At 66.9% G+C, this 47570-nt stretch carries 42 protein-coding genes; 16 read left to right on the top strand and 26 right to left on the bottom strand.

The window, feature by feature from the left end:
* Positions 1-1181: 2-methylaconitate cis-trans isomerase PrpF (prpF, locus tag HMPREF2581_RS10865; protein ID WP_043084419.1), on the top strand; the 1181-nt coding region annotated here is incomplete at its 5' end.
* A gap of 134 nt (positions 1182-1315) precedes the next feature.
* Positions 1316-2800, top strand: coding sequence for a 2-methylcitrate dehydratase (gene prpD / locus HMPREF2581_RS10860; protein WP_003140919.1), 1485 nt, complete (start codon positions 1316-1318; stop codon positions 2798-2800).
* Here prpD and HMPREF2581_RS10855 read toward each other — a convergent pair.
* Positions 2778-3566: an AraC family transcriptional regulator gene (locus HMPREF2581_RS10855; RefSeq protein ID WP_003109751.1), complete on the bottom strand. Its 789-nt coding sequence runs from the start codon at positions 3564-3566 to the stop codon at positions 2778-2780. The genes prpD and HMPREF2581_RS10855 overlap by 23 nt on opposite strands.
* Positions 3567-3672: 106 nt before the next feature.
* Here HMPREF2581_RS10855 and HMPREF2581_RS10850 point away from each other — a divergent pair, with 106 nt between their 5' ends.
* Positions 3673-4488, top strand: coding sequence for a sulfite exporter TauE/SafE family protein (locus tag HMPREF2581_RS10850; RefSeq protein WP_003085615.1), 816 nt, complete (start codon positions 3673-3675; stop codon positions 4486-4488).
* 125 nt (positions 4489-4613) lie between these two features.
* Here the strand turns inward: HMPREF2581_RS10850 and HMPREF2581_RS10845 are convergent, their stop codons facing one another.
* The 3 genes from HMPREF2581_RS10845 to HMPREF2581_RS10835 all read right to left on the bottom strand — a co-directional run bounded on the left by HMPREF2581_RS10845 (position 4614) and on the right by HMPREF2581_RS10835 (position 7231).
* Positions 4614-6029, bottom strand: a complete 1416-nt coding sequence (locus HMPREF2581_RS10845; protein WP_003140920.1) for an amino acid permease — start codon at positions 6027-6029, stop codon at positions 4614-4616.
* A gap of 322 nt (positions 6030-6351) precedes the next feature.
* Entirely contained in the window at positions 6352-7017 is a 666-nt protein-coding gene (locus HMPREF2581_RS10840) for a class I SAM-dependent methyltransferase (protein ID WP_003140921.1), read from the bottom strand.
* A gap of 4 nt (positions 7018-7021) precedes the next feature.
* The gene (locus HMPREF2581_RS10835; protein ID WP_009875978.1) at positions 7022-7231 is read right to left on the bottom strand and encodes a hypothetical protein; all 210 of its coding nucleotides are present in this window, start codon (positions 7229-7231) and stop codon (positions 7022-7024) included.
* A 154-nt stretch (positions 7232-7385) separates the two neighbouring features.
* Between HMPREF2581_RS10835 and HMPREF2581_RS10830 the strand changes: the two genes are divergently transcribed.
* Positions 7386-10511, top strand: a complete 3126-nt coding sequence (locus tag HMPREF2581_RS10830) for a transglycosylase domain-containing protein (protein WP_003140922.1) — start codon at positions 7386-7388, stop codon at positions 10509-10511.
* 4 nt (positions 10512-10515) lie between these two features.
* On the opposite strand, the gene HMPREF2581_RS10825 is transcribed toward HMPREF2581_RS10830, so the two are convergent.
* The 3 genes from HMPREF2581_RS10825 to azoR1 are packed head-to-tail and all read right to left on the bottom strand — an operon-like array spanning position 10516 to position 12688.
* A complete protein-coding gene (locus HMPREF2581_RS10825; protein ID WP_003109755.1) occupies positions 10516-11679 on the bottom strand; it encodes an AAA family ATPase in 1164 nt (387 codons plus the stop codon).
* A gap of 55 nt (positions 11680-11734) precedes the next feature.
* Positions 11735-12040, bottom strand: a complete 306-nt coding sequence (locus tag HMPREF2581_RS10820) for a DMT family transporter (protein WP_003109756.1) — start codon at positions 12038-12040, stop codon at positions 11735-11737.
* A gap of 9 nt (positions 12041-12049) precedes the next feature.
* Entirely contained in the window at positions 12050-12688 is a 639-nt protein-coding gene (azoR1, locus tag HMPREF2581_RS10815; RefSeq protein WP_003085596.1) for an FMN-dependent NADH-azoreductase AzoR1, read from the bottom strand.
* Between the two features lie 126 nt (positions 12689-12814).
* Here azoR1 and HMPREF2581_RS10810 point away from each other — a divergent pair, with 126 nt between their 5' ends.
* Positions 12815-13744 (top strand): LysR substrate-binding domain-containing protein, encoded by a 930-nt coding sequence (locus tag HMPREF2581_RS10810; RefSeq protein WP_003140923.1) that lies wholly within the window; start codon positions 12815-12817, stop codon positions 13742-13744.
* A gap of 144 nt (positions 13745-13888) precedes the next feature.
* Here HMPREF2581_RS10810 and putP read toward each other — a convergent pair whose 3' ends face one another.
* Both putP and putA read right to left on the bottom strand, forming a co-directional pair.
* Entirely contained in the window at positions 13889-15409 is a 1521-nt protein-coding gene (gene putP / locus HMPREF2581_RS10805; protein ID WP_003085592.1) for a sodium/proline symporter PutP, read from the bottom strand.
* 311 nt (positions 15410-15720) lie between these two features.
* Positions 15721-18903, bottom strand: coding sequence for a bifunctional proline dehydrogenase/L-glutamate gamma-semialdehyde dehydrogenase PutA (putA, locus tag HMPREF2581_RS10800; RefSeq protein WP_003140924.1), 3183 nt, complete (start codon positions 18901-18903; stop codon positions 15721-15723).
* Between the two features lie 463 nt (positions 18904-19366).
* Here putA and HMPREF2581_RS10795 point away from each other — a divergent pair, with 463 nt between their 5' ends.
* On the top strand, positions 19367-21430 hold the full coding sequence (locus HMPREF2581_RS10795) for a TonB-dependent receptor (RefSeq protein ID WP_003140926.1): 2064 nt from the start codon (positions 19367-19369) through the stop codon (positions 21428-21430).
* Between the two features lie 121 nt (positions 21431-21551).
* Here the strand turns inward: HMPREF2581_RS10795 and HMPREF2581_RS10790 are convergent, their stop codons facing one another.
* On the bottom strand, positions 21552-22304 hold the full coding sequence (locus HMPREF2581_RS10790; protein ID WP_003085585.1) for an AraC family transcriptional regulator: 753 nt from the start codon (positions 22302-22304) through the stop codon (positions 21552-21554).
* 190 nt (positions 22305-22494) lie between these two features.
* Between HMPREF2581_RS10790 and lon the strand changes: the two genes are divergently transcribed.
* The 6 genes from lon to cmoB all read left to right on the top strand — a co-directional run bounded on the left by lon (position 22495) and on the right by cmoB (position 28774).
* A complete protein-coding gene (gene lon / locus HMPREF2581_RS10785) occupies positions 22495-24894 on the top strand; it encodes an endopeptidase La (RefSeq protein WP_003085583.1) in 2400 nt (799 codons plus the stop codon).
* Between the two features lie 110 nt (positions 24895-25004).
* Positions 25005-25409 carry a protease inhibitor I42 family protein gene (locus tag HMPREF2581_RS10780; RefSeq protein ID WP_003085581.1) on the top strand — a complete coding sequence of 135 codons (405 nt, stop codon included), beginning with the start codon at positions 25005-25007 and terminating at the stop codon, positions 25407-25409.
* Between the two features lie 98 nt (positions 25410-25507).
* Positions 25508-26260, top strand: a complete 753-nt coding sequence (locus HMPREF2581_RS10775) for a substrate-binding periplasmic protein (RefSeq protein WP_003140929.1) — start codon at positions 25508-25510, stop codon at positions 26258-26260.
* Between the two features lie 131 nt (positions 26261-26391).
* Entirely contained in the window at positions 26392-26964 is a 573-nt protein-coding gene (locus HMPREF2581_RS10770; RefSeq protein ID WP_003085577.1) for a hypothetical protein, read from the top strand.
* A gap of 104 nt (positions 26965-27068) precedes the next feature.
* On the top strand, positions 27069-27809 hold the full coding sequence (cmoA, locus tag HMPREF2581_RS10765) for a carboxy-S-adenosyl-L-methionine synthase CmoA (RefSeq protein WP_003123029.1): 741 nt from the start codon (positions 27069-27071) through the stop codon (positions 27807-27809).
* Positions 27806-28774 (top strand): tRNA 5-methoxyuridine(34)/uridine 5-oxyacetic acid(34) synthase CmoB, encoded by a 969-nt coding sequence (cmoB, locus tag HMPREF2581_RS10760; protein WP_003085573.1) that lies wholly within the window; start codon positions 27806-27808, stop codon positions 28772-28774. The genes cmoA and cmoB overlap by 4 nt, the downstream gene beginning before the upstream one ends.
* A 90-nt stretch (positions 28775-28864) precedes the next feature.
* Here the strand turns inward: cmoB and pdxJ are convergent, their stop codons facing one another.
* The 12 genes from pdxJ to rpoE all read right to left on the bottom strand — a co-directional run bounded on the left by pdxJ (position 28865) and on the right by rpoE (position 39389).
* Positions 28865-29611, bottom strand: a complete 747-nt coding sequence (gene pdxJ / locus HMPREF2581_RS10755; protein WP_003101974.1) for a pyridoxine 5'-phosphate synthase — start codon at positions 29609-29611, stop codon at positions 28865-28867.
* On the bottom strand, positions 29604-30305 hold the full coding sequence (recO, locus tag HMPREF2581_RS10750; RefSeq protein ID WP_003085569.1) for a DNA repair protein RecO: 702 nt from the start codon (positions 30303-30305) through the stop codon (positions 29604-29606). Before recO ends, pdxJ begins: the two co-directional genes overlap by 8 nt.
* Before the next feature lie 60 nt (positions 30306-30365).
* Entirely contained in the window at positions 30366-31283 is a 918-nt protein-coding gene (gene era, locus HMPREF2581_RS10745) for a GTPase Era (RefSeq protein ID WP_003085566.1), read from the bottom strand.
* Positions 31276-31965, bottom strand: coding sequence for a ribonuclease III (rnc, locus tag HMPREF2581_RS10740; protein WP_003085565.1), 690 nt, complete (start codon positions 31963-31965; stop codon positions 31276-31278). The genes era and rnc overlap by 8 nt, the downstream gene beginning before the upstream one ends.
* Positions 31962-32339 (bottom strand): DUF4845 domain-containing protein, encoded by a 378-nt coding sequence (locus HMPREF2581_RS10735; RefSeq protein ID WP_003085562.1) that lies wholly within the window; start codon positions 32337-32339, stop codon positions 31962-31964. The genes rnc and HMPREF2581_RS10735 overlap by 4 nt, the downstream gene beginning before the upstream one ends.
* 168 nt (positions 32340-32507) lie before the next feature.
* Positions 32508-33362: a signal peptidase I gene (gene lepB / locus HMPREF2581_RS10730; protein WP_003101969.1), complete on the bottom strand. Its 855-nt coding sequence runs from the start codon at positions 33360-33362 to the stop codon at positions 32508-32510.
* A 5-nt stretch (positions 33363-33367) separates the two neighbouring features.
* Positions 33368-35167 carry a translation elongation factor 4 gene (gene lepA, locus HMPREF2581_RS10725; RefSeq protein WP_003085555.1) on the bottom strand — a complete coding sequence of 600 codons (1800 nt, stop codon included), beginning with the start codon at positions 35165-35167 and terminating at the stop codon, positions 33368-33370.
* Between the two features lie 149 nt (positions 35168-35316).
* Positions 35317-36741 carry a serine protease MucD gene (gene mucD, locus HMPREF2581_RS10720; protein WP_003140933.1) on the bottom strand — a complete coding sequence of 475 codons (1425 nt, stop codon included), beginning with the start codon at positions 36739-36741 and terminating at the stop codon, positions 35317-35319.
* 39 nt (positions 36742-36780) lie between these two features.
* The gene (gene mucC / locus HMPREF2581_RS10715; RefSeq protein ID WP_003140935.1) at positions 36781-37236 is read right to left on the bottom strand and encodes an alginate biosynthesis regulator MucC; all 456 of its coding nucleotides are present in this window, start codon (positions 37234-37236) and stop codon (positions 36781-36783) included.
* Positions 37233-38183: a sigma factor AlgU regulator MucB gene (gene mucB, locus HMPREF2581_RS10710; RefSeq protein WP_003140937.1), complete on the bottom strand. Its 951-nt coding sequence runs from the start codon at positions 38181-38183 to the stop codon at positions 37233-37235. Before mucB ends, mucC begins: the two co-directional genes overlap by 4 nt.
* An 8-nt stretch (positions 38184-38191) precedes the next feature.
* The gene (mucA, locus tag HMPREF2581_RS10705) at positions 38192-38776 is read right to left on the bottom strand and encodes an anti-sigma factor MucA (RefSeq protein WP_003101958.1); all 585 of its coding nucleotides are present in this window, start codon (positions 38774-38776) and stop codon (positions 38192-38194) included.
* Positions 38777-38807: 31 nt separating this feature from the next.
* Complete coding sequence (gene rpoE, locus HMPREF2581_RS10700) at positions 38808-39389, bottom strand: RNA polymerase sigma factor RpoE/AlgU (protein ID WP_003085543.1); 582 nt, start codon at positions 39387-39389, stop codon at positions 38808-38810.
* Between the two features lie 408 nt (positions 39390-39797).
* Between rpoE and nadB the strand changes: the two genes are divergently transcribed.
* Positions 39798-41414, top strand: coding sequence for an L-aspartate oxidase (gene nadB, locus HMPREF2581_RS10695; protein WP_003114182.1), 1617 nt, complete (start codon positions 39798-39800; stop codon positions 41412-41414).
* Here the strand turns inward: nadB and HMPREF2581_RS10690 are convergent.
* A complete protein-coding gene (locus tag HMPREF2581_RS10690) occupies positions 41383-41835 on the bottom strand; it encodes a protein YgfX (RefSeq protein ID WP_011666739.1) in 453 nt (150 codons plus the stop codon). The genes nadB and HMPREF2581_RS10690 overlap by 32 nt on opposite strands.
* Positions 41819-42073, bottom strand: coding sequence for an FAD assembly factor SdhE (locus tag HMPREF2581_RS10685; RefSeq protein WP_003085532.1), 255 nt, complete (start codon positions 42071-42073; stop codon positions 41819-41821). The genes HMPREF2581_RS10690 and HMPREF2581_RS10685 overlap by 17 nt, the downstream gene beginning before the upstream one ends.
* 272 nt (positions 42074-42345) lie before the next feature.
* On the opposite strand from HMPREF2581_RS10685, the gene HMPREF2581_RS10680 reads away from it, so the two are divergent.
* Both HMPREF2581_RS10680 and HMPREF2581_RS10675 read left to right on the top strand, forming a co-directional pair.
* Positions 42346-43290 (top strand): CAF17-like 4Fe-4S cluster assembly/insertion protein YgfZ, encoded by a 945-nt coding sequence (locus HMPREF2581_RS10680; RefSeq protein ID WP_003140939.1) that lies wholly within the window; start codon positions 42346-42348, stop codon positions 43288-43290.
* Between the two features lie 100 nt (positions 43291-43390).
* A complete protein-coding gene (locus tag HMPREF2581_RS10675) occupies positions 43391-44227 on the top strand; it encodes an HDOD domain-containing protein (RefSeq protein ID WP_003085528.1) in 837 nt (278 codons plus the stop codon).
* A 7-nt stretch (positions 44228-44234) separates the two neighbouring features.
* On the opposite strand, the gene HMPREF2581_RS10670 is transcribed toward HMPREF2581_RS10675, so the two are convergent.
* A complete protein-coding gene (locus HMPREF2581_RS10670) occupies positions 44235-45617 on the bottom strand; it encodes a sensor histidine kinase (protein WP_003085526.1) in 1383 nt (460 codons plus the stop codon).
* A complete protein-coding gene (locus HMPREF2581_RS10665; protein WP_003085524.1) occupies positions 45610-46281 on the bottom strand; it encodes a response regulator in 672 nt (223 codons plus the stop codon). The genes HMPREF2581_RS10670 and HMPREF2581_RS10665 overlap by 8 nt, the downstream gene beginning before the upstream one ends.
* Positions 46282-46491: 210 nt before the next feature.
* Between HMPREF2581_RS10665 and HMPREF2581_RS10660 the strand changes: the two genes are divergently transcribed.
* Positions 46492-47570, top strand: a 1079-nt coding sequence (locus tag HMPREF2581_RS10660) for an OprD family porin (protein WP_070702808.1), incomplete at its 3' end; no start/stop codon positions are given.

Below are 47570 nucleotides of genomic sequence, written 5' to 3'. Positions count from 1 at the left end.
CCCCCCCCCAGATCCGCATCCCCGCCACCTACCTACGCGGCGGCACCAGCAAGGGCGTGTTCTTCCGCCTGGAAGACCTGCCGGAATCCTGCCGGGTCCCCGGCGAGGCGCGCGACCGGCTGTTCATGCGGGTGATCGGCAGTCCCGACCCCTATGCCGCGCACATCGACGGGATGGGCGGCGCCACCTCCAGCACCAGCAAGTGCGTGATCCTCTCGAAGAGCAGCCAGCCGGGCCATGACGTCGACTACCTCTACGGCCAGGTCTCCATCGACAAGCCCTTCGTCGACTGGAGCGGCAACTGCGGCAACCTCTCCACCGGGGCCGGCGCCTTCGCCCTGCACGCCGGGCTGGTGGATCCGGCGCGGATACCGGAAAACGGCATCTGCGAGGTGCGCATCTGGCAGGCCAATATCGGCAAGACCATCATCGCCCACGTGCCGGTGAGCGGCGGCCAAGTCCAGGAAACCGGCGACTTCGAACTGGACGGAGTGACCTTCCCGGCGGCCGAGATCGTGCTGGAGTTCCTCGACCCGTCCGACGACGGCGAGGACGGCGGCGCCATGTTCCCCACCGGCAACCTGGTGGACGACCTGGAGGTGCCGGGGGTCGGCACCTTCAAGGCGACCATGATCAACGCCGGGATTCCCACGGTGTTCGTCAATGCCGAGGAGATCGGCTACCGCGGCACCGAGCTGCGCGAAGAGATCAACGGCGACCCGCAGCAACTGGCGCGCTTCGAACGGATCCGCGTCGCCGGCGCCCTGCGCATGGGCCTGATCAAGACCCCCGAGGAAGCCGCGACCCGCCAGCACACGCCGAAGATCGCCTTCGTCGCCCCGCCCCGCGACTACCGCACCGCCAGCGGCAAGCTGGTGGCGGCCGGCGATATCGACCTGCTGGTCCGCGCGCTGTCCATGGGCAAGCTGCACCACGCGATGATGGGTACCGCGGCGGTGGCCATCGGCACCGCCGCGGCCATTCCCGGCACCCTGGTGAACCTCGCCGCCGGCGGCGGCGAACGCAGCGCGGTACGCTTCGGCCATCCCTCCGGCACCCTGCGAGTGGGCGCCGAGGCCAGCCAGGCGAACGGCGAATGGACGGTGACCAAGGCGATCATGAGCCGCAGCGCGCGAATCCTCATGGAAGGCTGGGTGCGCGTACCCGGCGAGGCCTTCTGAACCGACCTATCCTTGCTCCGGCCTTCCGCCACCGCGAAAGGCCGGGGCGTCTTGCAGCCACGACAAGAAAAACCATCCCCGAACCAGCCTGACCCGAGAGGAAACCCACCACTTACGAACCACTGGAGTACGCGATGAGTGCCAACGTCGATCTCAACCAACGTCCCGACTACGACGCCGTCCTGCAGGACATCGCCGACTACGTGCTGGACTACCGCATCGATTCCGCGGAGGCCCTGGACACCGCCCGCAACTGCCTGATGGATACCCTCGGCTGCGGCCTGCTGGCGCTGCGCTTCCCGGAATGCACCAAGCACCTCGGCCCGCTGGTCGAGGGCACCCTGGTCCCGCACGGCGCGCGGGTGCCGGGCACCTCCTTCCGGCTCGACCCGGTCAAGGCCGCCTGGGACATCGGCTGCATCGTCCGCTGGCTGGACTACAACGACACCTGGCTGGCCGCCGAGTGGGGCCATCCCTCGGACAACCTCGGCGGCATCCTCGCCGTCGCCGACCACCTCTCGCAGAAACGCCTGGCCAACGGCGAAGCGCCGCTGAGCATGCGCCAGGTACTGGAAGCGATGATCATGGCCCACGAGATCCAGGGCGTGATCGCCCTGGAGAACTCGTTCAATCGCGTCGGCCTCGACCATGTGCTGCTGGTCAAGGTCGCGTCCACCGCCGTCTGCGCCAAGCTGATGGGGGCCGACCGCGAGCAACTGCTGGCCGCCCTCTCCCACGCCTTCGTCGACGGCCAGGCCCTGCGCACCTACCGTCACGCACCGAACGCCGGCTCGCGCAAGTCCTGGGCCGCTGGCGACGCGACGAGCCGCGGCGTACGCCTGGCGGACATCGCCTTGCGCGGCGAGATGGGCATCCCCGGCGTGCTCAGCGCGCCGCAGTGGGGTTTCTACGATGTCCTGTTCAGCCACACCAGCAAGGACCTGGCGACCAAGCCCGAGGACAAGCGGCGCTTCAGCTTCCCCCAGGGCTACGGCAGCTACGTGATGGAAAACGTGCTGTTCAAGATCAGCTTCCCCGCCGAATTCCACGCGCAGACCGCCGCCGAGGCCGCCGTGCGCCTGCATCCGCTGGTGAAGGACCGCCTGCAACGGATCAGCCGCATCGTCATCACCACCCACGAGTCGGCGATCCGCATCATTTCCAAGGTCGGCCCGCTGGCCAACCCCGCCGACCGCGACCATTGCCTGCAGTACATGACCGCCGTGCCGCTGATCTTCGGCGACCTGGTGGCCGAGCACTACGAGGACGCCTTCCACGCCGCCCACCCGCTGATCGACCGCTTGCGCGAGAAAATGGAGATCGTCGAGGAGCCGCGCTACAGCCGTGAATACCTGGAGGCGGACAAGCGCTCCATCGCCAACGCCCTGGAAGTGTTCTTCGACGACGGCAGCAGCACCGGCCAGGTCGCCGTGGAGTACCCGCTCGGCCATCGCCGCCGGCGCGCCGAAAGCATTCCGCTGCTGCAGGAGAAGTTCAAGGCCAACCTGGCCACGCGCTTCCCGCCGCAGCGCTGCCAAAGGATCTTCGACCTGTGCAGCCACCAGGCGTCACTGGAAGCCACGCCGGTGAACCGCTTCATGGACCTCCTGGCGATCTGAGCGCGCCCGCCTGGAAGGCGCTGGGCGGCTGGCCGAGGACCCGGCGGAACATGGTCGAGAAGGCTGCCGGGCTCTGGTAGCCGCAGTCCAGGGCGATGGCGGTGACCGTTTCGCCGCCGGCCAGCCGCGCCAGTGCCTGCACCACGCAGGCGCGTTGCTTCCAGGCCCCGAAGCTGAGGCCGGTGTAGCGACGGAAGGTGCGGTTGAAACTGCGCAGGCTGGTATGCAGCAGCCCGGCCCAGCGCTCGGCGCTGGCGCGGATGTCGGGCTCGACGAGGAACGCCTCGCAAAGCGCCAGCCAGCGCGGCTCGGGCGGCAAGGGCACGTGCAGCGGCAGCGTCTCGGCCGCCGCCAGCTCATGGAGCAACAGCGTCGCCAGCGCGCCGTCGCGACCTTCGGTGTCGTATTCCAGGGGCATGTCCACCGCCGCCAGCAACAGTTGCCGCAGCAACGGCGACACCGCCAGCACCTGGCAGTACGCCGGCATCGCCGTGGCGCTGCCGGGCTCGATGTACAGGCTGCGGGTGCTCACCCCGAGCATTCGCACCTCATGCTCGACGCCCGGCGGAATCCACACCGCGCGCTGTGGCGGCACCACCCAGCCGGCGTCGCCGGTACGCACCTGCATCACTCCGCTGGCACCGTACAGCAATTGCGCGCGACGGTGCCGATGGCGCGGCAGCAGGTAGCCGTCGGGATAGTCGGTACCCATGGCCACCACGGCCCGGGGCGTGGCGTCGTACTGCTCGATGGAAGCGTTGCGCATGGTCGAAGCACCTGGCCGAAACACGAATAGTATTGGCCAACCTCGCGAAGCGGGCCAACCCCGGGACACCTAAGCTGGCCTTCCGCTCTCGTTCCGGAAACCCGCCATGTTCTATCTCCTGCTCTTTCTCTGCGGCTGCCTCACCGGGGTCAGCGCCGTGTTGTTCGGCTTTGGCGGCGGCTTCGTGGTGGTGCCGCTGCTCTATCACCTGCTGCAACTCGGTCGCGCCGCCGACGACCCGCTGGCCCAGGCGGCCATGCAGGTCGCGGTGGCCACCTCGACCTGCGTGATGATCGTCAACGCCGCCCTCGCCACCTATCGCCACCGGCGCGCCGGCAGCCTGCTGCGCGCCTATGTCTGGCCGCTGGGCGCGTACATCGGTGTCGGCGCGGTGCTCGGCGCGGCGCTGGTCGGCCTGGCCAGCGGCGACTTCATCCGCCTGGCCTTCGTCGCCTACCTCGCCATCACCATCCTCGACTGCCTGTTGCGCCGCGGCTTCCTCAGCCGCGCCGAGGAGCGCCAGGCGCGGCCGCTGGGTGTCGGCGAGACGCGCCTGGGCGGAACGCTGATCGGTGCGATCGCCACCTTCCTCGGCGTCGGAGGCAGCGTGATGACCGTACCGCTGCTGCGCCGCTGCGGGCTGAGCATGACCCAGGCGACCTCCATGGCCAACCCGCTGAGCCTGCCGGTGGCTCTTGGCGGCACCCTTACCTATCTGGTCCTGGCCGGCTACCAGGAGCAAGGCCTGGGCCGAGGCTTCGTCGGCTACATCGACCTGCTGGCCTTCGCCACTCTGGCCGGCGGCGGCTGGCTCGGCATCCGCCTGGCGACCCCGCTGATCGGGCGGATTCCCGATGCGCTGCATGCGCGGGTGTACGTCGGCCTGCTGGCGGCGGTGATGCTGAGCATGCTGGCGGGCTGATGCCCCAGCCTGGGTAGGGCGAATAACGCCAACGGCGTTATCCGCCGGATGCACCGGACCGGATATCGGCGCAACGAAAAAAGGGCCTCGTCCGAGGCCCCTTTTCTTTTCCGGCGCTACACCGCTCAGGACGCCGCGCGGCTTACCGAGCCGGTGCCGGCAGGCTCCTTCGGCGCCAGGTTGAAGGCGTAGTACAGGACGGTCAGCAGCAGGATGAACGGCGGGCCGATGTAGAGGGCGATGCGGGTGTCCTCGAAGAAGGCCATCAGCACCACCACCATCACCAGGAACGCCAGCGCCAGGTAGGAACTGAGCGGGTACAGCCACATGCGGTATTGCAGCTTGTCGCACTCGGCCGGGCTGAGCGTCTTGCGGAAGCGCAACTGGGCCAGCAGGATCATCGCCCAGGTCCAGATCGCGCCGAAGGTGGCGATGGAGGTCACCCAGACGAACACCTTCTCCGGCACCAGGTAGTTCAGCAACACGCCCAGCAGCAGCGCCAGGATCGACAGGATCAGCGCCCGGCGCGGTACGCCGCTGCGCGAGGCCTTGCCGAAGAAGGCCGGGGCCTGGCGATGCTGGGCCAGGCTGTAGAGCATGCGCCCGGTGCTGAAGATGCCGCCGTTGCAGGACGACAGCGCGGCGGTGATCACCACGAAGTTGATGATCCCGGCGGCGGTCTTGATGCCCATGCGCTCGAAGGTCATCACGAAGGGGCTGCCCTGGGTGCCGATCTCGTTCCACGGATAGAGCGACATGATCACGAACAGCGAGCCGACATAGAACAGCAGGATGCGCCAGAACACCGAGTTGATCGCGCTGGGAATGGTCTTGGTCGGGTTACGCGCTTCGCCGGCGGTGAGGCCGATCATTTCCACCCCGAGGTAGGCGAACATCACCATCTGCAGCGACATCAGCACGCCCTGGATGCCATTGGGCATGAAGCCGCCGTGGGCCCAGAGGTTGGAGATACCGGTGGCGATGCCGTCGTTGCCGAAGCCGAAGGCGATCATGCCGATGCCGACCACCACCATCGCCAGGATGGTGACGATCTTGATCAGGGCGAACCAGAACTCGAACTCGCCGAAGGCACGCACCGCGATGAGGTTGATCGTGCCCATGCTCGCCAGGGCCGCCAGGGCCCAGATCCAGCGCGGCACGTCGGGGAACCAGATGCCCATGTAGACGGCGACGGCGGTGATCTCGGCGACACAGGTCACCAGCCAGAGGAACCAGTAGTTCCAGCCGGTGATGAAGCCCGCCAGCGGGCCCAGGTAATCCTTGGCGTACTGGCTGAAGGAACCGGCCACCGGATTGTGTACCGCCATCTCGCCGAGGGCGCGCATGATCACCAGGATCGCCAGGCCGCCAAGGATGTAGGAGATCATGATGGCCGGGCCGGCCATCTGGATGGCCTTCGCCGAGCCCAGGAACAGGCCGACGCCGATACAGGCGCCGAGCGCCATCAGGCGGATGTGTCGCTCACCGAGCTCGCGCTTCAGGGAGCCGTCTTGAACCTTCTGTTCGCCGACAGACGACATGGGAACAACCTCATTTTGTTATTGAGATAGATCAGTTGCGGACTCGCTCGTACGGTCGGGGTAGGGAAGCGGATTTCACCAACGGCGCGGCCCCTGCGCGATACCGCACAGCGGGCGACGACGGGGCGTCATAGGTTCCAGGACTGCACACCGGAAGAGGCTGTCCGCTCTCGTGGAGCGAACGTGGGCATTGCGGGAGTCGACTACAACTGAGGTCGGGCCGGAGTTTTACACAAGATTTCGAGGCCGTCATGCCCCGCGACAGGGCAACTGGACCAAAGGCGTAAGCGCTCTGCAACGCCCATTGCGGGGCTGAAAGGTTTCATTCGGCGAGTCCCGCCCGCAGCAACAGGGACAGCGGCCTGCCGAGCCGGGGATGGACGGTTTCGCTCAGGCCCCGCAGGCGCCAGCCGCTGCCGTCGAGCAGCGCCAGCCAGGACTCCAGGGTGCGGAAATACCAGGGCATGCTGTCGCGGAAGCCTTCGCCGAAACCGTCGAAGCGCTCCTCGCGCCAGCCGTCGCGGTAGTCCTCGTCGCCGGCGGCCCAGGGATGCAGGGTCTGGATCAGCAACTCGCCGCCGCTTTCCAGCAGAGCCGGCCAGGCCGCCAGGCAACCGGCAAGGTCTTCGTCGAGCAGGGAGAAATTGCACACCAGGGCGTCGAAACGACCGAGCCCCGAGGCCGCATCCAGCTCGCGGTAGGCCAGGCGCCGGAAGCTACCGCCGCCCGCCGCGCGGGCGAGTTCGATCAGTTCCGGCGAGGCGTCGATGCCGACGCATTCGCCGACCTCGCCGGCCAGCGCCCGGCACAGCCAGCCCTCGCCGCAGCCGATATCCAGCAGGCGCCGCGGCGCGCGCTGGCGCAGCGCCTGGAGAATCGCGTCGTCGGTGGCCAGGCGGCGGCTTTCCAGGCGTCCCTCGCGCACGGCGCGGGCCCAGGCCTCGGCATTGCCGCGCCAGCTGCGCTCGAGCCGTCGGCTGCGCTCCATGGGGTCAGCGCAGGGGTTCGCGGCAGCGGAGGTCGCGGTAGGGGCCGTCGAGCCTGACCCAGCCGTCTCCCGGCGAGGTCTGCATGCAGGCGACCTGGCCGTCGAGCTTGCTCTGCCATTTGTAGAAGGGCGCCGGCGCGGCCTGCGCCGCGAGGCCGGAGAAACCCGCCAGGACGACACCGACGAGAAGGGGGAAAAGTGTGCGCATCGACATTCCGGACCCGAAACACAAGGAACTCAGACAGACACTCTAACCCCTGCGCCACGCCGCTCCAATCCTCGGTCGTCCGATTGCCGCCGGGGAGATTTTCCTTGCACGAATGACAGCAGGGTTGCAGCGGGACAACTAGACTTCCCCCCAGGTGCGGATGAATTGCGCAGCTACAGGCGGTGCGAGCATGGGTGCATCAGAACGATCCACGAACGACCCTTCCGAGCTGCAACCCTGCAGTCTCCCTGCCTCCGCTTCTCCTCGAAAAAGCCGTCTCCGCCAACGCCTGATGCTGATCGGCTTCGCCTTGCCGATCCTCGCCGCGGTGGGCATCGTGGTACTTCACGAAGCGCACACCTCGCGGCTGCAGGCACGCGAGCTGGCACGCTACGCCGCGACCCTGGACTACGAGGTGCGCCAGGGTCCCAGCGAGGCCATCCTGTTCCCGGCGGACGGCCCCTTCGACCGCCGCCTCGGCTACCAGTTGCTGCCTTCGTTCATGCAGCGCCTGTACGACCGCGACTACGCCATCACCCGCCAGGCGCACTTCTCCCCGGCGCTGATGCGCTACGCCGAACACCGGCTGTTCCCGCCCTACGCGGAAAAGGCCCAGGCCGGGCTGGACATCGCCGATTGCCGCGGCGTGCCGATCTACGACTTCCGCTATCCGCAACGGCGCTACGCGAACTTCGCCAGCCTGCCGCCGCTGGCGGTGCAGAGCCTGCTGTTCATCGAGAACCGCGACCTGCTCGATCACGAACGCCCCTACCTCAACCCGGCGGTGGACTGGGGTCGCTTCACCCAGGCGGCGCTGTCGCAGGTCGGCAAGATGCTCGGCTTCAGCGCGCACTCCTCCGGCGGCAGCACCCTGGCGACCCAGATCGAGAAATACCGCCACTCTGCCGAAGGGCGCACCGGCAGCATCGGCGACAAGCTGCGGCAGATGCTCTCGGCCAGCGTACGCAGCTATCGCGAAGGCCCGGCCAACTTCGCCGCGCGCCAGGACATCGTGCTCACCTACCTCAACTCGGTGCCGCTATCGGCGGCGCCGGGCTACGGCGAGGTCACCGGCCTGGCCGATGGCCTGTGGGTCTGGTACGGCGCCGACTACCGGCAGGTCGGCGAGGCCCTCGACGGCAAGGCCGGACTCGCCGCCCAGGGCCTGGCCCTGCGCCAGGTGCTGGCGCTGATGATCGCCCACCGCCGGCCTTCCTTCTATCTGGCGCCGCGCGGCCGCGACGAGCTGGACCGGATGACCGACAGCCACCTGCGGGTCCTGACCCAGGCCGGCGTCATCGAGGCGCCGTTACGCGATGCGGCGCTGGCGCAGAAGCTGGCGTTCCGCGACCCACGCAGCCAGCCGACGGTGCAACCGCTGCCGACCAACAAGGGCGTGACCCTGGCTCGCACCCGCCTGGCCGGGATGCTCGGCGTGCCACTGTACGACCTCGACCGTCTCGACCTGCGGGCCAATACCACCCTCCAGCACGAGTTGCAGGAAAGCGTCACCGCCTACTTGCAGAAACTCGCCGACCCGGACTACGCCGCCCAACTCGGGCTGATCGGCGAACGCCTGCTGACCCCGACCTCGACCCGCTCGGTACGCTACAGCTTCACCCTGTTCGAACGTACGCCGAGCGGCAACCAGGTGCGGGTGCAGACCGACAACACCGACCAGCCCTTCGACATCAACGAAGGCAGCAAGCTGGAGCTGGGCTCCACCGCCAAGCTACGGGTGCTGGCCAGCTACCTGGAGACCGTCGCGCAGATCCACCGCGACTATGGCGGCATGAGCGTCGCCGAGCTGCGCAAGGTGGAAGTGGAGCCGCTCGATTTCATCCTCCGCTGGGGCATCGACCACCTGGTGGCCAGCCGCGACCGCGATCTTTCCGCGATGCTCCAGGCGGCCATGGAACGGCGCTATTCGGCCAGCCCCTACGAGAGCTTCTTCACCGGCGGCGGGCTGCACACCTTCAACAACTTCCGCAAGGAAGACAACGGCCGCCGGCCGATGCTGCTGGAAGCCCTGCGCGAATCGATCAACCTGCCCTTCGTGCGCCTGCTGCGCGACCTGATCCGCCACGACATCTACCAGAACGCCGGGAGCAAGGTGCAATTGCTGGCCGACGACAAGGACCCGCGCCGCGCCGACTACCTCGACCGTTTCGTCGACAAGGAAAGCCAGGTCTACCTGCGCCGCTTCTGGGTCAAGTACCGCGACAAGGACGCCAACCAGCGCCTGGAGACCTTCCTCGACGGCCTGCGTCCCTGGCCGGTGCGGCTGGCTGCGATCCATCGCTACCTGCAGCCACAGGCCGACCTGGCGAGCTTCAGCGCCTTCCTCCGCGAACGCCTGCCCCGCGGCAGCCTGACCGACAAGCGCGCCGCCGAGCTGTACGAGCGCTACGGCCCGGGCAAGTTCAACCTCAACGACCAGGGCTACGTCGCCCGCGTGCACCCGCTGGAGCTATGGCTGCTCGGCTATCTGCAGAAGCAGCCGCAGGCGACCTTCGGCGAGGCGGTGGCGGCCAGCGGCGCCGAGCGCAAGGAAGTCTACGGCTGGCTGTTCAAGTCGCGGCACAAGAACGCCCGCGACAAGCGCATCCGCATCCTGCTGGAGGTGGAGGCCTTCCTCGACCTGCACCAGCAATGGAAGAAACTCGGCTATCCCTTCGATCACCTGGTGCCGTCCTACGCCACCGCCCTGGGCAGCTCCGGCGACCGCCCGGCGGCGCTGGCCGAACTGATGGGGATCATCGTCAACGATGGCGTGCGCATGCCGACCCTGCGCCTGGAGCACCTCGACTTCGCCCTGGGTACGCCCTACGAGACGCGCTTCGCCCCGGAAGCCACCCTCGGCCAGAGAGTGATGACCTCGGAGGTCGCCGCCACCCTGCGCAACGCGCTGTCCCAGGTGGTCGACGCCGGCACCGCGCGGCGCCTGCAAGGCACCTTCAGCCGTCCGGACGGCGCGCCGCTGGTGATGGGCGGCAAGACCGGCACCGGCGACAACCGCCTGCAGACCTTCAGCGCCGGCGGCCACGTGCGCAGTTCGAAGGCACTGAACCGCACCGCCACTTTCGTCTTCTACATCGGCCCGCGGCACTTCGGTACCCTCACCGCCTACGTCGACGGCAGCGAGTCGAGCCAGTTCAAGTTCACCTCGGCCCTGCCGGTGCAGGTACTCAAGGGCATGGCACCGCTCCTCAGGGACTACCTCGACCCACGCACCGCCACCCGCTGCCAGGTACCGTTGTCGCCGCAACAGATCGGCCGCCTGTAGCGGTTCAGCGCACCGGCCAGTACCAGGCCGGCCGGTCCAGCTCGCGCAGCCCCTGGATGCGGGTCTCGCCGAAGTCCTTCTCCAGCCCCAGCGAATGGCATTCCGGGTGTTCTTCGAGCGTCGCGACAAGCCGCGCGGCGTGCGACACCACCAGCACCTGGGAGTGCTGCGCGGCCTGGCCGACCAGGCGCCCGAGGGCCGGCAGCAGGTCGGGATGCAGGCTGGTTTCCGGTTCGTTGAGCACCAGCAGCGCCGGCGGCCGCGGCGACAACAGGGCGGCGATCCACAGCAGGTAGCGCAGGGTGCCGTCCGACAGCTCCGCGGTGCGCAGCGGCCGCAGCAGGCCGGGCTGCTCGATCAGCACTTCGAAGCGCCCTCCCGGGTTGTCGATGTGCAGGCGGCTGCCGGGAAAGGCATCGTCCACCGCCTCGTCCAGCGCCGCCGCATCGCCGATCTCGCGGATGGTCTGCAGGGCCGCGGCCAGGTCGGCGCCGTCGGCGCCCAGCACCGGCGTATGGGTGCCGATCTGCGGGCGCCGCGCCGGTGCCTCGGCGTCGCTGCGGAAATGGTCGTAGAAGCGCCAGGAGCGGATCCGCTCGCGCAGGCCGAGCAGTTCCGGCACCTGTCGCGGGTCCACCGCCGCGCCCAGCATGCTGTCGAAGGTGGCGAGGTGCTGCGCCGCCACTTCCCAGCGACCGCCGCCGCCGCGTGCGCGCAACAACGGCCCGCGACGGTCGACCAGGACATTGGCCGGGCGCAGGAACGGGCCGGCCCAGATGCATTCGCGCTTGATCACCGGGTCGAGACCGAACTTGCTCTGGCTTGGCTCCGGCAGGCCGAGGTCGATGCAATAACCGAAATCCTCCCCGGCGAAGCCCAGGCGCAGATTCACCGACTGCCGGCGCACGCTGCCTTCGATCGGCTGGGCGCCACTGCGCATGGCCCGGCTGATGTCCTCCGGTCCCGCCCACAGGGTCGATGGCAGGCCGCCCTCGCGCGCCAGCGACGGGATCACTTCGCCGCGCGCGCTGTCCGCCAGCAGGCGCAAGGCCCGGTAGACGTTGGACTTGCCGGCGCCGTTGGCGCCGGTGATCAGGTTCAGGCGCCGCAGCGGCATCACCAGGTCGCGCAGGGTGCGGTAGTTGGACACCGCCAGGGTGGTCAGCATGGCTGCTCTCGAAGGAACGGAAACGCGGCCGATTGTAGGCCAAGTGCCGCATCGCTTACTTGAGCCCGGCCACCCCGGCGACGATCAACCCGACAGAAATCAGCTTCACCGCCGTCAGGCTCTCGCCAAGCAGCAGGACGCCGAGGAACACCGTGCCCAGCGAACCGATCGCGGTCCAGATCGGATAGGCGACGCTGACCGGCAACTCGCGCAGCGCCAGGGTCAGGAAATAGATCCCGCCGATCGCCGCGACCACCGTCAGCAGCGATGGCCAGAGCTTGCCGAAGCCGTTGGAGAACTTCATGCCCATGGCGAAGGCGACCTCGAAGGCCGCCGCCACCAGCAGATGGAACCAGGCCATGGCGGCTCCTCAGGCCGACTGCGCCAGCGCCAGCAGGCGCTGTTCCGCCTCGGCGCAGGAGTCCTCGAAGGACCTGCCGCCGGATTCCTCGCCTTCCGCCGCGACCACCGTGACCTCGTCGATGCCGATGAAACCCAGCGCGGTGCGCAACCAGGGATCGGCGTGGTTCATCGCCTGGTTCTCGCCGCCCGGGCCGAAGCCATGGCCACCGCGACTGGTGACGATCAGCGCACGCTTGCCGCGCAGCAGCGGCCGGTACTGGGCGACGCCATTGTCGAGGACGAAATCGAAGGTCACCCCGAGGCGCACGATCTGGTCGATCCAGGCCTTCAGGCCGCTGGGCACGCTGAAGTTGTACATCGGCGTGGAGATCACCAGCAGGTCGCTGTCGAACAATTCGCCGACCAGTTGGTCGCTCAGCGCCAGGTCGGCCTGCATCGCCAGCGAACGCTGTTCCGGCTGGGGATGGAAGGCGGCGGCGACGAAGGCCTCGGTGACCGCCGGAAGCGGTACCCGGCCGACTTCGCGGCGAGCCACGCGGGCCTGCGGATGTGCTTCGCGATAGGCCGCCAGGAAAACCTCGGCGAGACGCCGGGACTGCGAGCGCTCGCCTCGCGGACTGGCATGCACTGCAAGAATTCTACTCATCTGTATCTCCTTGGATTCGGCTAGACTCGAATGACCTCAAGGCCCTTCGCCTGGAGCCAGAAATTATTGGCAGCGGGGGTTCCCGACAAATGAGCAATAGTTGTTCAGGGTGAATTCAGTTCACCCATGGAGATTCCAATGTTCGCTTCCCTGCCGCTGACCGCGTTGCGCACCTTCGAATCGGCGGCCCGCCAGTCGAGCTTCAAGGCCGCCGCCGAGGAGCTTGCGGTAACGCCAACCGCGGTTTCCCACCAGATCCGTTCGCTGGAAGCCTGGCTCGGCGTTCCGCTGTTCCAGCGCCTGCCACGGAAAGTGCGCCTGACCGACTGCGGCGAACGGCTGTTCCGCAGCCTGCACGGGGCCCTACTGGAAATTTCGCAGAGCGTCGACACCCTGCGTCCGCAGCGCAGCGTCGGCAACCTGACGGTCTCCACCACCCCGGCCTTCGCCGCCCTCTGGCTGGTGCCGCGTCTCGGCCGCTTCTACACCGCACACCCACAGATCAACCTGCGCCTGGACACCAACTGCGAAGTCCTCGACCTGCACCAGGACGCCAGCATCGACCTGGTGATCCGCTACAGCCTCGACGACTACCCGAACTTCTACGGTCTCTGCCTGTTCGACGAATGCTTCGCGGTCTACGGCTCGCCGGCCCAGGTCGCCCTGGCCGGAGAACGGCAGCCGACCCTGATCAGCGTGCGCTGGCACAACTCCAGGCTCTACGCCCACGGCTGGGAGGCCTGGTGCGCTCAGGCCGGCGAAAACTGGATGGAGGGCCAGCCGGTGATCCGCCAGTACGACGAGGAGCACTATGCCCTGCAGGCGGCCATCGCCGGCCAGGGACTGGTGCTGGCCAGTTCGATCCTGGTTTCGGAAAGCGTCGCCAGCGGCCTGCTGCAACCCTACAGAGCGGATATCAGTGTCGACGGCGCCGGCTACAGCGCGCTATGCGTGCCCGGACGGGAACGTCATCCGCCGGTGAAGGCATTCTTCGAATGGCTGAGGCTGGAGGCACGACAGTCGGGGCACGCTTGCCGGCTGGAGCGGGACGCCTGAGCGGCGCGGCGGGACAGGAACAACGCGGCTGCCGTTATCCGTCCTGCGCGGCCAGGCGCAGCAGCCGCCGGAAAAAACGACGGCCCGCACCTTGCGGGGCGGGCCGTCTCCATGCGCGGGCGCTTCACGCGCCCACAGGCTCGATCAGCGCTGGGTTACCGGAGCGGCGGAACCCTGGTGCGCCTCGCGGTACTCCTGCTCCGCATCGTCGAAGCGCTTGAGCATGCTCGTCGAAGGCGCCTTGCCGAGCAGGCTGAAGACGACGATGGCGACGCTGGCGAAGAGGAAGCCGGGGATGATCTCGTACAGGCCGGTCCAGCCCAACAGGTTCTTCCACAGGATCACTGTCGCTGCGCCGACGATCATGCCGGCCAGCGCACCGTTGCGGGTCATCCGCTTCCACAGCAGGGAGAACAGCACCAGCGGGCCGAAAGCGGCGCCGAAGCCGGCCCAGGCATAGGACACCAGGCCGAGCACGCGGTTTTCCGGGTTGGCGGCCAGCCAGATGGCGATCACCGCCACCAGCAGCACCATGGCGCGACCGACCCAGACCAGTTCCAGCTGGCTGGCGCCCTTGCGCAGGAAGGCCTTGTAGAAGTCCTCGGTGAGCGCCGAGGAGCAGACCAGCAGCTGGCAGCTCAGGGTGCTCATGACCGCGGCGAGGATGGCGGACAGCAGCACGCCGGCGACCCACGGGTTGAACAGGATCTTGGCCAGCTCGATGAACACCCGCTCGGGGTTGTCGCTGACCGCGCCGGCCTGCTCCGGATGCGCCTGGAAGTAGGCGATGCCGAAGAAGCCCACGGCCACGGCGCCGCCGAGGCAGAGGATCATCCAGGTCATGGAGATGCGGCGCGCGGCCGGGATCGATTTCACCGAATCGGCGGCCATGAAGCGCGCCAGGATGTGCGGCTGGCCGAAGTAGCCCAGGCCCCAGGCCATCAGCGAGATCACGCCGATGAAGGAGGCGCCCTTGAGCATGTCGAAGCTGGTCGCGTCCTTCAGCTCGATGGCGGTGAAGGTCGGCTCGACGCCGCCGGTGGCGAGCATCACGATCACCGGGGTGAGGATCAGCGCGAAGATCATCAGCGAGGCCTGCACGGTGTCGGTCCAGCTCACCGCGAGGAAGCCGCCGATGAAGGTGTAGGCGATGGTCGCCGCGGCGCCGGCCCACAGCGCAGTCTCGTAGGAGAGGCCGAAGGTGCTCTCGAACAGGCGCGCACCGGCGACGATGCCGGAAGCGCAGTAGATGGTGAAGAACACCAGGATCACCAGGGCCGAGAAGATCCGCAGCAGGCGGCTGTTGTCCTCGAAGCGGTTGGTGAAGTAATCGGGCAGGGTCAGCGCGTTGCCGTTGTGCTCGGTCTGCACCCGCAGGCGGCCGGCGACGAACAGCCAGTTGAGGTAGGCGCCGACGATCAGGCCGATGGCGATCCAGCTTTCGGACAGGCCGGACAGGTACACCGCGCCGGGCAGGCCCATCAGCAGCCAGCCGCTCATGTCGGAGGCGCCGGCGGACAGCGCCGTGACGAAGCTGCCGAGGCTGCGGCCGCCGAGGATGTAGTCGGAGAAGTTGTTGGTGGAGCGATATGCCGCCAGGCCGATCAGGACCATGGCCGCGATGTAGATCACGAAGGTGATCAGCGTGGGCGTATTGACACTCATAGGGACTCCCCTATTGCTTGTTTTTATCCGGGCCCTTGCGTGTGCAAGCAACGGGTAGCGGGCCCTTGGTTGGCAGAATGGCGCTTGTGGCGTCACTCCGTGAGCGCTTGCCGGAGCAAGCCGGAAACGTGGGTGGCCTCAAACGAGTCCGAACAGGCCCACGCCTCACGATCCCTCCCCTGTCGGGCAGGGAAAATCGTCCTTTATGGTCCGTTCCGGGCACGCACCGGAACGGCGGTCATTTCCCTCGGCGTTCGCTGCGGCGAACCCCGGAAACCGACCCGGGCGCCAAGGCGCCCGGGAACGGAGTATCACTCGGCGTCGGCCAGCGACAGCAGCGACGCGTTGCCGCCCACCGCGGTGGTGTTCACCGACGTGGTGCGCTCGCTGACGAAACGCAGCAGGTAGTTCGGCCCGCCGGCCTTGGGACCGGTGCCGGACAGCCCGTGGCCGCCGAACGGTTGCACGCCCACCACCGCGCCGATCTGGTTGCGGTTGATGTAGAGGTTGCCGACCCGCGCCAGCTCTTCGATGCGACGGGCGGTTTCCTCGTTGCGGCTATGGACCCCCATGGTCAGGCCGAAACCGGTGGCGTTGATCGCCTGCACGACCTTTTCCAGGTCCTGCGCGGCATAACGCACCACGTGCAGCACCGGGCCGAAGTTCTCTTTCTTCAGCTCGTCGATGCCGCTGATCTCGAACGCGACGGGAGCGACGAAGTGACCGTTCAGGTTGCCCGGCACCTTGGTCTCGGCGATCAGCTTGCCGGCGGCCTTCAGCGCGGCGATGTGCTGCTCCAGGCCGGCCTTGGCCTCGGCGTCGATCACCGGGCCGACGTCGCTGACGCGCACGTCGGTCGGGCCGACCTTCAGCTCGGCCATGGCGCCCTTGAGCAACTCGATCACCCGCTCGGCGATGTCCTGCTGCACGTACATCACGCGCAGCGCGGAGCAGCGCTGGCCGGCGCTGGTGAACGCGGATTGTACCGCATCCTTGATCACCTGTTCCGGCAAAGCGGTGGAATCGACGATCATCGCGTTCTGCCCGCCGGTCTCGGCGATCAGGGTGGCGATGGCGCCGGGCTTCTCGGCCAGTTGGCGGTTGATGATGCGGGCGGTGTCGGTGGAGCCGGTGAAGGCCACCCCGGCGACCCGCGCGTCACGGCAGAACACGCCGCCGAGGGTGGCGCCGTCGCCCGGCAGCAGGGCGATAACGTCCCTCGGCAGGCCGGCTTCGAACATCAGTTCGACGGTGCGCGCGGCGATCAGGCTGGTCTGCTCGGCCGGCTTGGCCAGCACGGTGTTGCCGGCCACCAGCGCGGCGCTGATCTGGCCGAGGAAGATCGCCAGCGGGAAGTTCCACGGGCTGACGCAGGCGAAGATGCCGCGGCCTTCGTAGAACAGCTCGTTGCGCTCGCCGGTCGGGCCGCGCAGTTCCTCGCGGACCAGGCGCTGGCGGGCCTGCTGGGCGTAGTAGCGGCAGAAGTCGACCGCCTCGCGGATCTCGTCGATACCGTCCTGCAACGACTTGCCGGCTTCCAGGGTGCACAGCGCCATCAGCTCGCCGCGCTGGGCTTCCAGCAGGTCGGCGAGACGTTCGAGGATGCCGGCGCGCTCGTCCACCGGGGTGGCGCTCCAGCGCGGCCAGGCCGCCTGCAACACGTCGAGGGCCTTGCCGGCCTGCTCGGCGGACGCGTACTGGACGCTGCCGACCAGCCTCTCCAGGTCGTACGGGCAACGCACTTCGTGGGCCGGGCCGGAAAGTTTCTCGCCGTTGACGATCGGCGCGGCTTGCCACTGGCGGGTCAGGTGCGGCTTGTAGGCGAGCTCCAGCTCGTTCCACTGGTTCTGGATGTTCATGTTGATGCCCTGGGAGTTTTTCCGCCCGGCGCCGAAGATCGCCTGGGGCAGAGGGATACGGTCGTTGGCCAGCGTCTTGAACTGGCGCAGTTGGGTAACCGGGTGCTGGATCAGCGTCTCCACCGGCACGCGCGGGTCCACCAGCTTGTGCACGAAGGAAGAGTTGGCGCCGTTCTCCAGCAGGCGGCGGACCAGGTACGGCAGCAGGTCCTTGTGCGCGCCGACCGGGGCGTAGATGCGCACGTTGCGGCGGTACTTCTCGATCACCGTGTCGTACAGCGCGTCGCCCATGCCGTGCAGGCGCTGGAACTCGAAGTCGCGCTCCTCGCCGCCGGCGGCCCTGGCTTCGTCGGCCAGGGCGAGGATGGCGGTCACGGTGTGGGCGTTGTGGCTGGCGAACTGCGGGTAGATCACCCCGCGGGTGTGCTCGCTGAGCAGGTAGCGGGCGCAGGCCAGGTAGGAAGTGTCGGTGCCTTCCTTGCGGGTGTAGACGGGGTAGCCATCGGCGCCCTGCACCTGGCACTGCTTGATCTCGCTGTCCCAGTAGGCACCCTTCACCAGGCGCAGCGGGATGCGTGCGCCAAGCTCGCGGCCGAGCAGGGTCAGCCATACCAGCACCGGCAGGCAGCGCTTGGAGTAGGCCTGGATGACCAGGCCGAACTCGCCCCAGCCGGCGATGGCCGGGTCGCGCATCAGCTTCTCGTAGAGTTCGAGGGACAGCTCCAGGCGATCGGCTTCCTCGGCGTCGATGGTGATGCCGACGTTCAGCTTGCGCGCGCGCACCGCCAGTTCCAGGACGTTGGCGAACAGCTCGCTGAGCACCCGCTCGCGCTGCGCCACTTCGTAGCGCGGATGCAGCGCCGAGAGCTTGATCGAGATCGACGGCCGCGGCCCCGGACCGACCTGCGGCTCGGCGCCGACAGTGTCGATGGCCTGGCGGTAGTCGGCCATGTATTTCTCGGCGTCGGCGGCGGTCAGCGCGGCCTCGCCGAGCATGTCGAAGGAATAGGTGTAGCCCTGCTCGCGGCATGGACGACCGTTCTTCAGCGCTTCGGAGATGGTCCGGCCAAGCACGAACTGCTTGCCCATCAGCTTCATCGCCTGATTCATCGCGGCGCGGATCACCGGTTCGCCAGAGCGCTGCACCAGCCGGCTGATGACGCTCGGGGCGCGGCCGTCGGTGCGTTCGTCGATGTTCACCACCTTGCCGGTCATCACCAGGCCCCAGGCGGCGAAATTGACCAGAACGTTGTCGCTCTGGCCGAGATGGCGCTGCCAGTCGGCGGCGGACAGCTTGTCGCGGATCAGCGCGTCGGCGGTCGCCGCGTCAGGCACACGCAACAGCGCCTCGGCCAGACACATCAGCATCAGGCCTTCCTGGGTGTCCAGGCTGTATTGGCGCAGGAGTGCGTCGAGGGTATCGACGGCGTTGTCCCGGCTGCGCACGGTTTCGATCAGTGCGCGGGCGTTGCGGCGGATAGCCTCGATGCCGTCGGGACCGGGGTCGGCGAGCTGCAGCAGTTCGCCCAGGTAGGCTTCCTCGTCGACCGCGTAGTTGGCGCTGATGACAGGGAAGAATTCGGCTGCGGACCGGGTCTGGTCCTCGCCCTGCAAGACGTGACTGGCTTTGAACATCACGCCCTCCTCTTGTGGAGCCATTGTTATTGAAAGAAGTCCGGCCAGGCGTCCATTGCCCGGGGCACCGCCGCCGACGGGTTGTGCCGGCGGCGCGGCACGTCCTGTGGCGCGGGAATACGGATCAGTATGGGTCAGGCCCATTCCGCCGGCGCGAGGCACCAGCGGATAGCGGAATGTAGTGGCTGCGAGAGGGGCGATTCTTGCGAAAGACTCTGGAGTTTTTGCGGAAAACTCCTGGCCGCGGAACTTTCCCGTTCCTCTTCGCCGGCAGGCATGCGGACATTGCCGCTGCTCGTCGGCACGACGCCATGCAGAGCGGCTACGCGGGTCTATCGACACAAAAAGAAATAATATAACATCCCAATAAATACGCCGATCCGACCCCGTCGCCCCTCCTCCGGGAAGGGCCTGGGTTCGCTTTGGCCTGAAAAAAGTCCGACCCATGACCATGGAGCCCGCAATGTCCTCTTCCGGCCTTTTCCCTTCCCGTCCGCTCTGGCCTCTCACGCCACTGGCGCTGGCCTGCCTGATCGTTTCGGGGGAAACGCTCGGCGCCGACGGCCGCCCCAGCGAATTGCCCTCCCAGGTGATCACCGCCAACCCGCTGGGCAACGAATCTCCCGCCACGCCCAGCAGCGTGCTCGAAGGCGACGAGCTGACCCTGCGTCAGAAAGGCAGCCTCGGCGAAACCCTCAACGGCCTGCCCGGGGTGTCCTCCACCTACTTCGGACCGGGCGCCAGCCGACCGGTGATCCGCGGCATGGACGGCGACCGCATCCGCCTGCTGCGCAACGGCGTCGGCGCGCTCGACGCCTCGTCGCTGTCCTACGACCACGCGGTGCCGGAAGACCCCAACAGCGTCGAGCGCCTGGAAGTGGTACGCGGCCCGGCCGCCCTGCTCTACGGCGGCAATGCCATCGGCGGGGTGGTGAACAGCTTCGACAACCGCATTCCCAGCGAACCCGTCGACGGCATCCACGGCAGCGGCGAACTGCGCTACGGCGGCGCCGACACCACCCGTAGCCGCTCCGGCGCACTGGAGGCCGGCGACGGCAACTTCGCCCTGCACGTGGACGCCGCCAGCCGCGAGTTCAACGACGTCAGGATTCCCGGCTACGCCCATTCCAGCCGCCAGCGGCAGATCGACGGCGACACCGGCAAGCATCGGGTGCAGAACAGCGACGGCCGCCAGGACGGCGGCGCCGTCGGTGGCTCCTATCACTGGGAGCACGGTTACGCCGGCCTCTCCTACAGCGGCTACGACAGCAACTATGGCTCGCCGGCCGAGGACGACGTGCGCCTGAAGATGCAGCAGGACCGCTACGCCTTCGCCTCCGAGATCCGCGACCTCGAAGGCCCGTTCACCTCGCTGAAGCTGGACGCCGCCTATACCAAGTACGAGCACAAGGAAATCGAGGACGGCGAGACCGGCACCACCTTCAAGAACGAAGGCTACGAAGGCCGCATCGAGGCCCGCCACCGCCCGCTCGGCCCGCTGAACGGGGTGGTCGGCGCGCAGTTCGCCAACAGCCGCTTCTCCGCCCTCGGCGAGGAAGCCTTCGTGCCGCACACGGAAACCGACAGCGCCGCGCTGTTCGCCCTGGAGGAATGGAAGCTCAGCGACCGCCTCGACCTCAGCTTCGGCGCCCGCCTGGAGCACACCCGCGTGGACCCCGACGCCAAGGGCAACGAGCGCTTCGCCGAGAACGACGGTTCGCAGAGCTTCACCACCGGCAGCCTGTCCACCGGCGCGGTGTACAAGCTGACGCCGATCTGGTCGCTGGCCGCCACCCTCAGCTACACCGAGCGCGCACCGACCTTCTACGAGCTGTACGCCAACGGTCCGCACGCCGCCACCGGCACCTACGAGGTAGGCGATGCCGACGCGGACAAGGAAAAGGCGGTCTCCACCGACCTCGCCCTGCGCTTCGACAACGGCGTGCACAGGGGCAGCGTCGGGGTGTTCTACAGCCGCTTCTCCAACTACATCGGCCTGCTCGCCAGCGGTCGCCATCGCAACGAGGAAGGCGAAGTGGTCGCCGCCAGCGACGACGAGGCGCTGCCGGAATACCTCTACAGCGGCGTTCGCGCGGACTTCTACGGCGTCGAGGCGCAGGACCGCATCCACCTGCTGGAAAGCCCGTACGGCAACTTCGACCTGGAACTCTCCGGGGACTACACCCGCGCCAAGAACAAGGACACCGGCGAACCGCTGCCACGCATCGCCCCGCTACGCCTGAACACCGCGCTGATCTGGGAGTTGCAGCAGTGGCAGGCGCGGGTCGACGTCGAACACGCCGCCTCGCAGCACCGCGTGCCGGAGGAAGAACTCTCCACCGACGGCTACACCACCCTCGGCGCCAGCCTCGGCTACAACTTCGACCTCGGCGAGAGCCGCTGGCTGGCCTTCGTCAAGGGCACCAACCTGACCAACCAGACCGTGCGCTACGCCAGTTCGATCCTGCGCGACCGGGTGCCGGCGGCGGGACGCGGCATCGAGGCGGGGGTGAAGGTGGCGTTCTGAGACAGGCCGTGCGGGACGAATTCGCTCGGCGGATGACGTCCGCGCCGTTATCCGTATATGGACTCCTGCCGGTAGGGCGAATAACCGCCTGCGGTTATCCGCCGAAGGTGGCGGACGGCGCTCAGCCCTTGCGCAGCGACTTCGGCGTCAGCCCCAGGTAGCGGCGCATCGCCGTGGTCAGCGCGCTCTGGCTGGAGAAGCCGCATTCCTCGGCGATCCGCACCAGAGGCAAGCGGCTTTCCCGCAGCAACCGCGCGGCGCAGTCGAGGCGGACCTTGAGCAGGTACTGGTGCGGGGTCAGGCCGACGCTGTCCTTGAACTGCGCGTGGAAATGGCTCGGGCTGAGACAGGCGACCTGGGCCAGTTCGGCGACCGTGATGCGCCGCGCCAGGTTCCGCACGATATGCGCGTCCAGGCGCTCCAGGTCGAGCGGCCCGCTGGCCGCCAGGGGCTGCTGCTCGCCGAACAGGCGCAGGTGCAGGGCGCGGATCAGCACTCCGCCGAGGGCACGGGTCAGCAGCGGGTCGCTGCCGTAGCGGGCCAGTTCGGCGCCGGCGTAGCTGAGCAGGTTCTGGAAGTCGGCGTCCAGGGTCGGGTAGCGCGGCGCCTCGAACAGGCGCGCGAGCAGGTCGGGGTCTTCCGGGGTCGGGTTGTCCTCGCCCAGGTCGATGATCAGCATGCGGTTGTCGCCCACCCCGGCGAACACGTGGCCCGCCTCGCCCGGCACCAGGCAAGCGCGCATCCGGCAGACTTCCCCGCCACAGCCGTTGACCTCGAATTCGGCGCGCCCGGCCAGCGACATCACCAGTTGGTGATGCTCGTGGGCGTGGGTGTGCGACTGGTCGGGCAGACGGATGAGGCGGGTGTCGAACATGAACGGCAACTGCTCAATTTTTGCGCACTCTACTCGACTTGCCCGACGCTGCCCAGCACCTTGCCGCAAGTGGTACCCGCGTACCGCGTACTGCGTGGAAACCTTCGGCAACATCCTTGAACGGACAGGGATTGAAACCCGCCCCCGGGGCCCCATCTAGACTCTCATGTTTCAGTCAGTCAGGTGCCTCATGAGCGACCAGGACGTTAATCCCGAACACATCAGCGACGCGCAGCCCGCCGGCACCGGCCTGGTGCTGCCCGGCCAGACCCTGCCGACCACCCTCTACGTGATCCCGATCCACAACCGCCCCTTCTTCCCGGCGCAGGTGCTGCCGGTGATCGTCAACGAAGAACCCTGGGCGGAAACCCTCGAACTGGTGGCCAAGACCGACCACCATTCGCTGGCCCTGTTCTTCATGGACAATCCTCCGGAAGACCCGCGCCACTTCGACGTCAACAGCCTGCCCGAGCACGGCACGCTGGTCCGGGTGCACCATGCCTCGCGCGAGGGCGGCAAGCTGCAGTTCGTCGCCCAGGGCCTGTCGCGGGTGCGTATCCGGGGCTGGATCAAGCGCCATCGTCCGCCGTTCATGGTGGAGGTGGACTATCCGAAGACCCCGATCGATCCCAGTGACGAAGTGAAGGCCTACGGCATGGCTCTGATCAATGCGATCAAGGAGCTGCTGCCGCTCAACCCGCTGTACAGCGAGGAACTGAAGAACTACCTGAACCGCTTCAGTCCCAACGACCCGTCGCCGCTCACCGACTTCGCCGCGGCCCTGACCACCGCGCCCGGCGGCGAACTGCAGGAAGTGCTGGACACCGTGCCGATCCTCAAGCGGATGGAGAAGGTCTTGCCGCTGCTGCGCAAGGAGGTGGAAGTCGCGCGCCTGCAGAAGGAGCTGTCCGCCGAGGTCAACCGCAAGATCGGCGAACACCAGCGCGAATTCTTCCTCAAGGAACAGTTGAAGATCATCCAGCAGGAGCTGGGCATCACCAAGGACGACAAGAGCGCCGACGCCGACGAATTCCGCGCCCGCCTGGAAGGCAAGGTGCTGCCCGAGCAGGCGCGCAAGCGTATCGACGAAGAGCTGAACAAGCTGTCGATCCTCGAGAGCGGCTCGCCCGAGTACGCAGTCACCCGCAACTACCTGGACTGGGCCACAGCCCTGCCCTGGGGCGTGTACGGCAAGGACAAGCTCGACCTCAAGCATGCGCGCAAGGTCCTCGACAAGCATCACGCGGGCCTCGACGACATCAAGGATCGCATCCTCGAATTCCTCGCCGTGGGTAGTTTCAAGGGCGAGATCGCCGGTTCCATCGTGCTCCTGGTCGGCCCGCCGGGGGTGGGCAAGACCAGCATCGGCAAATCCATCGCCGAGAGCCTCGGCCGGCCGTTCTACCGCTTCAGCGTCGGCGGCATGCGCGACGAGGCGGAGATCAAGGGCCACCGCCGCACCTACATCGGCGCCCTGCCCGGCAAGCTGGTGCAGGCGTTGAAGGAAGTCGAGGTGATGAACCCGGTGATCATGCTCGACGAAATCGACAAGCTCGGCGCCAGCTACCAGGGCGACCCGGCCTCGGCGCTGCTGGAAACCCTCGACCCGGAGCAGAACGTCGAATTCCTCGACCACTACCTGGACCTGCGCCTGGACCTGTCCAAGGTGCTGTTCGTCTGCACCGCCAACACCCTCGACTCGATCCCCGGACCGCTCCTCGACCGGATGGAAGTGATCCGCCTGTCCGGCTACATCTCCGAGGAAAAACTGGCCATCGCCAAGCGTCACCTGTGGCCCAAGCAGTTGGAAAAGGCCGGCGTGCCCAAGGGCCGCCTGAGCATCAGCGATGCCGCGCTGCGTGCGGTGATCGAGGGCTATGCGCGGGAAGCCGGGGTGCGCCAGTTGGAGAAACAGCTCGGCAAGCTGGTGCGCAAGTCGGTGGTCAAGCTGCTGGAGGATCCCGAGTCGAAGGTGAAGATCGGTCCCAGGGACCTCGAGGACTACCTCGGCATGCCGGTGTTCCGCAGCGAGCAGGTGCTTTCCGGGATCGGTGTGATCACCGGGCTGGCCTGGACCAGCATGGGCGGCGCCACCCTGCCGATCGAGGCGACCCGCATCCACACGCTGAACCGTGGCTTCAAGCTCACCGGCCAGCTCGGCGACGTGATGAAGGAATCCGCCGAGATCGCCTATAGCTACATCGGCTCGCACCTGAAGAAGTATGGCGGCGACCCGACCTTCTTCGACCAGGCCTTCGTCCACCTGCACGTGCCGGAAGGCGCCACGCCCAAGGATGGCCCCAGCGCCGGCGTCACCATGGCCAGCGCCCTGCTCTCCCTGGCGCGCAACCAGGTGCCGAAGAAAGGCGTGGCGATGACCGGCGAACTGACCCTGACCGGCCAGGTCCTGCCCATCGGCGGGGTCCGCGAGAAGGTGATCGCCGCGCGCCGGCAGAAGATCTTCGAGCTGATCCTGCCGGAAGCCAACCGCGGCCACTTCGAAGAGTTGCCCGACTATCTCAAGGAAGGGCTGACCGTGCATTTCGCCAAGCGCTACGGCGACGTGGCCAAGGTGCTGTTCCCGGCCTGAGCCGGCGGCGGATGGCCGACCGGTTCGGCCATCCGCCGTGCCAACCTTGGCGCTCGGGCGCCGGCAGGGTTTATGCTGGCGCCCTTTCCATTCGAGCCGAGGAGCGCTGCATGTCCTTTTCCCCCTCCCGTCTGCTGCTGCCATTGTCCATCGTGGTCCTGGCCGGCTGCGCCGGGCAACAGAAGCCGGTGGTCACCCTGGACGACGCCGACGACTGTTCGCCGCTGAAGCTGACGCAAGGCCAGGAACTGGTGCTGACCCTGCCGAGCAATCCCACCACCGGCTTCCGCTGGGAACTGCGCAACCCCGCCGCCAGTGTGCTCAAGCGCCTTGGCCCGGAGGTCTACAGCAATTCCGAAGAAGACAGCGGCCTGGTTGGCAGCGGCGGCGAATCGACCTGGCGCTTCCGCGTCGCCGCCAGCGGCGACGACCGCCTGGAACTGGTCTACCGGCGGCCCTGGGAAAAGGACGCGGAACCGGCGGAAAGCTTTTCCTGCGCGATCCAGGTGCGCTGAAACCGCTGCCCGCGGCGGACACATTCTGTACGAAGACCGACGTCCTGCGCCGTGGCGACCTGGCCTATCCTGACAGGCCCCGTCGCCCCGAGGACTCCATGCTCCGCGCCTCCTTCGTCCTGCTCGCCCTGTCCTGCGCCGCTCCTCTGCCCTCGCTGGCCGAACCGTTGCGCTTCGCAGGCGACGACGGCTGCCCCTACCTGTGCCCTGGCACGCCGCAGCGGCCCGGCTACCTGGTCGAGGCGCTCAGCCAGGTCCTTCGGGAGCCACCGCACTTCGACAGCCTGCCCTGGCCGCGCGCCGTGCAGATGGTCCGCGACGGCCATCGCGACGGCCTGGTCGGCGCCTATGGACTCGACGGCCTGCGGGTCGGCAGCGAGCCCATCGGCTGGGTCGGGCTGGCCTTCTACACCCGCCACGACAGCGACTGGCGCTACTCCGGCGATGCATCCCTGCTCGGCCAGCGCCTGGGCCTCGCCCAGGGCTACGTGAACAATCCGCGCTTCGAAGCCTGGCGCAGCCAGGCCGGCGACGACGACCTGCACCTGCAGGTCCTCGGCGGCGAGCGCGTGCTGCCGCGCAACCTGCAGAAACTGCTGCTCGGCCGCATCGACGTGCTATTGGAAGACCGCGACATCATCGAGCACTACCTGGAGCATCATCCGCAGCTCGCCGGACAGGTCCGCCGCGCTGGCGAACTGCCCGGGCGGCAGCCGCTGCACGTCGGCCTCAGTCCGCACCTGCCGGAGGTCGACGCGCGTCTCGCGGAACTCGACGAAGGGCTGCGCCAACTGCGTCGCGAAGGCACCCTGAAGGTCCTCGGCGAGCGCTATAGGCTTTCTTTCGAATGACTTTCCGGGCCGCCGGAAATCCGCCGCCAGACCAGAAACCACGCTGCTTTCAGCCGATTGAATAAATTCCGGCAGGCCTTTTTGGCGTCGTCTATTACTCAATCTACGACGGCACCGAAAGGAGGCGCGTCATGGGCACCGCTCTTCGTTACTCACTGCTCTGGGCATCCACTGTCTTCGTTTCCTCCTGCGGCAGCCTGCTGCCCAGCGAACGAGCGGAAGTCCAATCCCCCTTCGTCGACTACCTCGATGCCGAACTGCGCTATTCCCAGGCGCAACCCGGCAGCACGACCCGTTCGCAGCTGTTCGGGTTGGGTTTCGATCCATTGACCCAGGGCAACGGCCGCATGCTGTCGTTCATCGACGTGCGGCTCATGTTCATCCAGCCGAACATCCCCATCGATTACCTGCCGGGCGGCCTGGTGCAATGCCTGGAAGCGAAGGACCGCTGCATCGGCTACGCCTTCGATTTCAGCAAGACCGACACCCAGCGGGTCGGCAGCTTCTGGGCGGACGTGTTCAACTTCCGCAAGAAACGGGAGTTGCAGGGCTGGTCGTTCAAGGCAGTGTTCGTCTTCGTCAACGACGTGCTGGTGCACAAGGTCAGCAACGGCGAACCGAACATCCATCGCCTGGAAGACAAGAAGAACCCGCTGGGTCCGCTGCAGGGCGCGGGAGAGTACTTCTCCGACAAGCTCAGGTGATTCGCCTGCGCGCATGGGTGAATCGTCGCCGCGCAGTTGGGCGACGCTCGTCCCTCGGCTACAATTCGGCCCCCTGAAAAGCCGTGATGCCCGAGGTCACCCGCGTGAGCGAGTCCGATCGCCTGTTCGCCCAACCCCAGCAACGTGTCGCCGACTTCGTGTTCAACGAAGACGTGGTGCGCGTGTTCCCCGACATGATCAAGCGCTCCGTGCCGGGCTACCCCACCATCGTCGAGAACATCGGCGTACTCGGCGCGCAGTTCGCCCAGCCGAACAGCGTGCTCTACGACCTCGGCTGCTCGCTCGGCGCGGTCACCCAGTCGCTGCGCCGCCACGTCCGCAACGACGGCTGCCGGGTGATCGGGGTGGACAACTCGCACGCGATGATCGAGCGCTGCAGTGAATACCTGCATGCCCAGGACGCCATGTACCAGGAGCTGCTGCCGGTCGAGCTGATCGAGGCCGACATTCTCGCCCTGGACCTGCAACCCACCTCGCTGGTGGCGATGAACTTCACCCTGCAGTTCGTCGCCCCCGACCAGCGCCTCGGCCTGCTGCGCAGGATCCGCCAGGCACTGCTGCCCGGCGGCGCGCTGATCCTCTCGGAGAAACTGCGCTTCGCCGATGCGCAGGAGCACGCGCTGCTCACCGACCTGCACATCGCCTTCAAGCGTGCCAACGGCTACAGCGAGCTGGAGATCGCGCAGAAGCGCAGCGCGCTGGAAAACGTCATGCTCCCCGACACCTTCGAGGAACACCGTGAACGGCTCCTGGCCGCCGGCTTCAGCCGGGTCAGCCAATGGTTCCAGTGTCTCAACTTCGCCTCGATGATCGCCCTGCCATGATCCAGCACCTCGCCCTCGACGCCCTCCAGCGACACCTCGCCGGCTCGCCGCTGTACGGCTGGGCGACCAGCCTGCCCGCGCAGATCGCCGCGCGCATCGAGGAAGGCCACGGCGACCTGGCCCGTTGGTGGAGCGCGGTCCAGCGCCTACCCCAGGTGCCCGCGCCGAAGGTCGAACTGGCCCAGCGCTTCGCCCTGCACAGCGACCACGATGCGGCGCTGCAAGCGCAGGTGAAGGAAGCGCTGCAAGGGCTGATTCCCTGGCGCAAGGGGCCGTTCGACTTCTTCGGCGTACAGGTCGATACCGAATGGCGTTCCGACTGGAAATGGGAGCGTGTCTCGCCACATGTCGAACTGCGTGGCAAACGCGTCCTCGACGTCGGCTGCGGCAACGGCTACTACCAGTGGCGCATGCTCGGCGCCGGCGCGGAAAGCGTGGTCGGGGTCGATCCGAACTGGCTGTTCCTCTGCCAGTTCCTCGCCGCCAAGCGCTACCTGCCGGAGCTGCCGGCCTGGCACCTGCCGCTGGCCCTGGAAGACCTGCCGGAGAAGCTCGAAGGCTTCGACACGGTGTTCTCCATGGGTGTGCTCTATCACCGTCGCTCGCCCATCGACCACCTGCTGGCGCTCAAGGACTGCCTGAAGCGCGGCGGCGAACTGGTCCTGGAGACCCTGGTGGTGGAAGGCGACGCCAGCACCGTGCTGGTGCCCGAGGACCGCTACGCGCAGATGCGCAACGTCTGGTTCCTGCCCTCGGTGGCGGCCCTGGAACTCTGGCTGCGCCGCGCCGGGTTCGCCGACGCGCGCTGCGTCGACGTCAGCCTGACCAGCGTCGAGGAACAACGCTCCACCGAATGGATGCGTTTCCAGTCGCTGCCGGAATTCCTCGATCCGCAGGACCGTTCGCGAACCGTCGAAGGCCTGCCGGCACCGATGCGCGCCACGCTGGTGGCGCGCAAGCCCTGACAGCGGATAGGGAAAAGCCCATCCTCGGATGGGCTTTTTTTCATGCTTTCATCCGCCCCGCAGGTCGACGGCAAGCGGGGCGCGATTGCCTCAGCGCTTGGTCGCCGCGGCCAGCATCAGCGCTTTCATCTCAGCCACCGCCTGCCTGAAGCCGACGAACAGGGCGTGGGCGACGATGGCGTGGCCGATGTTCAGCTCGTTGATGCCGTCGATGGCCGCGACCGGCTCGACATTGTGGTAGTGCAGGCCATGCCCGGCGTTGACGATCAGGCCGAGGGAACGCCCAAGGGCCACGCCCTCGCGTACCCGCTGCAGCTCACGGGCCTGCTCCTCGGGGTCTTCGGCGTCGGCGTAGCGACCGGTATGCAGTTCGATAGCCGGCGCGCCGACCCGGGCGGAGGCCTCGATCTGCCGCGGATCGGGATCGATGAACAGCGACACTTCGCTGCCCACCGCAGCCAGGCGTCGCACCGCGTCGCGGATGCGCTGTTCCTGGCCGGCGACGTCGAGGCCGCCCTCGGTGGTCAGTTCCTCGCGGCGCTCGGGGACCAGGCAGCTATGCGCCGGCCGGATCTCCTCGGCGAAGGCGAGCATTTCCTCGGTGACCCCCATCTCGAAGTTCATCCGCGTCTGCAGCACTTCCTTGAGCACCCGCACGTCGCGTTCCTGGATATGCCGGCGGTCCTCGCGCAGGTGCACGGTGATACCGTCGGCGCCGGCTTCCTCGGCGTCCAGGGCGGCCTTCACCGGGTCCGGATAGCGGGTGCCCCGGGCCTGGCGCAGGGTGGCGACGTGATCGATGTTCACGCCGAGCAGAATTCGAGTGGCTTCAGTCACGGGGTGACTCCTTACGGTTCATGAACAGCTCGCGGCTGACCAGCGGCCGGCCGCCCAGATGGGGAGCGAGCGCCTGGCGCATCAGGCGCTTGGCCGCCGCCAGGGCGCCGGGGGCGCTCCAGTCGGCGTCGGCCATGGATAACAGTTCGGAGCCCTGGAACAGCCCGGGTTGCAGTTGCGCCACCGGCTCCAGGCCGGCCTCTGGCAAAAGCTGGTACAACGCCTGCGGCTCGATCGGGCGCCCATCGATATCGACATCGAGAGCGAAACCATAGCCCAGTTGCTCCAGCAGGCGCCATTCGAACGCGCGCAGCAGCGGTTCGATGGGTCGCCCCGCCGCCAGCAGCGGCAGGGTCGCGGCGTAGTGGGCGAAGATTTCCGGCTGCGGGTCTTCCGCCGGCAACAGGCGGATCAACAGCTCGTTGAGGTAGAGACCGCTGAACAGCGCCTGGCCATTGAGCAGGTTGGGAATGCCGGCGCTTTCCAGGCGGGCCACGGTCTTCAGTTCGCCGCGTCCGCGCCACTCCGCTTCCAGCGGCACGAATGGCCGCGCCAGGGCGCCGGCCTTGCCGCGGGCGCCGCGCAGGACCGCGCGCAGGCGACCCAGCGGGGTGAAGAAGTCCACCAGGGCGCTGGTTTCCTTGTACGGCCGGCTATGCAGCACGTAGGTGGCTTGGGCGGCGGCGAAGGACATGGCGGGTCGACCGGGCGCGAGAGGAATGGCGCCCGGCTGGCGCCGGGCTGCCGGGAACGGTCAGAGGTCGCCGTAGCCCAGCGAGCGCAGGGCACGCTCGTCGTCGGACCAGCCGCCCTTGACCTTGACCCAGAGGTTGAGCATGACCTTGGAGTCGAACAGCACTTCCATGTCCTTGCGCGCGTTCTGGCCGATGCTTTTGATCCGCTCGCCCTTGTCGCCGATGATGATCTTCTTCTGCCCCTCGCGCTCCACCAGGATCAGCGCATGGATATGCAGGATGCGACCTTCCTGCTTGAACTCCTCGATCTCCACGGTGATCTGGTAGGGCAGCTCGGCGCCGAGCTGGCGCATGATCTTCTCGCGGACCAGCTCGGCGGCCAGGAAGCGGCTGCTGCGGTCGGTGATCTGGTCTTCGGGGAAGAAGTGCTCGCTTTCCGGCAGACGCTCGGCGACCAGCTTCTCCAGCACGTCCAGGTTGGTCCCGTGCTGCGCCGAGATCGGCACTACCTCGGCCTTCGGCAACTGCTGGGTGAGCCATTCGAGGTGCGGCAGCAGGTCGGCCTTCTCCTCGATGCGGTCGGTCTTGTTCACCGCGATCAGCACCGGGCAACTGACGTACTGCACGCGCTCCAGGACCATCTGGTCCTCTTCGGTCCAGCGGGTGCGGTCGACCACGAAGATCACCACGTCGACATCCTTCAATGCCGCGCTGGCAGTACGGTTCATGTAGCGGTTGAGGGCCTTCTCGCCGCTCTTGTGCAGGCCGGGCGTATCGACGTAGACGGCCTGCACCTCGCCCTCGGTCTTGATCCCGAGCATGTTGTGACGGGTGGTCTGCGGCTTGCGCGAGGTGATCGCCAGCTTCTGCCCGAGGATGTGGTTGAGCAGGGTGGACTTGCCCACGTTGGGGCGGCCCACGATCGCCACGTAGCCGCAACGGCTGCCGGCGGGGATGTCGTCGTGCATGTCAGTCATGGCCATTCTCCACGCCCAGGGCCACCAGCGCGGCGGCCGCGGCCACCTGCTCGGCGATGCGGCGGCTGCCGCCGTGCCCGTGGGTCTTGTCGCTCAGCAGGGCCACTTCGCAATCGACGAAGAAGGTCCGGCAATGGGGTTCGCCCTGGATATCCACCACCTCGTAGCGCGGCAGGTCGCAGCCACGCGACTGCAGGAACTCCTGCAGGCGGGTCTTGGGGTCCTTGTTGGTGTCCACCGGGGTCAGCTCGCGCAGTTGCGGTCCGAGCCAGGCGATGATCCGCTCGCGCGCGGAGTCCATGCCGGTATCCAGGTAGATGGCGCCGATCAGGGCTTCCATCGCATCGGCGAGGATCGACTCGCGGCGGAACCCGCCGCTCTTCAGCTCGCCCGAGCCCAGCCGCAGGTAGTCGCCCACCTCGAAGCCGCGCGCCAGCAGGGCCAGGGTCTCGCCCTTGACCAGTCGCGCGCGCAGGCGCGAAAGCTGGCCTTCGCGAGCCTGCGGGAAGTGGTGGAACAGCGCCTCGCCGATGACGAAGTTGAGAATGGCGTCACCGAGGAACTCCAAGCGCTCGTTGTTGCGCCCGGCGTAGCTGCGATGGGTCAGGGCCAGGACCATCAGGTCCCGGTCTTTGAAGGTATAGCCGAGCTTGCGCTCGAGTCGGTCCAGCGAATTACTCACGGCATGCGTACACGGAATTCTTTGTCGAAGTGGACCACCAGGTCGATGTTGCTGATCAGTGGCTCGCGTTTTTCATATTTCAGGTGCGCCCGGAATTGGTTGTCTTCCAGTTGCACCTCCAGGGCCTTCTCCAGGTCCAGGTTGCGGATGCCGTTGATCTGCATCCCCTTGCCGACGTAGCTGTAGAACTCCGGCACGGAACGCACCTCGGCCGCCTTGTCGGTCTCCACGGAAGTGATCACCTTCTCCAGCGAGTAGTAATCCATGTAGTGCGGGATGATCTTGAATGCGGCGCTGGCGAAGAACGCCACCACGCCCAGCACCACCAGCCACCCCAGCAGGGACATCCCCTTCTGCGAACGCGCGAACCTCATGTCGGACCTCATGTCAGTGTAGTTATTCCGTCCAGCGAGCGGTAACGCCATCGGGCAGGGCCCTGCGGCGGCGTTCGCGGAAGTGAAAGCGGGGCTGCCCTCGGGAGCAGCCCCGCTTCGCGATTATTCAGCAGGAGCGCCCTTCCGCGTGGCGAACCTGCGCACAGGTCAGTGAATCACGCCGACCCGGGAGAAGTTCGGCAGGTTGCTCATCTTCGGATCGGGCCAGCTCATCCACACGGCGAAGGCCTTGCCGACGATATTGCGGTCCGGAACCATGCCCAGCAGATCCTTGGGGATCTTCGGATCGTTCCAGTAGCGGCTGTCGTTGGAGTTGTCGCGGTTGTCGCCCATCATGAAGTAGTGGCCGGCGGGAATGGTCCACTGGCGGTCGGGCTCGATGCGATAGCGGCTCATTTCCTTGCGGATCAGGTGCTCGGCCTGGCCCAGCTTCTCCTGGTACAGGGTCACGCTGCCCAGGGTGCCCGGTTCCTCGCCGACCAGCTTCTCCGCTACCAGCTCACCGTTGACGTACAGGCGCTTTTCCTTGGTATAGCGCACGGTGTCGCCGGGCAGGCCGACCACGCGCTTGATGTAGTTGATGTTCGGTTCGCTGGGATAGCGGAACACCATGACATCGCCGCGCTGCGGGTCGCCGATCGGGATCACCTTGGTGTCCAGCACCGGCAGGCGGATACCGTAGGCGAACTTGTTGACCAGGATGAAATCGCCGACCTCGAGGGTAGGTTTCATCGACCCCGAGGGAATCTGGAACGGTTCGACCAGGAAGGAACGCAGCACCAGCACGATGAACAGCACCGGGAAGAACGACTTGCCGTACTCCACCAGCAGCGGTTCCTTGTTGAGCTTCTCCAGCACTGCCGGATCGGGCTCGTTCACCTGCCCTTCGTAGGAAGAGATCGCGGCCCGCCGACGCGGCGCGAACAGCACCAGGTCGACCAGGGCCAGGGCGCCGCATACAGCCACGGCGATGACCAGCAACAACGGGAAATTGAGTGTCATGGGTTCTAGCTATCCACTTTGAGCACGGCGAGGAAGGCTTCCTGGGGAATTTCCACGCTACCGACCTGCTTCATCCTTTTCTTACCAGCCTTCTGCTTCTCCAGCAGCTTGCGTTTACGGCTCACGTCGCCACCGTAACACTTGGCCAGCACGTTCTTCCTGAGCGCCTTGACCGTCGAGCGGGCGATGATCTGCCCACCGATGGCTGCCTGGATCGCCACGTCGAACATCTGCCGCGGGATCAGTTCCTTCATTTTCTCCACCAGCTGGCGGCCCTTGTAGGGGGCGTTGTCGCGGTGGACGATCAGGGCGAGGGCGTCGACCTTCTCGCCATTGATCAGCACGTCGAGACGAACCAGGTTGGACGGCTCGAAACGATCGAAGCTGTAGTCCAGGGAAGCATAGCCGCGGCTGGTGGACTTGAGGCGATCGAAGAAGTCGAGCACCACCTCGTTCATCGGCAGGTCGTAGACCACCTGCACCTGGCCGCTGAGGAAGTGCATGTCGCGCTGCACGCCGCGCTTCTCGATGCACAGGGTGATCACGTTGCCCAGGTGGTCCTTGGGCACCAGGATGGTGGCGCGGCAGATCGGTTCGCGCATTTCCTGGATGGACGCCAGGTCCGGGAGCTTGGACGGGTTATCGACGTAGATGATCTCGCCGTTCTTCTGCACGATCTCGAAGACCACCGTGGGCGCGGTGGTGATCAGGTCCAGGTCGTATTCGCGCTCCAGGCGCTCCTGGATGATCTCCATGTGCAGCATGCCGAGGAAGCCGCAACGGAAGCCGAAGCCCAGGGCTTCGGAGCTTTCCGGCTCGTATTGCAGCGACGAGTCGTTGAGGGTCAGCTTCTGCAGGGCGTCGCGGAAGTCCTCGAAATCGTCCGAGCTGACCGGGAACAGGCCCGCGTAGACCTGCGGCTTGACCCGCTTGAAGCCCGGCAGGACCTCGACGTCCGGCGTGTTGTTAAGGGTCAGCGTATCGCCCACCGGCGCGCCGTGGATATCCTTGATACCGGCGATGATGAAGCCCACCTCGCCCGCCTTCAGGTCGACGGTCTCGGTGTGCTTCGGAGTGAATACCCCGACGCTGTCCACCTGGTGGACCTTGCCGGTGGACTTCACCAGGATCTTGTCGCCCTTCTTCACCCGGCCGTTCTTCACCCGCACCAGCGAGACCACGCCGAGGTAGTTGTCGAACCAGGAGTCGATGATCAGCGCCTGCAGCGGCGCCTCGATCTCGCCTTCCGGGGCGGGGATGGCGGTCACCAGGCGCTCCAGCACCTCCAGCACGCCCATCCCGCTCTTGGCGCTGCAGGCCACGGCGTCGGTGGCGTCGATGCCGATGATGCTCTCGATTTCCTCTTTCACCCGCTCCGGCTCGGCCTGGGGCAGGTCCATCTTGTTCAGCACGGGCATCACTTCCAGCCCCTGCTCGATGGCGGTGTAGCAGTTGGCGACGGACTGCGCCTCGACGCCCTGGCCGGCGTCCACTACCAGCAGCGCGCCCTCGCAGGCGGCCAGCGAGCGGCTGACTTCGTAGGTGAAGTCGACGTGGCCGGGGGTATCGATGAAGTTGAGCTGGTAGGTCTTACCGTCCTGCGCCTTGTAGTGCAGGGTCACGCTGTGGGCCTTGATGGTGATCCCGCGCTCGCGCTCCAGGTCCATGGAGTCCAGGACCTGGGCCTCCATTTCGCGATCGGAGAGACCGCCGCACATCTGGATGAAGCGATCGGCCAGCGTCGACTTGCCATGGTCGATATGGGCAATGATGGAGAAATTGCGGATATGGCTCAGGTCGCTCACGGCTCAACACACTCGAAAAGGGCAAGGGCGGCAATCCGCCGAAAAATAGCCGGGGAGTTTACCTGATGCTCGGGCAAGGCGTCACGCAGGTAACGGATTGACGGGCATGAAAAAGGGCGGTGGAAACCGCCCTTTTTTCGCCAGCCGGCTTATTCGGCCAGCTTGAAGGTGATGAAGCTGGCGCGCCCCTGGCGCAGTACCCGCATCGAAACCGAACGGTTCTTCGGCAGGGCCTTGGCCACGTCGGCGAAGATCTTGGTCGAGGTCACCGCCTTGTTGTCCAGGTGGGTGATGACATCGCCCGGACGCAGGCCGATGACCGCGGCCGGACCGTCCTGGACTTCCTTGATCACCACGCCGCCCTGGATATCCAGGCTCTTGCGCTGCTCGGCGGTCAGGTCGGCGACGGTCACGCCCAGGCGGTTGCTGCTGCGCTCGGCGCCCGGAGCGCCCATCGAGGCGATTTCCTCGTCGTCGTCCGGAAGGTTGCCTACCGCCATGCTCAAGGACTTGCGCTGGCCGTTGCGAATCACGTCCAGGTTGATCTTGTCGCCCGGCTTCATGTTGCCCACCAGGTGCGGCAGGTCGGCGGACTCGTTGATCGACTGGCCGTTCAGGCTGAGGATCACATCGCCCACCTGCAGGCCGCCCTTGGCCGCCGGACCGTCTTCCACCAGCTGCGCCACCAGCGCGCCGGACGGCTTGTCGAGGCCGAAGGACTCGGCGAGATCCTTGTTCACTTCCTGGATCACCACACCCAGCCAGCCGCGGCTGACCTTGCCGGCTTTCTTCAACTGGTCGGCGACGTTCAGCGCGACATCGATCGGGATGGCGAAGGACAGGCCCATGAAGCCGCCGGAACGGGTGAAGATCTGCGAGTTGATGCCGACCACTTCGCCCTCCAGGTTCAGCAGCGGACCGCCGGAGTTGCCCGGGTTGATCGCCACGTCGGTCTGGATGAAGGGTACGTAGCTCTCGTTCGGCAGGCTACGCCCCTTGGCACTGACGATACCGGCGGTGACCGAGTGATCGAAGCCGAACGGCGAACCGATGGCCAGGACCCATTCGCCCACTTTCAGCTTGTTCGAATCGCCCAGTTTCAGGGTCGGCAGGTTCTTCGCCTCGATCTTCAGCACCGCCACGTCGCTGCGCGGGTCCGCGCCGACCAGCTTGGCCTTGTGCTCGCTACGGTCGGACAGGCGCACCAGGATCTCGTCGGCATCGGCCACGACGTGATTGTTGGTGAGGATGTAGCCGTCGTTGGAGATGATGAAGCCGGAGCCCAGCGATTGCGCCTCGCGCTGCTGGCCGCGCGGATTGCGCGGAACCTGCGGGATGCTGCGCTCGAGGAAGTCGCGGAACATCGGCGGCAGCCCTTCGAGGTCGGGGATCGACAGCTGCCCGCGCGCCATGGCGCGATCCGGCAGCTTCTGCCGCGTACTGATATTCACCACCGCCGGCGACGCCTGTTCGACCAAAGGCGTGAAGTCCGGCAGTTCTGCCCGGGCCGTCATCGCCAGGCTCAAGGCCAGCAAGGCCACCATCGCAGCCATACAGCGTTTTAGGGTATGCATCGACTACAGCTCCCGTGATGTTCGAGGGAAGAGAAAGACTCAGGCCGAATCGGACGGCCCGGAAATCAGCGCTCGCAGAACCACCGGCTGCGAGGCTGGATCATCGGCATGACGACGAGCATGCCGACGCACCAATAGCCAGGCCGCCAGCAAACCCGCCAGCCCGGACACGATGATCAGAGGTTCGACAAGGCCCGCCCGGGTCGCCAGCAATGCTGCCACGAAAAACCCGAGCAGAGGGAAAAGATAGAAGAAGACGGAGGCGCGCAACAACAGGTCTTCATGAATTCCTAGGACGACCGCATCGCCGACCCGCAGGCTCAGGTCGCTCAACGCGCGCACCCGGGCACGCCCCGCGCCGACGCCCAGGCGCTGCATCAGCCCCTGGCCGCAACCGGCATTGGCCGAGCAGGACGAGCAGGTACTGCGGCGCACGGTCTCGACCCATACCGCTCCCGGCTCGGTCGCCACCACTCGCCCCTGCTCCTCGATCATTTCTGGGCGGCGGCCTCGGGCCGGATGGACAGCGCCACCCGCTCGGCGGTGCCCAGCGGCACTTCGCCGACGACGGTCACCATCTGGCCGCCGTCATCGGTCTGCAGGCGCTTGGAAACCACCACGGTCGGGCCGAGCTGGCTGCGCGCGTCGCCAACCATGGCACCGTGCAGCGGCTCGATGAACACCGAGAATCGTGCCAGGCCATCGCCATAGGTCAGGCAGGCGACCGGATCGGGGGTGACCGGACTGCGACGCATGAAACTGCGGGTCAGGGTGAAACCTGGCGGCAGCCACTCCGAGCGCCAGGCCACGGCCTTCTCGCCGTCGGCCTTGGCCGGGCCGACGACCTGGCATTCGGAGCCCGCCTGCAACTGGTCTTCGGCAGGTGCCGCGCCGGTATTCAACTGGGTGAACTGGAAGCGCTCGAGCAACTGCCCCTTCTCGTTCAGCAGCAGCGATTTCAACGGCAGGCCGGTGTCGCGGTCCAGGTGCAGCTCGAAGCCGTAGCGATGCTGGTCGCGCGGGGTCACCGCGAGGACCACTGCCGGGCGGCCGGCGACACGGGATTCGCCGACCAGGCGCAGGTCGTACCAGGAAGCCAGTTGGGAAGGATCGAACTTGCGCACCGGCCACAGCTGGGCATCGGCCAGTTGGTCGGCAAGGCCGCCGCTGATGCACTGGGTGCGCCCATCGACCCGGACCACTTCCTGGCGCGCGCCGTCGAGCTGGAGCAGGCGCTCGCGAACCGCGCCATCGCTCTCCACGCGATGCCAGATCTCATGGGTGGAGAAGCTGCCATTGCGCTCGTAGACGAAGGTGCCTTGGAAACTGTTCTGGCGATCGGCCTCGGCGAGACGATTCAGCCAGTCGGAAGCGTCGGCAGCCTGAGTGGCGGGAACCGCCATCAGGCTGCCAAGCAAAAGCAACAGGGAGGTGGTGCGCATGTCTCTCCTCAGCGGTTTTCCAGGCTGGCTGCCCGAGCGTAGGGCAGCGCGCTCTCTGTACCACTGACGGCGGATTGTTGCACGTGCTGACGCAGGTAGATCGGCAGACGCTGCTCATGCCAGCGGGTATCGCTGGACGAGGAGTTGGTGATCACCTGCGGCGCCCCCTGCTCTTCGCTGTAGCCGGCCAGCACGGCCGGGCCTTTCACCTGCGGCAGGGCGATCTGCGGGGTGGTCCCCTGTTGCGCCATCTGCGGCAGGGCGTCGTTCTGGTTGTACAGACGCACGCCGGCCAGCACCGCCAGGGTCACCGAGGCAGCGACCGCCAGGCGACCGACCATCCGCCACGGCCCCTTCTCCGCTTTCGGCGGAGCGGCCTCGTCGGCCAGGGCAGCCGAGACCGCCGCAGCGATATCCAGCTTCGGCAGGGTAGGCTCGCGGTGCATGACGGACCGCGCCAACTGGTAGCGCGACCAGGTGGAACGCAGCTCGGCATCCTCGCCGCAAGCTGCGAGCACCCGCCGCAACTCGAGTTCATCCGCTTCGTTATCCATCACAGCGGACAGAGTTTCCTGCAGGGCTTCACGACTCATAGCGATACCTCTCTTGGCATTTGCCGCTGTGTCAGGCTTCTCGCAACAAAGGCTGCAGAGCTTTGTCGATTGCTTCACGAGCGCGGAAGATCCGCGACCGCACCGTCCCCACCGGACACTGCATCACGGTGGCGATATCTTCGTAACTCAAACCTTCGAACTCGCGCAGGGTCAGGGCCGTGCGCAAATCCTCGGGCAACTGCTGGATGGTCTGGTGCACGGTGGCCTCGATCTCATCCCGCAACATCGCCCGTTCCGGCGATTCGATGTCCTTCAGGGCGTGGTCGCCCTCGAAGAACTCCGCATCCTCTGCGGTCACATCGCTGTCCGGTGGCCGACGCCCGCGAGCGACCAGATGGTTCTTCGCGGTGTTGATGGCGATCCGATACAGCCAGGTATAAAAAGCACTATCGCCGCGGAAATTGCCGAGCGCGCGGTATGCCTTGATGAAGGCTTCCTGCGCTACGTCCTGGGCTTCCTGGGCGTCGTGCACGAACCGCACGATCAATCCCAGTATCTTGTGCTGGTATTTCAGTACCAGCAGATCGAAAGCCCGCTTGTCTCCGCGCTGTACCCGTTCAACCAGTTGCTGATCCTGTTCCTGGGTTAGCATGAAAGCTCCTCTTCGAACCTGGAGGAGCTTCGAGCGTCCCAGCGAATCGTCTTGCCAAGATAGACTCGGGCTTCTTGCAAAAGTTCTCCCCTCCAAGCATGCGTCACGAGTTTTTTCCTCGCTCGTGACGTGCGGCCCCGGACATCGTGTCCGGGCCCCGCGAAAATGGATTGCATCGGGCTCAGGGCCCGGCCTCTGTGCCGCTGGGTAGGCCAACCGGACGAGGTCTTCAGGCATCCTGCTTTGGAACCGATGCGTCTAAGAAAGTTCCAGCACTACATCGCCCCGCTCTGATGACGCCTGCCGATGACAGGCCCGCAGCTCATCCGCCGGACCGGCAGCGGGGGTGCGCTATTGTGCCGCCAGGCCCTTCTATATACTAGGGCTCCACCACGGGGAAATGCGGGCATGAGCCAACATTATCAACACGATGTACTGGTCATCGGCAGCGGCGCCGCCGGCCTGAGTCTGGCCTTGACCCTTCCGGAACACCTGCGCATCGCCGTCCTCAGCAAGGGCGAACTGTCGCAGGGCTCGACTTACTGGGCCCAGGGCGGCGTGGCCGCCGTGCTGGACGATACCGACACCGTGGAATCCCACGTCGAGGACACCCTGGTCGCCGGTGGCGGCCTGTGCCGCGAGGACGCGGTGCGCTTCACCGTGGAGCATAGCCGCGAAGCGATCCAGTGGCTGATCGAACAGGGGGTGCCCTTCACCCGCGACGAGCAGCACAACCACGAGGAAGGCAGCTTCGAATACCACCTGACCCGCGAAGGCGGGCACAGCCACCGGCGCATCATCCATGCCGCCGACGCCACCGGCGCCGCGATCTTCAATACCCTGCTGGCCCAGGCCCGGCGGCGACCGAACATCGAGCTGCTGTCGCAGCGGGTGGCGGTCGACCTGATCACCGAGCGCAAGCTCGGCCTGCCGAGCAAGCGCTGCCTGGGCGCCTACGTGCTGAATCGGGAAAGCGGCGAAGTCGATACCTTCCGTGCCCGCTTCAGCGTGCTGGCCTCCGGCGGCGCGAGCAAGGTCTACCTTTATACCAGCAATCCCGACGGCAACTCCGGCGACGGTATCGCCATGGCCTGGCGCGCCGGCTGCCGGGTCGGCAACCTGGAGTTCAACCAGTTCCACCCGACCTGCCTGTACCACCCGCAGGCCAAGAGTTTCCTCATCACCGAGGCATTGCGCGGCGAAGGCGCCCTGCTCCGCCTGCCCAATGGCGAGCGTTTCATGCCGCGCTTCGACCCGCGTGGCGAACTGGCGCCCCGGGACATCGTGGCCCGCGCCATCGACCATGAAATGAAGCGCCTGGGGATCGACTGTGTCTACCTGGACATCAGCCACAAGCCGGCCGAGTTCATCAAGGCGCACTTCCCCACCGTCTACGAGCGCTGCCTGGACTTCGGCATCGACATTACCCAGCAACCGATCCCGGTAGTGCCGGCCGCTCACTATACCTGCGGCGGCGTGCTCGTCGACCAGCACGGGCATACCGACGTGCCGGGCCTCTACGCCATCGGCGAAACCACCTTCACCGGCCTGCACGGCGCCAACCGCATGGCCAGCAATTCGCTGCTGGAATGCTTCGTCTATGCCCGTTCTGCCGCCGCCGACATGCTCCAGCGCCTGCCCGGCACGCCCGTGCCGGAAAGCCTGCCGAGCTGGGACGCCAGCCAGGTCACCGACTCCGACGAGGACGTGATCATCGCGCACAACTGGGACGAACTGCGGCGTTTCATGTGGGACTACGTCGGTATCGTGCGCACCAACAAGCGCCTGCAGCGCGCCCAGCACCGGGTACGCCTGCTGCTCAGCGAGATCGACGAGTTCTACAGCAACTACAAGGTCAGCCGCGACCTGATCGAGTTGCGCAACCTGGCACTGGTCGCCGAACTGATCATCCGCTCGGCCATGCAGCGCCGCGAAAGCCGGGGCCTGCACTACACGCTGGATTATCCGGACCTGCTGCCCGAAGCCCGCGACACTATCCTGGTGCCGCCCATCTACGGCGACTGAAGCGCAGGCGGACACGCAGGCGCCGATGGCTGTCGGCGCCCAATGCATCGGCCGGGATACAGCAGCCAAAGATGCGCCAGCGGCCCGGCAGGCGCACGCGCAGTACGATCAGCCAGGGCAGCGCCAGGCTGTCAGGGCGCAATTGCACCGCTTGCCAGCCGCTTCCGGCGCTCCACAGCTGCCAGCCCTGCTCGTCATGGCGCAACCCACGGAAGGCCCGCGAGCCGCGCAGCAGTACCTGGCGGTACAGCCCCCAGGCACCGTAGGCCAGGCAGACCAGCGCCAGCGGCGGCTTCAGCCAGACCGGCAGCGCCGCCAGCAGGATCGACAGCAGCGCCAGGGCCCACAGTGCCAGGCTCGCCGCCAGCAGGATCGGAGAGACCCGCCAGCGGCATTCGAACGGCTCAATCCGGCTGGACACGGTCCAGGATCATCCGCACCATCCGCCGCAGGTCGGCGTCTTCCGGCTCGCCGCGCTGCATGAACCAACCGAACATGTCCTGGTCCTCGCACTCCAGCAGCTTGCGGAAGCGCGCCTGGTCCTCGGCGTCCAGGCCCGGGTAAACCTCCTGCACGAAAGGCACCAGCAGCACATCCAGTTCCAGCATGCCGCGACGGCTGTGCCAGTAGAGTCGTTTCAGTTCGGTTTCATCTGCCATGTTCGGGCTCCTCGAAAACGCCCGGCATTATAGGGCGGTTGCGCTCGAATGGCGCGGCCCGATGACGAGGCGTCGCTCCGCCGGCGTCCGCCCTTGGTCGTATTGCCCGGCAAACCAAGGGTATCCGCGCGGGACGCAGGCCCATGCCGACGGCGGCCTCGGAAGTGTCCGACAACCGTCAAGGCGGATGCGCCAGGCATTCTTGCCCGCTGACAAGCCTCGGACCGAGTTCTATGATGACGGTCCTGACTGACTGACCGCGCAGCATCGCAATGGCCGACCCCGCTTTCCACACCCCGCTAGTCCATGAAGGCATCCTCGCCGTCCGCGGCCCGGACGCCGCCAAATTCCTCCAGGGCCAGCTGACCTGCAACCTCGCCTACCTGAACGACGAGACCTCCAGCCTCGGCGGCCGCTGCAACATCAAGGGCCGCCTGCTATCGAGCTTCCGCATCCTGCCCGAGGGCGACGGCCTGCTGCTGGCGATGGCCGGCGAGCTGCTCGAGGCCCAGTTGGCGGACCTGAAGAAATACGCCGTATTCTCCAAGGCCAGCCTTGCCGACGAGAGCGCAGCCTGGCTCCGCATAGGCTTGCGCGACGCCAGCGAGGCACTGCGCGCCCTGGGGATAGACACCCCGGCGGAGAGCGGCAGGATCGCCCGCCACGGCGACCTGCTCGCCGTCGCCCTGGGCGACGCCCGCGTCGAGCTATGGGTTCCGGCGCAGCGCGCCGAGGCGGTGCTTGCCAGGCTCCGCGAGCACAGCCGCGAGGCGCCGCTCGACGATTGGCTGCTCGGCCAGGTGCGCGCAGGCATCGGCCAGGTGTTCGGCGCTACCCGCGAGCTGTTCATCCCACAGATGATCAACCTGCAGGCGGTCGGCGGGGTCAGCTTCAAGAAGGGCTGCTATACCGGCCAGGAAATCGTCGCCCGCATGCAGTATCTCGGCCGCCTCAAGCGCCGCCTGTATCGCCTGGCGCTGGACGCAGACGAGGTGCCGGCGCCCGGCACCGGGCTGTTCTCGCCGGTCCATTCCACCAGCGTCGGCGAAGTGGTACTGGCCGCCCGTACGCCGGAGAACAGCGTGGAATTGCTCGCCGTGCTGCAGGACGACGCCGTCGCCGACGGCCGGATCAGCCTCGGAAGCGCCGAAGGAGCGCCGCTCGTCCTCCTCAATCTGCCTTACACGCTGGACAGCGACCGCGAAATCCAGCGCTGACCGTAAACTGTGCCTCGCCGTCCGCGGACGGCCCGCCAGTATTCCCATGGCCGGTGCACGTACAGCGTGCTCCGGCCATTGCGTTTTCAAAGGAAATGCCATGAGCAAGCTTGCCGACAAAGTCCAACAGGACCTGATCCGCGCCATCGATCAGGATGAACTGGTGCTGCCGACCCTGCCCGAGGTGGCCCTGCAGGTCCGCGAGGCGGCGGAGGACCCGGATGTCAGCATCCAGGCCCTGAGCAAGGTGATCGGCAACGACGCGGCGCTGACCGCGCGCATCATCCGCGTGGTGAACAGTCCGCTGCTGCGCAGCCCGAAGGAAATCACCGACCTGCAGATGGCGATCAGCCGGCTGGGCATCAACTACACCTGCAACCTGGCCACCGGCCTGGCCATGGAGCAGATGTTCCAGGCCACCACCGACGTGGTCGACCGCAAGATGCGCGAAGTCTGGAACAAGAGCACCGAGATCGCCGGCATCTGCCACGTGCTGGCCCGTCACTACACCCGCCTGGCGCCGGACCAGGCGACCCTGGCCGGGCTGGTGCACCAGATCGGCGTGCTGCCGATCCTCACCTACGCCGAGGATCACAACGAGCTGCTGTCGGACTCCATCAGCCTGAGCCACGTGATCGAGCGCATCCATCCGCTGATCGGCGAGCGCATCCTCAAAGCCTGGGATTTCCCCGCGCCGATCGCCGAGGTCCCGCGCCAGCACCTGGACTTCACCCGCAACTCGCCGCGCGCCGACTATACCGACCTGGTCCAGGTCGCCACCCTGCAGAGCTACCTTGGCAGCGAGCATCCCTATACCCGCCTGGACTGGAGCCAGATCCCGGCGTTCGCCAAGCTCGGCCTCGAACCGACCGTCGACATGAAGGAAGACGAGGACCTCTCCAGCGCCCTGGAAGCCGCCACCAGCATGCTGCAATAGGCCCGCCCTACTCCGCCGGGAAGCGCACCCGCACCAGCAAGCCGCCCAGTTCGCCCTGGTCGAGCTGGATCTGCGCCCGGTGCGCCCGGCAGACCTCGCCGACGATCGCCAGCCCCAGGCCGCTGCCGGGGCTGTCGCCGCGCCGGTAGAAGCGCTGGAAGACCCGCTCGCGGTCGGCGGCGGGAATTCCCGGACCATCGTCTTCCACTTCCAGCACTCCCCCCTCCAGCACCCTGAGGATCACGTTGCCGCCCTGCGGGGTGTGCGCCAGCGCGTTGTCCAGCAGGTTGCTGAGCAATTCGTTGAGCAGCGTCGGTTCACCCTGGATCCACACCGGCCCGGCGCTTTCCAGCGCCAGCGAGGCTCCCCGCGCATAGGCCAGCGGCGCCAGCGCCAGGCCCAGTTCCCGGGCCAGGGCGGTCAGGTCGATACGCTCGGCGCCGCCCTCGGCGATGGCCTGGGCGCCGCTTTCGATGCGCGCCAGGGAGAGCAGCTGGTTGGCCAGATGGATCAGGCGGTCGGTGTTCTTCGCCGTGGTCTCCAGGGTCGAACGCCAGGCTTCCGGCTCCTGCTCACGCAGGCCCAGTTCCAGGCGCGCCTTGAGCGCCGCCAGCGGCGTGCGCAACTCGTGGGCGGCATCGGCGATGAACTGCGACTGCCGCTCGAACAGGCTGCGCAGGCGCTGGGTGAAGTGGTTCAGCGACTCCACCAGCGGCCGCAATTCATGCTGGACCTCGAGCATCGGCAACGGCCGCAGATCGTCCGGCTGGCGCTCTTCCACCTCGCGGCGCAGGCGATCCAGCGGACGCAGCGCGGCGCTCACCGCCAGCCACACCAGCACCAGCGCGCCGACGCCGAGGACGCCCAGGCGCAACAGGGTATCGGTCATCAGGCTGCGCGCCATGCGCTCGCGGGCGCCTTCGGTCTCGGCCACGCGGATCTCCGCCATGCCGCTCATGCTCGGTTCGCTGACCGGCTGCAGCAGGCTCACCACGCGTACGTCGACGCCCTGGTAGACGCCGTCGTAGAACTTCGCCAAGGCCGGGTAGTCGTCGGTGCGCAGGGTCTCGGCGGGTGCTGCCGGAAGATTCTCGTAGCCGGAGATCATCCGACCATGGATGTCGTTGACCTGGTAGAAGATCCGCCCGGCGCTGTCGTAGGCGAAGGTATCCAGCGCCACGTAGGGGACGTCGGCGCGCAGGGTGCCGTCCTTCTCGTAGAGCCCGTCGGCGATCGCCCGCGCCGAGGCCAGCAAGGTCCGGTCGTAGGCGGTGTCGGCCACCTCGCGGCCGTTCCAGTAGGCGCTCAGGCCGCTCGCCAGGAGCACCAGCAGCAGGAGCAGGGCCAGCCACAGCAGCAGCCGTCCGCGCAGACTGCCGGCATCAGTCACCCTGCGCCTCCAGCAGGTAGCCGAGGCCGCGGAAGGTGACGATGCGCACGGCGCCGCCTTCCAGCTTCTTGCGCAGGCGGTGGACGTAGATCTCGATGGCGTCGGCGCTGGCCTCCTCGTCCAGGCCGAAGACCTGGGCGGCCAGTTGCTCCTTGCTCATCACCCGCCCCGGACGGGCGATCATCGCTTCCAGCACCGCCTGTTCCCGCGAGGTCAGGGTCAGCGGCTGCTCGTCGAGGCTGAAGCGCCGGGTGCCGAGGTCGTAGACCAGGGCGCCGCAGCGCTGCAACTGTTCGCCGCCGAGCACGCTGCGGCGCAGCAGGGCCTTGACCCGCGCCTCCAGCTCGGACAGTTCGAAAGGCTTTGCCAGGTAGTCGTCGGCGCCGAGATTGAGGCCGTGCACCCGGTCCTTCACCTCGCCGCGCGCAGTCAGCATCAGCACCGGCAAGGTCTTGCCGCGCCCGCGCAGGCGCGCCAGCACCTCGAAGCCGTCCATCCGCGGCAGGCCGACGTCGAGAATCGCCAGGGCGTACTCCTCGCTGGCCAGGGCCAGGTCGGCGGCCACCCCGTCCTGCAGCAGGTCTACCGTCCAGCCAGCGCCCTTGAGCGCCTGGACCACGCTTTCGGCGAGCTGCGGATGATCTTCCACCAGAAGGATGCGCATGGACGGTTCTCCACCACCGGATGAGGGCACAAGAGGCGAAGTGTACCGGGGAAAACCCTCCGGTAAATGGCTTCTCTGCCACCGGGGATTGCTGAAAGCCTGGCGAAAGCTTGGCGTCTTAGGATCAGTCGATGGACGGCGCAGATCGTCCGCCAAAACGCCCTGCAGCGTGGTGCTCGGCGTACAAGAACAAGAATCGGAGACCACTGCATGTCGACTTCCCTGCCGCAGGCCGCAAGGTCTGTACGTTTGTCCCGCAGCACCACCCTGACCACCACCGCCGTCGTGCTCGCCGGCATCGCGCCCCTGGGCAACGCCGCCGGCTTCCTCGAAGACAGCAAGGCCAGCCTGGAAACCCGCAACTTCTACATGAACCGCGACTTCCGCGACGGCCCCGGCCAGTCCAAGCGCGAGGAGTGGGCGCAAGGCTTCATCCTCAACCTGCAGTCCGGCTACACCCAGGGCACCGTCGGCTTCGGCCTCGACGCCATGGGCATGCTCGGCGTCAAGCTCGACTCCGGCCGCGGCCGCAGCGGTACCGGACTGCTGCCGAAGGATTCCGACGGCCGCGCGCCGGACACCTACTCGAAACTGGGCCTGACCGCCAAGGTCAAGGTCTCGCAGAGCGAGCTGAAGGTCGGCACGCTGATTCCGAAGCTGCCATCGGTACAACCGAACAACGGGCGGATCTTCCCGCAGATATTCGAAGGTGCACTGCTCACCTCGAAGGAGATCAAGGACCTCGGCTTCACCGCCGGGCGCCTGGAAAAGACCAAGATCCGCGACTCCAGCGACTCCGAGGACCTCGCGCTGAACGACAAGAACGGCCGCTTCGCCGGGGTCAGCGCCGATCACTTCGACCTCGGCGGACTGGACTACAAGCTCACCGACCAACTCACCGCCAGCTATCACTACAGCAACCTGCAGGACGTCTACCGCCAGCACTTCGTCGGCCTGCTGCACAGCTGGCCGATCGGTCCCGGCGAACTGACCAGCGACCTGCGCTTCGCCCGCAGCACCGACAGCGGCTCGGCCAAGGCCGGCGGCATCGACAACAAGTCGCTCAACGGCATGTTCACCTACAGCCTTGGCAACCATGCCTTCGGCGCGGCCTGGCAGCGAATGAACGGCGACGACGCCTTCCCCTACCTGGAAGGCAGCAACCCGTACCTGGTCAACTTCGTCCAGGTCAACGACTTCGCCGGCCCCAAGGAGCGTTCCTGGCAACTGCGCTACGACTACGACTTCGTCGGCCTCGGCATTCCCGGCCTGACCTTCATGACCCGCTA

Origin of the sequence: Pseudomonas sp. HMSC057H01, from assembly GCF_001836405.1 — a bacterium.
In the GTDB taxonomy this organism is placed as follows: Bacteria; Pseudomonadota; Gammaproteobacteria; order Pseudomonadales; family Pseudomonadaceae; genus Pseudomonas; species Pseudomonas aeruginosa.
Note: the sequence above shows the minus strand (reverse complement) of the source record. Positions and strands in the feature narration are given on the sequence as shown.

What these genes read in the sequence shown, in the direction of transcription:
- rpoE (WP_003085543.1), bottom strand. Translation starts at nt 39,389, where the DNA reads ATGCTAACCCAGGAACAGGATCAGCAACTGGTTGAACGGGTACAGCGC.
- era (WP_003085566.1), bottom strand. Translation starts at nt 31,283, where the DNA reads ATGACTGACATGCACGACGACATCCCCGCCGGCAGCCGTTGCGGCTAC.
- HMPREF2581_RS10840 (WP_003140921.1), bottom strand. Translation starts at nt 7,017, where the DNA reads ATGGAGCGCAGCCGACGGCTCGAGCGCAGCTGGCGCGGCAATGCCGAG.
- mucB (WP_003140937.1), bottom strand. Translation starts at nt 38,183, where the DNA reads ATGCGCACCACCTCCCTGTTGCTTTTGCTTGGCAGCCTGATGGCGGTT.
- mucA (WP_003101958.1), bottom strand. Translation starts at nt 38,776, where the DNA reads ATGAGTCGTGAAGCCCTGCAGGAAACTCTGTCCGCTGTGATGGATAAC.
- HMPREF2581_RS10735 (WP_003085562.1), bottom strand. Translation starts at nt 32,339, where the DNA reads ATGAGGTTCGCGCGTTCGCAGAAGGGGATGTCCCTGCTGGGGTGGCTG.
- HMPREF2581_RS10685 (WP_003085532.1), bottom strand. Translation starts at nt 42,073, where the DNA reads ATGGCAGATGAAACCGAACTGAAACGACTCTACTGGCACAGCCGTCGC.
- azoR1 (WP_003085596.1), bottom strand. Translation starts at nt 12,688, where the DNA reads ATGAGTAGAATTCTTGCAGTGCATGCCAGTCCGCGAGGCGAGCGCTCG.
- HMPREF2581_RS10775 (WP_003140929.1), top strand. Translation starts at nt 25,508, where the DNA reads ATGCTCCGCGCCTCCTTCGTCCTGCTCGCCCTGTCCTGCGCCGCTCCT.
- HMPREF2581_RS10845 (WP_003140920.1), bottom strand. Translation starts at nt 6,029, where the DNA reads ATGTCGTCTGTCGGCGAACAGAAGGTTCAAGACGGCTCCCTGAAGCGC.
- recO (WP_003085569.1), bottom strand. Translation starts at nt 30,305, where the DNA reads ATGTCCTTCGCCGCCGCCCAAGCCACCTACGTGCTGCATAGCCGGCCG.
- putP (WP_003085592.1), bottom strand. Translation starts at nt 15,409, where the DNA reads ATGAGTGTCAATACGCCCACGCTGATCACCTTCGTGATCTACATCGCG.
- HMPREF2581_RS10850 (WP_003085615.1), top strand. Translation starts at nt 3,673, where the DNA reads ATGTTCTATCTCCTGCTCTTTCTCTGCGGCTGCCTCACCGGGGTCAGC.
- HMPREF2581_RS10790 (WP_003085585.1), bottom strand. Translation starts at nt 22,304, where the DNA reads ATGTTCGACACCCGCCTCATCCGTCTGCCCGACCAGTCGCACACCCAC.
- nadB (WP_003114182.1), top strand. Translation starts at nt 39,798, where the DNA reads ATGAGCCAACATTATCAACACGATGTACTGGTCATCGGCAGCGGCGCC.
- HMPREF2581_RS10855 (WP_003109751.1), bottom strand. Translation starts at nt 3,566, where the DNA reads ATGCGCAACGCTTCCATCGAGCAGTACGACGCCACGCCCCGGGCCGTG.
- HMPREF2581_RS10795 (WP_003140926.1), top strand. Translation starts at nt 19,367, where the DNA reads ATGTCCTCTTCCGGCCTTTTCCCTTCCCGTCCGCTCTGGCCTCTCACG.
- mucD (WP_003140933.1), bottom strand. Translation starts at nt 36,741, where the DNA reads ATGCATACCCTAAAACGCTGTATGGCTGCGATGGTGGCCTTGCTGGCC.
- mucC (WP_003140935.1), bottom strand. Translation starts at nt 37,236, where the DNA reads ATGATCGAGGAGCAGGGGCGAGTGGTGGCGACCGAGCCGGGAGCGGTA.
- HMPREF2581_RS10665 (WP_003085524.1), bottom strand. Translation starts at nt 46,281, where the DNA reads ATGCGCATCCTTCTGGTGGAAGATCATCCGCAGCTCGCCGAAAGCGTG.
- cmoB (WP_003085573.1), top strand. Translation starts at nt 27,806, where the DNA reads ATGATCCAGCACCTCGCCCTCGACGCCCTCCAGCGACACCTCGCCGGC.
- lon (WP_003085583.1), top strand. Translation starts at nt 22,495, where the DNA reads ATGAGCGACCAGGACGTTAATCCCGAACACATCAGCGACGCGCAGCCC.
- HMPREF2581_RS10680 (WP_003140939.1), top strand. Translation starts at nt 42,346, where the DNA reads ATGGCCGACCCCGCTTTCCACACCCCGCTAGTCCATGAAGGCATCCTC.
- HMPREF2581_RS10770 (WP_003085577.1), top strand. Translation starts at nt 26,392, where the DNA reads ATGGGCACCGCTCTTCGTTACTCACTGCTCTGGGCATCCACTGTCTTC.
- HMPREF2581_RS10825 (WP_003109755.1), bottom strand. Translation starts at nt 11,679, where the DNA reads ATGCTGACCACCCTGGCGGTGTCCAACTACCGCACCCTGCGCGACCTG.
- HMPREF2581_RS10780 (WP_003085581.1), top strand. Translation starts at nt 25,005, where the DNA reads ATGTCCTTTTCCCCCTCCCGTCTGCTGCTGCCATTGTCCATCGTGGTC.
- putA (WP_003140924.1), bottom strand. Translation starts at nt 18,903, where the DNA reads ATGTTCAAAGCCAGTCACGTCTTGCAGGGCGAGGACCAGACCCGGTCC.
- HMPREF2581_RS10675 (WP_003085528.1), top strand. Translation starts at nt 43,391, where the DNA reads ATGAGCAAGCTTGCCGACAAAGTCCAACAGGACCTGATCCGCGCCATC.
- lepB (WP_003101969.1), bottom strand. Translation starts at nt 33,362, where the DNA reads ATGACACTCAATTTCCCGTTGTTGCTGGTCATCGCCGTGGCTGTATGC.
- HMPREF2581_RS10820 (WP_003109756.1), bottom strand. Translation starts at nt 12,040, where the DNA reads ATGGCCTGGTTCCATCTGCTGGTGGCGGCGGCCTTCGAGGTCGCCTTC.
- HMPREF2581_RS10810 (WP_003140923.1), top strand. Translation starts at nt 12,815, where the DNA reads ATGGAGATTCCAATGTTCGCTTCCCTGCCGCTGACCGCGTTGCGCACC.
- HMPREF2581_RS10830 (WP_003140922.1), top strand. Translation starts at nt 7,386, where the DNA reads ATGAATTGCGCAGCTACAGGCGGTGCGAGCATGGGTGCATCAGAACGA.
- prpD (WP_003140919.1), top strand. Translation starts at nt 1,316, where the DNA reads ATGAGTGCCAACGTCGATCTCAACCAACGTCCCGACTACGACGCCGTC.
- HMPREF2581_RS10835 (WP_009875978.1), bottom strand. Translation starts at nt 7,231, where the DNA reads ATGTCGATGCGCACACTTTTCCCCCTTCTCGTCGGTGTCGTCCTGGCG.